This window comes from Anoxybacillus sp. ST4 (assembly GCF_019448545.1).
Taxonomy (GTDB): Bacteria; Bacillota; Bacilli; order Bacillales; family Anoxybacillaceae; genus Anoxybacillus; species Anoxybacillus pushchinoensis.
The window spans coordinates 1-49,742 of the sequence record NZ_JAHZOE010000017.1 but is presented as its reverse complement, the minus strand read 5'-3'; the positions used below and the strand labels follow the sequence as shown (position 1 = coordinate 49,742).

The 49,742-nt window shown below is 40.9% G+C and carries 50 protein-coding genes, 2 tRNA genes, 1 rRNA gene and 1 pseudogene; 1 reads left to right on the top strand and 53 read right to left on the bottom strand.

Features of this window, described 5'->3' with window-relative positions; genetic code table 11:
- Window positions 1–307: 307 nt before the first annotated feature.
- From lysS to metG, 44 genes and pseudogenes are all read right to left on the bottom strand, one after another.
- Window positions 308–1,792 carry a lysine--tRNA ligase gene (lysS, locus tag K1I44_RS10975; RefSeq protein ID WP_219986155.1) on the bottom strand — a complete coding sequence of 495 codons (1,485 nt, stop codon included), beginning with the start codon at window positions 1,790–1,792 and terminating at the stop codon, window positions 308–310.
- A gap of 70 nt (window positions 1,793–1,862) precedes the next feature.
- Entirely contained in the window at window positions 1,863–2,864 is a 1,002-nt protein-coding gene (gene dusB, locus K1I44_RS10970) for a tRNA dihydrouridine synthase DusB (RefSeq protein ID WP_003398245.1), read from the bottom strand.
- On the bottom strand, window positions 2,857–3,393 hold the full coding sequence (gene folK, locus K1I44_RS10965; RefSeq protein ID WP_003398244.1) for a 2-amino-4-hydroxy-6-hydroxymethyldihydropteridine diphosphokinase: 537 nt from the start codon (window positions 3,391–3,393) through the stop codon (window positions 2,857–2,859). The genes dusB and folK overlap by 8 nt, the downstream gene beginning before the upstream one ends.
- 2 nt (window positions 3,394–3,395) lie before the next feature.
- Window positions 3,396–3,758, bottom strand: a complete 363-nt coding sequence (gene folB, locus K1I44_RS10960) for a dihydroneopterin aldolase (protein ID WP_003398243.1) — start codon at window positions 3,756–3,758, stop codon at window positions 3,396–3,398.
- Entirely contained in the window at window positions 3,748–4,524 is a 777-nt protein-coding gene (gene folP / locus K1I44_RS10955) for a dihydropteroate synthase (RefSeq protein ID WP_080629237.1), read from the bottom strand. The genes folB and folP overlap by 11 nt, the downstream gene beginning before the upstream one ends.
- 56 nt (window positions 4,525–4,580) lie before the next feature.
- Entirely contained in the window at window positions 4,581–5,450 is an 870-nt protein-coding gene (pabC, locus tag K1I44_RS10950) for an aminodeoxychorismate lyase (RefSeq protein WP_003398240.1), read from the bottom strand.
- A gap of 12 nt (window positions 5,451–5,462) precedes the next feature.
- The gene (gene pabA / locus K1I44_RS10945) at window positions 5,463–6,032 is read right to left on the bottom strand and encodes an aminodeoxychorismate/anthranilate synthase component II (protein WP_219986154.1); all 570 of its coding nucleotides are present in this window, start codon (window positions 6,030–6,032) and stop codon (window positions 5,463–5,465) included.
- Window positions 6,033–6,037: 5 nt separating this feature from the next.
- Window positions 6,038–7,438: an anthranilate synthase component I gene (gene trpE, locus K1I44_RS10940; protein ID WP_219986153.1), complete on the bottom strand. Its 1,401-nt coding sequence runs from the start codon at window positions 7,436–7,438 to the stop codon at window positions 6,038–6,040.
- Window positions 7,439–7,559: 121 nt separating this feature from the next.
- Window positions 7,560–8,486 carry a cysteine synthase A gene (gene cysK, locus K1I44_RS10935; RefSeq protein ID WP_003398237.1) on the bottom strand — a complete coding sequence of 309 codons (927 nt, stop codon included), beginning with the start codon at window positions 8,484–8,486 and terminating at the stop codon, window positions 7,560–7,562.
- Between the two features lie 77 nt (window positions 8,487–8,563).
- The gene (gene hslO, locus K1I44_RS10930) at window positions 8,564–9,451 is read right to left on the bottom strand and encodes an Hsp33 family molecular chaperone HslO (RefSeq protein ID WP_003398235.1); all 888 of its coding nucleotides are present in this window, start codon (window positions 9,449–9,451) and stop codon (window positions 8,564–8,566) included.
- A 5-nt stretch (window positions 9,452–9,456) separates the two neighbouring features.
- Window positions 9,457–10,230, bottom strand: a complete 774-nt coding sequence (locus K1I44_RS10925; protein WP_003398234.1) for a type III pantothenate kinase — start codon at window positions 10,228–10,230, stop codon at window positions 9,457–9,459.
- 100 nt (window positions 10,231–10,330) lie between these two features.
- Window positions 10,331–12,214 (bottom strand): ATP-dependent zinc metalloprotease FtsH, encoded by a 1,884-nt coding sequence (gene ftsH / locus K1I44_RS10920; protein WP_003398233.1) that lies wholly within the window; start codon window positions 12,212–12,214, stop codon window positions 10,331–10,333.
- An 85-nt stretch (window positions 12,215–12,299) separates the two neighbouring features.
- A complete protein-coding gene (gene hpt, locus K1I44_RS10915; RefSeq protein WP_091703119.1) occupies window positions 12,300–12,845 on the bottom strand; it encodes a hypoxanthine phosphoribosyltransferase in 546 nt (181 codons plus the stop codon).
- 21 nt (window positions 12,846–12,866) lie between these two features.
- Window positions 12,867–14,249, bottom strand: a complete 1,383-nt coding sequence (gene tilS, locus K1I44_RS10910) for a tRNA lysidine(34) synthetase TilS (RefSeq protein ID WP_219986152.1) — start codon at window positions 14,247–14,249, stop codon at window positions 12,867–12,869.
- A gap of 65 nt (window positions 14,250–14,314) precedes the next feature.
- Window positions 14,315–15,253 (bottom strand): serine/threonine protein kinase, encoded by a 939-nt coding sequence (locus tag K1I44_RS10905; protein ID WP_035045287.1) that lies wholly within the window; start codon window positions 15,251–15,253, stop codon window positions 14,315–14,317.
- Window positions 15,216–15,974, bottom strand: a pseudogene (locus tag K1I44_RS10900) (VWA domain-containing protein); the annotation flags it as partial. The pseudogene K1I44_RS10900 and the gene K1I44_RS10905, both read right to left, overlap by 38 nt.
- Before the next feature lie 51 nt (window positions 15,975–16,025).
- Entirely contained in the window at window positions 16,026–18,491 is a 2,466-nt protein-coding gene (gene spoIIE / locus K1I44_RS10895; protein WP_219986156.1) for a stage II sporulation protein E, read from the bottom strand.
- A 178-nt stretch (window positions 18,492–18,669) separates the two neighbouring features.
- Window positions 18,670–18,741, bottom strand: a tRNA-Glu gene (locus K1I44_RS10890).
- A gap of 11 nt (window positions 18,742–18,752) precedes the next feature.
- Window positions 18,753–18,829 (bottom strand) — tRNA-Met (locus tag K1I44_RS10885).
- A 134-nt stretch (window positions 18,830–18,963) separates the two neighbouring features.
- Window positions 18,964–19,356, bottom strand: a complete 393-nt coding sequence (locus tag K1I44_RS10880; protein WP_219986151.1) for a S1 domain-containing RNA-binding protein — start codon at window positions 19,354–19,356, stop codon at window positions 18,964–18,966.
- Window positions 19,357–19,448: 92 nt separating this feature from the next.
- On the bottom strand, window positions 19,449–19,820 hold the full coding sequence (locus K1I44_RS10875; RefSeq protein ID WP_003398225.1) for an FtsB family cell division protein: 372 nt from the start codon (window positions 19,818–19,820) through the stop codon (window positions 19,449–19,451).
- Between the two features lie 22 nt (window positions 19,821–19,842).
- Window positions 19,843–20,451 (bottom strand): spore cortex biosynthesis protein YabQ, encoded by a 609-nt coding sequence (gene yabQ / locus K1I44_RS10870; protein WP_219986150.1) that lies wholly within the window; start codon window positions 20,449–20,451, stop codon window positions 19,843–19,845.
- On the bottom strand, window positions 20,448–20,741 hold the full coding sequence (gene yabP, locus K1I44_RS10865; protein WP_003398222.1) for a sporulation protein YabP: 294 nt from the start codon (window positions 20,739–20,741) through the stop codon (window positions 20,448–20,450). Before yabP ends, yabQ begins: the two co-directional genes overlap by 4 nt.
- Before the next feature lie 66 nt (window positions 20,742–20,807).
- Entirely contained in the window at window positions 20,808–21,065 is a 258-nt protein-coding gene (locus K1I44_RS10860) for an RNA-binding S4 domain-containing protein (protein ID WP_003398221.1), read from the bottom strand.
- Window positions 21,066–21,068: 3 nt separating this feature from the next.
- A complete protein-coding gene (gene yabN, locus K1I44_RS10855) occupies window positions 21,069–22,520 on the bottom strand; it encodes a bifunctional methyltransferase/pyrophosphohydrolase YabN (protein WP_219986149.1) in 1,452 nt (483 codons plus the stop codon).
- Between the two features lie 2 nt (window positions 22,521–22,522).
- Window positions 22,523–24,079 carry a putative polysaccharide biosynthesis protein gene (locus K1I44_RS10850; protein WP_003398219.1) on the bottom strand — a complete coding sequence of 519 codons (1,557 nt, stop codon included), beginning with the start codon at window positions 24,077–24,079 and terminating at the stop codon, window positions 22,523–22,525.
- A 58-nt stretch (window positions 24,080–24,137) separates the two neighbouring features.
- Entirely contained in the window at window positions 24,138–24,674 is a 537-nt protein-coding gene (spoVT, locus tag K1I44_RS10845; protein ID WP_003398218.1) for a stage V sporulation protein T, read from the bottom strand.
- A gap of 195 nt (window positions 24,675–24,869) precedes the next feature.
- Window positions 24,870–28,382: a transcription-repair coupling factor gene (mfd, locus tag K1I44_RS10840; RefSeq protein ID WP_003398217.1), complete on the bottom strand. Its 3,513-nt coding sequence runs from the start codon at window positions 28,380–28,382 to the stop codon at window positions 24,870–24,872.
- Between the two features lie 57 nt (window positions 28,383–28,439).
- Window positions 28,440–28,670 (bottom strand): anti-sigma-F factor Fin, encoded by a 231-nt coding sequence (fin, locus tag K1I44_RS10835; RefSeq protein ID WP_003398215.1) that lies wholly within the window; start codon window positions 28,668–28,670, stop codon window positions 28,440–28,442.
- Between the two features lie 66 nt (window positions 28,671–28,736).
- Window positions 28,737–29,300, bottom strand: coding sequence for an aminoacyl-tRNA hydrolase (gene pth / locus K1I44_RS10830; protein ID WP_003398214.1), 564 nt, complete (start codon window positions 29,298–29,300; stop codon window positions 28,737–28,739).
- Window positions 29,301–29,357: 57 nt separating this feature from the next.
- Entirely contained in the window at window positions 29,358–29,984 is a 627-nt protein-coding gene (locus K1I44_RS10825; protein WP_003398213.1) for a 50S ribosomal protein L25/general stress protein Ctc, read from the bottom strand.
- 56 nt (window positions 29,985–30,040) lie between these two features.
- Entirely contained in the window at window positions 30,041–30,991 is a 951-nt protein-coding gene (locus tag K1I44_RS10820) for a ribose-phosphate diphosphokinase (protein ID WP_003398212.1), read from the bottom strand.
- 17 nt (window positions 30,992–31,008) lie between these two features.
- On the bottom strand, window positions 31,009–32,385 hold the full coding sequence (gene glmU / locus K1I44_RS10815) for a bifunctional UDP-N-acetylglucosamine diphosphorylase/glucosamine-1-phosphate N-acetyltransferase GlmU (RefSeq protein WP_003398211.1): 1,377 nt from the start codon (window positions 32,383–32,385) through the stop codon (window positions 31,009–31,011).
- 175 nt (window positions 32,386–32,560) lie between these two features.
- Window positions 32,561–32,851 (bottom strand): septation regulator SpoVG, encoded by a 291-nt coding sequence (spoVG, locus tag K1I44_RS10810; protein WP_003398210.1) that lies wholly within the window; start codon window positions 32,849–32,851, stop codon window positions 32,561–32,563.
- An 88-nt stretch (window positions 32,852–32,939) separates the two neighbouring features.
- A complete protein-coding gene (locus K1I44_RS10805) occupies window positions 32,940–33,320 on the bottom strand; it encodes a RidA family protein (RefSeq protein ID WP_219986148.1) in 381 nt (126 codons plus the stop codon).
- A 33-nt stretch (window positions 33,321–33,353) separates the two neighbouring features.
- Window positions 33,354–34,178 (bottom strand): pur operon repressor, encoded by an 825-nt coding sequence (purR, locus tag K1I44_RS10800; protein WP_003398208.1) that lies wholly within the window; start codon window positions 34,176–34,178, stop codon window positions 33,354–33,356.
- A gap of 12 nt (window positions 34,179–34,190) precedes the next feature.
- Window positions 34,191–35,057 carry a 4-(cytidine 5'-diphospho)-2-C-methyl-D-erythritol kinase gene (gene ispE / locus K1I44_RS10795; protein ID WP_003398207.1) on the bottom strand — a complete coding sequence of 289 codons (867 nt, stop codon included), beginning with the start codon at window positions 35,055–35,057 and terminating at the stop codon, window positions 34,191–34,193.
- Between the two features lie 128 nt (window positions 35,058–35,185).
- Window positions 35,186–35,455: a biofilm formation stimulator Veg gene (gene veg, locus K1I44_RS10790; RefSeq protein ID WP_003398205.1), complete on the bottom strand. Its 270-nt coding sequence runs from the start codon at window positions 35,453–35,455 to the stop codon at window positions 35,186–35,188.
- A 198-nt stretch (window positions 35,456–35,653) separates the two neighbouring features.
- Window positions 35,654–36,532, bottom strand: coding sequence for a sporulation peptidase YabG (gene yabG / locus K1I44_RS10785; protein WP_035045278.1), 879 nt, complete (start codon window positions 36,530–36,532; stop codon window positions 35,654–35,656).
- Window positions 36,533–36,607: 75 nt separating this feature from the next.
- Window positions 36,608–37,495 carry a 16S rRNA (adenine(1518)-N(6)/adenine(1519)-N(6))-dimethyltransferase RsmA gene (gene rsmA, locus K1I44_RS10780; protein ID WP_003398203.1) on the bottom strand — a complete coding sequence of 296 codons (888 nt, stop codon included), beginning with the start codon at window positions 37,493–37,495 and terminating at the stop codon, window positions 36,608–36,610.
- Entirely contained in the window at window positions 37,488–38,060 is a 573-nt protein-coding gene (gene rnmV, locus K1I44_RS10775; protein ID WP_035045275.1) for a ribonuclease M5, read from the bottom strand. Before rnmV ends, rsmA begins: the two co-directional genes overlap by 8 nt.
- 61 nt (window positions 38,061–38,121) lie before the next feature.
- Window positions 38,122–39,315, bottom strand: coding sequence for a resuscitation-promoting factor (locus K1I44_RS10770; RefSeq protein ID WP_219986147.1), 1,194 nt, complete (start codon window positions 39,313–39,315; stop codon window positions 38,122–38,124).
- Between the two features lie 205 nt (window positions 39,316–39,520).
- Window positions 39,521–40,288: a TatD family hydrolase gene (locus K1I44_RS10765; RefSeq protein ID WP_219986146.1), complete on the bottom strand. Its 768-nt coding sequence runs from the start codon at window positions 40,286–40,288 to the stop codon at window positions 39,521–39,523.
- 117 nt (window positions 40,289–40,405) lie between these two features.
- Window positions 40,406–42,343 (bottom strand): methionine--tRNA ligase, encoded by a 1,938-nt coding sequence (metG, locus tag K1I44_RS10760; RefSeq protein ID WP_219986145.1) that lies wholly within the window; start codon window positions 42,341–42,343, stop codon window positions 40,406–40,408.
- A 473-nt stretch (window positions 42,344–42,816) separates the two neighbouring features.
- Between metG and K1I44_RS10755 the strand changes: the two genes are divergently transcribed.
- Window positions 42,817–43,107 (top strand): transition state genes transcriptional regulator AbrB, encoded by a 291-nt coding sequence (locus K1I44_RS10755; RefSeq protein ID WP_180316362.1) that lies wholly within the window; start codon window positions 42,817–42,819, stop codon window positions 43,105–43,107.
- 34 nt (window positions 43,108–43,141) lie between these two features.
- On the opposite strand, the gene rsmI is transcribed toward K1I44_RS10755, so the two are convergent.
- From rsmI to rrf, 9 genes are all read right to left on the bottom strand, one after another.
- Complete coding sequence (rsmI, locus tag K1I44_RS10750; RefSeq protein ID WP_003398196.1) at window positions 43,142–44,011, bottom strand: 16S rRNA (cytidine(1402)-2'-O)-methyltransferase; 870 nt, start codon at window positions 44,009–44,011, stop codon at window positions 43,142–43,144.
- Between the two features lie 6 nt (window positions 44,012–44,017).
- A complete protein-coding gene (locus tag K1I44_RS10745; RefSeq protein ID WP_003398195.1) occupies window positions 44,018–44,752 on the bottom strand; it encodes a tRNA1(Val) (adenine(37)-N6)-methyltransferase in 735 nt (244 codons plus the stop codon).
- Between the two features lie 54 nt (window positions 44,753–44,806).
- Window positions 44,807–45,154, bottom strand: a complete 348-nt coding sequence (gene yabA, locus K1I44_RS10740; protein WP_003398194.1) for a DNA replication initiation control protein YabA — start codon at window positions 45,152–45,154, stop codon at window positions 44,807–44,809.
- 15 nt (window positions 45,155–45,169) lie between these two features.
- Window positions 45,170–45,997, bottom strand: coding sequence for a PSP1 domain-containing protein (locus K1I44_RS10735; RefSeq protein ID WP_003398193.1), 828 nt, complete (start codon window positions 45,995–45,997; stop codon window positions 45,170–45,172).
- A complete protein-coding gene (gene holB / locus K1I44_RS10730) occupies window positions 45,990–46,988 on the bottom strand; it encodes a DNA polymerase III subunit delta' (protein WP_219986144.1) in 999 nt (332 codons plus the stop codon). Before holB ends, K1I44_RS10735 begins: the two co-directional genes overlap by 8 nt.
- 10 nt (window positions 46,989–46,998) lie before the next feature.
- Window positions 46,999–47,628, bottom strand: coding sequence for a dTMP kinase (tmk, locus tag K1I44_RS10725; protein ID WP_219986143.1), 630 nt, complete (start codon window positions 47,626–47,628; stop codon window positions 46,999–47,001).
- 1 nt (window position 47,629) lies between these two features.
- Window positions 47,630–49,054 carry an aminotransferase class I/II-fold pyridoxal phosphate-dependent enzyme gene (locus K1I44_RS10720; RefSeq protein WP_003398190.1) on the bottom strand — a complete coding sequence of 475 codons (1,425 nt, stop codon included), beginning with the start codon at window positions 49,052–49,054 and terminating at the stop codon, window positions 47,630–47,632.
- Window positions 49,055–49,136: 82 nt separating this feature from the next.
- Window positions 49,137–49,319 carry a sigma factor G inhibitor Gin gene (locus K1I44_RS10715; protein WP_004888500.1) on the bottom strand — a complete coding sequence of 61 codons (183 nt, stop codon included), beginning with the start codon at window positions 49,317–49,319 and terminating at the stop codon, window positions 49,137–49,139.
- Between the two features lie 117 nt (window positions 49,320–49,436).
- Window positions 49,437–49,553: ribosomal RNA gene (gene rrf / locus K1I44_RS10710) — 5S ribosomal RNA — on the bottom strand.
- Window positions 49,554–49,742 lie beyond the last annotated feature (189 nt).

Genomic DNA, 49,742 nt, shown 5'->3' with positions numbered 1-49,742 from the left:
CACGCCGCCAGCGTTCGTCCTGAGCCAGGATCAAACTCTCCATAGAAAGTTTATCTCTCTAGCTTCGTACGCTTTTCGCTTCGTTCAGTTTTCAAGGAACATCTTTGTCGTTTTTAAGCGACTTTTTTAATATAACATTTAGTGTTTTCTTTGTCAACACTTTTTTCTTTTGCTTTTTTACATGTTATTTTTAACACGGACGTTTAGTAATATATCATATTTGTTCATATTTAAGCAAGATGTTTTTTACTTTCTTTTGAAAAAATGAGTGAGGAAAAAACACCTCACTCATTAAATTTCCAAACGATTATTTATGACGCATTTGAGGGAACAACAATACATCACGAATAGATGGTGAGTTCGTTAACAACATAACAAGACGATCGATACCGATCCCTAATCCACCCGTTGGTGGCATACCGTATTCTAACGCTTCGATGAAATCTTCATCCATTTCATGCGCTTCGTCATTTCCTTGTTCCTTTTCTTTCAATTGCGCCTCAAATCTTTCACGCTGATCGATCGGATCGTTTAATTCTGTAAATGCATTAGCGTGCTCACGCGCAACGATAAACAATTCAAATCGATCCGTAAAGCGTGGGTCTTCAGGATTTTTCTTCGCCAGCGGTGAAATTTCAACTGGATGACCGTAAATAAATGTCGGCTGAATGAGATGTTGCTCTACTTTTTGTTCGAAAAACTCGTTAACAATATGACCAAATGTCATATGCGGAGCTACTTCTACTCCATGCTCTTTCGCTAGTTGCCGAGCTTCCTCATCGCTCATATGCTTCCAAAAATCAACACCAACATATTCTTTGATCGCATCGACCATATGAAGTCGTTTCCATGAAGGTGTTAAATCTACCTCATATTCTCCGTATTGCACTTTTGTAGTTCCGAGAACTTCCTGAGCAATATGAGCAATCATATCCTCTGTTAGCTTCATAATGTCTGTGTAATCAGCATACGCCTCGTAAAGTTCAAGCATCGTAAATTCCGGGTTGTGGCGCGTCGAAATCCCTTCATTACGGAACACGCGACCAATTTCATATACTTTTTCTAGTCCACCAACAATTAAACGTTTTAAATGCAACTCAATTGCAATACGCATATAAAGTGTCATATCTAAAGCGTTATGATGCGTAATAAATGGACGTGCCGCAGCTCCCCCAGCAATCGAGTGCATCATTGGCGTCTCTACTTCTAAATACCCTTTTTGATCTAGATAACGGCGCATCGATTGAATGATTAAACTACGTGTAATAAATGTTTTTTTACTCTCTGGATTCATAATTAAATCAAGATAACGTTGACGATAGCGTTGTTCAATATCTTTCAAACCATGATACTTTTCAGGAAGCGGGCGCAACGATTTTGTCAACATCTCATATGAATGGACTTTAATAGACAATTCGCCTACTTTTGTTTTAAAAACTACACCACGAACTCCAACGATATCTCCTAAATCTGATGTATCAAAAATTTCATACTGTTCTTCGCCAACATCGTCTTTACGAACATAAATTTGGATTTGTCCTGTCAAATCTTGAATGTGTGCAAAACCCGCTTTCCCTTTGCCGCGCTTCGTCATAATTCGACCGGCAATAGAAACATGAATCTGCTTCTCTTCGAGCTCTTCTTTCGATAAATGGCTATATAACGCAAACAACTCTTCCGCTTTATGTGTACGCTCAAATCGTTTTCCGAATGGATCGATTCCTTGTTCGCGTAACTTATGTAACTTTTCACGACGAACTAATAGCTGATCATTTAATTCTTCATGTGACATACTAAAGTTCACTCCAATGACCTTTTATTTTTTTTAGACATACTGTCAGCTTAAGCTGACAGTATGCTTTTTACACTTCCATCACAACATCGCTTTCTTTTGCCTCAACTTCTTCTACAAAATTCATAAGCAACGCCACAAGCTCATCGCGCGTTTGACATTCGTTAATGGCGTTGCGCACTTTAGCGTTTCCACGAATACCTTTCAAATACCACGCAGCATGTTTGCGCATTTCTTTCACAGCGATATACTCATTTTTCAGAGCAATTAAGCGATCTAAATGTAAAATGCAAACTTCAATTTTTTCGCGAACAGATGGCTCCGGAATGAGCTCGCCTGTTTCTAAATAGCGAACCGTGCGATAAATCATCCACGGATTACCGAGAGCAGCCCGGCCAATCATCACGCCATCGACACCGGTTTGTTCTAACATTCGCTTCGCATCTTGAGGGGTTTGTACATCGCCGTTACCAATGACAGGGATGTTAACCGCTTCCTTCACTTGTTTAATGACATTCCAGTCTGCTTTTCCTTCATACATTTGTACACGCGTTCGACCGTGAACAGCAACAGCTTTTCCACCTGCTCGTTCTACCGCTTGGGCATTCTCAACAGCATAAATATGATTTTCATCCCAACCAATCCGCATTTTTACTGTCACAGGTTTTTCAACTGCATCGACAACAGCTGCGACCATATCATAAATTTTATTTGGATCTAATAGCCATTTCGCTCCTGCATCACATTTTGTAATTTTCGGAACAGGGCAACCCATATTAATATCGATAATATCCGCATTCGTATGCTGATCTACATATTTAGCTGCTTGTACGAGCGTTTCTTTCTCCCCTCCGAAAATTTGCAAACTTAACGGCTTCTCGCGCTCATCAATGTAGAGCATCCCCATCGTTTTCGGATTGTTAAATAAAATCGCTTTGTCGCTAACCATCTCCGCACAAACAAGTCCTGCCCCAAATTCTTTTACAGTTAGACGAAAAGCCGAATTACATACTCCGGCCATCGGAGCGAGCACAACAGGATTGTTGATTTGCACATTTCCGATTTTAAACATTAAACTCCCTCCTTTCGTAAAGTTGTTCCTCGACCGCTTCACGACTCTTCCATATGCGAACCCCTTGATGTGACAACTGGTCGATGTAAGAACGTAAAGGACGTTGAACAGACGGAATGATCAGTGATTCATCTATTTCAAATAACGGGATTAACACAAACGCCCGTTCAAACATGCGCGGATGTGGAATAATAAGTTGTTCTGTTTCAATATTTTCGTGATTATATAACAAAATGTCAAGGTCTAACGTCCGCGGTCCCCAACGAACTTCCCGCTTACGGCCAAACATTTTCTCGATGTTCATTGTCGCTGTTAATAAAGCTAGCGGGGATAGTGATGTACTGACTTTCACAACCATATTTAAAAAGCACGCCTGATCAACGTATCCAATAGGATCTGTTTCATAAACGGAAGATGTCGCTAAAACAGAAATACATTCATGGTCATGTAACGCTCTCACTGCTTGAAGCAAATATGCAAAGCGATCCCCTATGTTCGATCCTAACGCAATATAAGAAATATGTTCCATTTCTAACGTCCTCTCGTAATTTCAACCGCCACATAAGCATAATGACCTTTAATTGGTGGATTAGGCTTTGTCACCTTCACTGTACACGATGACGCTGCTTCATACGCGGATAAAATTTGCTCAGCAATCTGCTCTGCTACCGCTTCAATAAGTTTAAAAGGCTTGCCTTCAACGATGCTTTGACATATGTCGTATATATGCGCGTAATTAATCGTTTCGCTCAAATCATCAGTAATGCCTGCTCTTTGTAAGTTCGTTTCGATTGTGACGTCAACATAAAAACGTTGGCCGAGTTTATTCTCCTCCGGAAACACCCCGTGATAACCATAAAATTCCATTTGACTAATGTAAATTTTATCCCGCATTTTCTTCACCTTTTCCAAGCATTGCATCCATCATTTTAGCCATTCGAGCAATCGGTAAAACATCGTGCACACGAACAATATGCACCCCTTTTGCAATGCCTAGGCAAACAGTTGCTCCTGTTCCTTCTAGTCGGTCATGAACTGGCAGATCAAGCACATGACCGATAAATGATTTTCGCGATGTTCCTAACAAAATAGGATAACGAAGCACAGCAAGCTCGTCCAATCGGCGCATCACTTGTAAATTATGTTCAACTGTTTTCGCAAATCCGATACCCGGGTCAATAATGATTTGCCCATCTTTTACACCAGCCTGCTTCACTATATGAACGCTCTCTCTTAAATCATGAATCATATCTGAAATGAGATCTTTATAATTGCGATCGTGACGATTATGCATTAATACGATAGGCACACCGTAAGTAGCGGCTACTTCAGCCATACTCGAATCTGCTTTCGCCCCCCAAACATCGTTAATCATCGTCGCTCCTGCCTCAATGGCTTGCTTCGCTACTTCCGCTTTATACGTATCGATCGAAATGGGCACATCAACCGCATGGGCAACCGCTTTTACGACCGGAATGACACGACGCAACTCTTCTTCAAGCGATACTTTCTCAGCCCCCGGACGAGTCGATTCCCCACCAATATCAATGATATGTGCCCCTTCAGCTACAAGTTGCTTAGCCCGTTCAACCGCCTGCTCTACATGACAAAACTTTCCGCCATCAGAAAAAGAGTCAGGTGTGGCATTTAAAATCCCCATAATAATCGTTTGTTTTTTTAAATCGAGCTTATGTTTTCCGCAGTAAATAACATCAATCAATGAGTGTTCCCATCCTTTCTGTCATACCTCGTCCATAATTGTTTTGTAAACGATGCGTACGCATGCTTCAGCCGGCTTGTAATTTCCCCACATTTCCCGGGATATACATCGCCATCCAATCGACAAACTGGCACAATTTCTTGGATGGAATTCGTTAAAAATATTTCATCTGCTTCTTTAAGATGTTGTAATACATAAAATCCTTCTTGTACATGAATGCCCCACGAACACAACAAATCTATCACAAACATTCGTGTAACACCATTTAAAATACCCGTTTGCACCGAAGGAGTATATACGACACCATCTTTTGCCCAAAAAATGTTTGAAACGATTCCCTCTGCTACAAATCCGTCTTGTGTAAGGAAAATACCTTCCACGTGTGCATCTTTACCGATTTCCCACTTACCTAAAATATTGTTCAAATAATGGTGTGACTTCAAACGGATATACCCTTCTGGTGTATTTCTTCTCATTCGTAACGTTTGGCAAACTTTTTCCTCTGCAAACGTCGGAACAGGTTTCATGTACATAATAACGGTTGGGGCTGTGTATTTATCCACTTGTAACCCCACATCACCAACACCAGCCGATATATTTAAACGCACATATGCATCGCGATAACCGTTTGCCTCCAACAGCCGGGAGAGAATATGCATTACTTCGTCCCGCGTTATAAAAAACGAGATGTTTAACATATTTAACCCATCGTGAAGGCGCGTTAAATGATCGTCAAGTAAAAAAGGATGTCCATCATATACGCGAAACGTTTCAAACAGACCGAGTCCATACATAAAGCCGTGATCAAATGGGGAAATGCAAGCATCTTCCTTCGTCACGATTTGCCCGTTAACATAAATAAACATGTGCCATCACTTTCACCTATATAATGTAATAAAATTTTTAAGCATTTCTAAGCCAAACTCAGTCATAATTGATTCAGGATGAAATTGAACCCCTTCAACAGGCAACGTTTTATGACGAATCGCCATAATTTCTCCTTCCTCCGTCCATGCGGAGATCTCAAAACAATCTGGCAATGTGTCCCTTTTTACAATTAAAGAATGATACCGAGTAGCAACAAATGGATTAGGAATGTGTTCGAAAATTGTTTTTCCATCGTGGAAAATCGTTGATGTTTTTCCGTGCATTAAACGCTCTGCTCTTACCACTTCACCACCGAATACTTGAGCGATAGATTGATGACCGAGACATACACCGAAAATAGGAATTTTTCCAGCAAAATATTGAATGGCCTCCATACTAATTCCAGCTTCGTTTGGACTACATGGACCAGGAGAAATCATTAAAAAATGCGGTTCAAGTTGTTCAATTTGCGCAATCGTCACTTCATCATTTCGTCTGACAACGAGCTCTTCGCCTAATTGACCTAAATATTGGACTAGATTATACGTAAACGAATCGTAATTATCAATCATTAAAATCATTTCGCTCACCTCATACTTAATTGTACATGCTCTTCTTCGCTCAGCTCTTTTGCTTTCCATAAGGCAAATGCTTTCTTTAAACATTCTTTGTACTCATATTCCGGTTGGGAATCAATAACGATTCCCGCCCCTGCTTGTACATATGCAAGGCCATCTTTAGCAACCATCGTGCGAATCGCAATGTTTAACTCCATGTCGCCATTAAATGCAATCCAGCCGATTGAGCCAGTATAAATACCGCGCCGAACAGGTTCAAGCTCTTCGATAATTTCCATCGTCCGTACTTTCGGCGCCCCTGTGATCGTTCCCCCAGGGAAAACAGCCGCTATCACATCAAATGCATCTTTTCCTTCCGCTAGCTGCCCAGAGACGTGTGAAACGAGATGCATAACATGGGAATATTTCTCAATGACCATAAACTCATCTACCTTTACTGTCCCGTATGCACATACACGTCCAAGGTCATTACGCTCAAGATCCACGAGCATTACATGCTCCGCTCGTTCTTTTTCGTTTGCTAATAAAGACTGGGCAATTTGTTCATCTTCTTGAATAGTTTTACCGCGCGAACGTGTTCCTGCAATTGGGCGAGTGCTTATACATTTTCCTTTCTTTTTGACGAGCAACTCTGGGGAGCCGCTTACGATTTGAAATTCAGGAAAATGCATGTATGCCATATACGGCGATGGATTTAATGTACGCAACTTTTCATAAATCGAAATAGGATGCGTCAATAGCTGTCTTGACTGTCGAACGGACAAGTTTACTTGAAATACGTCCCCTTGTGCAATATAATCCCGTACCTTTTCGACCGCTTCCATAAACTGTTCCTCGCTCATCGATACCGATTCTTCTTTCTCGTAGCTTGGAATAAACGGACGGGAAACATCAGAAATGTCCATTGTCCACAGCTTTTCATATTGCTCAAGACGTTGACGCGCTTTCTGTTCTTCTCCATCTACGTAATGAGTAATCAAATAAAGAGCCGACTCTTCGTGATCATATACAAACACATCATCAAACACTAAGAAATACAAATCAGGCACTTGTAAATCGTCACGTGCGATTGAAGGGAGCTTTTCGATGTAACGGGCACAATCATAACTAATATATCCGATGGCTCCACCTTGGAAATCAGGACCTTCTTCTCGCGAATCGACTTCCCATTGACTAAACCACGTTTTTAAAGATTTCAATATATTTCCTTCAAACGTTTCTGTACGATGTTTTTGCCACACTGTTAATTTGTTATTTTTCCCAATGATCACAGCAAAAGGATGTAAGCCGATAATGCTATATCGACCGTCCCGACCGCTCTCAAGTAAAACATGGTGCAATTGTTGTCGTGCCAACGCCTTATATTGTGAAAACCAATCGCGATGCGCGTACGAGACCTTTTTCATCATTGTCCGTCGCTTCTGCTTGCTCACAGATGTCACTCCTCTCCATCAGTCCATACGCTTATTGTACAACGAACGGACGGAAACAATCACGAAAAAAAATTCGGCAAGAAGCTTCTTGCCGAATTTATTCTTCAAATTGGTATAACGCCGTGCTTAAATAACGCTCGCCATTGCTCGGAATGATGGCTAATACTTTCTTTCCTTTTCCTAGTTTTTTCGCTACTTGCAACGCCACGTGGATCGCTGCACCGGATGAAATACCTCCCAAAATTCCTTCTTGACGAGCAGCTAAACGAGCAGCTGCAAACGCTTCTTCTGTCTTTACCGTAACTACTTCATCGTAAATCGATGTATTTAAAATGTCCGGAACAAACCCTGCGCCAATTCCTTGTATTTTATGTGGCCCCGGCTTTCCGCCAGAAAGTACAGGAGAATCCGCTGGTTCAACCGCATAAATTTTAATATTTGGATATGCTTGGCGCAACACTTCTCCTGCTCCTGTGATCGTTCCGCCCGTTCCAATGCCAGCTACAAAGGCATCTAGTTGATCGCCCATTTGCTCAACAATTTCTTTTCCTGTTGTTAAGCGGTGTACTTCTGGATTCGCTTCGTTTTTAAATTGTTGAGGCATAAAATAACCATGCTCTTGCGCTAGCTGCTCCGCCTTTTGAATAGCCCCACGCATTCCTTCGCTACCCGGCGTCAGCACAAGCTCCGCCCCGTAGGCACGAAGTAAATTACGGCGCTCTAGGCTCATCGTATCCGGCATGACGAAAATAGCTTTATATCCTTTCGCAGCAGCGACCATCGCTAATCCAATGCCTGTATTTCCGCTTGTTGGTTCAATGATTGTATCGCCCGGTTGAATTTTTCCAGCTTTCTCAGCTGCTTCAATCATTGCTAGTGCAATCCGATCTTTTACACTGCTTCCCGGATTCATAAACTCTAGTTTTACATATACGTCTGCGCTGTCTTCATCAACGATGCGATTCAACTTTACTACCGGTGTTTGCCCAATCAACTCTGTAATCGACTGTACTACACGTGCCATTCCATCCACCTCTAATCCCGAGTATTTTTATCGAATTTGTAACCAATTTATCAGTTATTTTCGAAATTGTCAATCATTTATTGTTGTTTTGCTAATTTTTTTAACTCCTCAAGATCTTCGGCTGAAAATGTGTACGTTTCATTACAAAAATGACAAGACGCCTCAGCCTTTCCTTCTTCATCAATCATTTGCTGAATTTCTTCTACCCCTAAGCTAACGATTGCATCTGCTACACGCTCACGCGAACAGCGACAAACAAATGATACAGGCATCTTCTCGAGAATGTTCACATGTTGTTCTCCACCAAGCAGTTCGTATAAAATTTGTTCTGGCGTCAAACCACTTTCGATCATTTTGGAGATTGGCGGAATCGTCGCTAAACTTTTTTCAATATTTGCAATCGTTTTTTCTTCTGCCCCCGGCATGAGTTGCAAAATAAAACCACCAGCCGCTAATATTGTATAATCACGGTTAACTAACACTCCCACACCAACGGATGATGGTGTTTGTTCAGAAGAGACAAAGTAATATGTAAAGTCTTCACCAAGCTCCCCGGAAACGAGCGGGACTTGTCCTGTAAAATAATCGCGCAATCCTAAGTCTTTCACTACAGTCAATGTTCCATTTGTTCCAACCGCCCGAGCAACATCAAGCTTTCCGTTTGCGTTTAGCTCAAAATGCACGTGTGGATTTGATACATAGCCGCGCACTTGACCTTTTGCGTTGCTATCGACAAGAATATGTCCGATCGGACCCCCGCCCTCAATTTTAATGGTAATTTGACTATCACCTTTTAACATCGCTCCCATCATTACCCCTGCCGTCATGGCGCGACCCAATGCTGCCGAAGCTGTTGGCCATGTTTGATGGCGACGTTGAGCTTCGCGAACCGTTTCAGTTGTTCGCACGGCATATGCCCGCACTTGACCATCATACGCGAGCGCTTTCACTAAATAGTCTGTCATAGCTGTCACTCACCTTTCTTATTTCGCTCATATAACAATTGTAATCCTTTTAACGTTAAAAATGGATCGACGATATCAATCGCGTTCGATTCATGGGCAATTAATGATGCTAGTCCCCCTGTAGCAATGACTTTCGGTGGAACCGCGCTTTTTTCTTTCATCCGCGCAACAATTCCCTCCACCTGCCCAACATATCCGTATAAAATGCCTGCCTGCATCGCACTCACTGTATTTTTCCCAATAATATCGTCTGGACGGGCGATTTCAATGCGCGGAAGCTTCGCCGCACGAGAATAGAGCGCTTCTGTGGAGATTGTAATCCCCGGCGCAATAGCTCCTCCCATATATTGCTTATGCTCATTAATATAACAGTATGTTGTTGCCGTACCAAAATCGACAATAATGAGTGGGGCACCATACAGATGGATACCTGCTACAGCATTAACGATTCGATCGGCACCTACTTCTTTCGGGTTATCATACTTAATATTAAGCCCTGTCTTAATTCCCGGGCCAACAATAAGCGGTTTAATGTGAAAGTATTTTGTACACATTCGCTCAAGCGCAAACATAATCGGTGGCACAACAGAAGAAATAATAATGCCATCAATGTCAGAAAAATGTAAACCGACATCTTGCAGCAACATTTTGATCATCATTCCATATTCATCTTCTGTTTTGTTTCGGCTCGTTTCGATGCGCCAATGAAACTTCAACTCATCTCCATCATATACACCTAGTACTGTATTTGTATTTCCAACATCCAATACAAAAATCATCGCTCATCCCCACTTTTTCACAAATTGTTCCTTTTTTCATCATATCACATTCGCTTAGGCCGACGGTAAAAAAAGATGCCTCTTATAAAAAGAGACACCTTTATTCTTCCTTTTTCGTTTGAATATTTACTTTTACTTCTTCTTGTTTTTCACCGTTTCGGTTTGGCAGCGTGCCGTGTTCGAATAGATGCTTAATTTGCTCAGCATCAAGCGTTTCAACTTCAAGCAACGTGTTAGCGATTAAATCTAGCTTGTCGCGATTTTCCGTTAATAGACGCTTTGCTTTCTCATAACATTCTTTAATCATTCGCTGCATCTCAAGATCAATTTCGTATGCAATTTGATCGCTGTAGTTTTGTTCGTTATGCAAGTCGCGTCCTAAAAACACTTGGCCGTGAGATTGACCAAACTGCATCGGTCCTAGCTTTTCGCTCATGCCAAACTCCGTAACCATGCGGCGAGCAATGCTTGTTGCACGTTGGAAGTCGTTATGCGCTCCCGTACTTACTTCACCAAATACAATTTCCTCAGCAACACGTCCACCGAGAAGCCCTGTAATTTTATCGAGCAGCTCTGGTTTTGTCATAAAATAACGGTCTTCTTTTGGCAACATGACTGCATATCCACCCGCTTGCCCCCGCGGTACAATCGTTACTTTATGCACCATTTCCGCATCAGCAAGCACCATACCAATGACGGTATGACCTGCTTCGTGATACGCAACAATTTTTCTTTCTTTTTCCGAAATGACACGACTTTTCTTTGCTGGACCAGCAATAACACGGTCTGTCGCTTCGTCAATATCGCTCATATCGATTTTTTTCTTGTTGCGGCGAGCTGCGACGAGGGCTGCTTCATTTAGTAAGTTCTCTAAATCAGCCCCAGAAAAACCAGGTGTCCGCATCGCAATGGCTTTTAAATCAACAGATTCATCAAGCGGCTTGTTGCGCGCATGCACACGAAGAACCGCCTCGCGTCCTTTTACATCTGGACGGTCAACTGTAATTTGACGGTCAAAGCGCCCTGGACGTAAAAGAGCAGGGTCTAAAATGTCAGGACGGTTTGTCGCAGCGATAATAATAATTCCCTCATTACCGCTGAATCCATCCATTTCAACAAGCAGCTGGTTTAATGTTTGCTCCCGTTCATCATGGCCTCCGCCTAAGCCGGCACCACGCTGACGTCCAACCGCATCAATCTCATCAATAAAAATGATACAAGGGGCGTTTTTCTTCGCTGTTTCAAACAAATCACGCACACGCGAAGCACCGACACCAACGAACATCTCGACGAAATCTGAACCGCTAATAGAGAAAAACGGAACACCCGCTTCTCCTGCGACTGCTCTGGCTAACAACGTTTTTCCTGTCCCGGGCGGTCCAACAAGGAGAACACCTTTCGGGATGCGAGCGCCGAGCTCTACAAATTTGCGAGGATCTTTTAAAAACTCAACGATTTCAACGAGTTCTTGCTTTTCTTCGTCCGCACCAGCTACATCTTTAAAGCGAACGCGCTTTTTCTCTTCGTTATACAACTTCGCACGGCTTTTGCCGAAATTCATCACCCGGCTGCCGCCACCTTGAGCTTGATTTAATAAAAAGAAGAACAAAATAAAAATGATGATAAACGGAATAATGGACGTAAAAAACGTCACCCATCCGCTCGTTTCATCCGCAGGCAACACTTCTACTTTTGCCTGTTTTGCCGCCTCATCAATTCGTTGAAGAATTTGCGGACTATTTGCGACGTAGGTCGTGAAAAACTGTCCTTCAGCGTATGTTTTTAATTGTCCACGAATTTCATAAACGCCTCGCTCTGGCTTCAACGAGACGTACTTCACATCACCATTTTCTAGATGGGTAATGAACGCATCGTACGTCATCCGTTCCGCACGTTGGTTGCCGCCGTTTAAAAAACTTACAACGCCGATGACGACAAGAAAAATTAGTAAGTAAAAGATTGTATTACGGAAAATGCGGTTCATCTCCTACCTCCTCCCACACTTAAAACACGCTATAGTCAATAGTATCATAGAAAAACGTTCCAAAACAAACGATGTGCATGAAAAATTATTTACTGTATACTTCCGGTTTTAACACACCGATGTACGGAAGATTTCGGTATTTCTCACAATAGTCTAACCCATAACCGACAACGAATTCATCCGGAACGATAAAACCGACATAATCTGCTTCGATATTTGCCTTTCGACCAGACGGTTTATCAAGCAACGTCACAATTTTAATCGATTTCGCTTTACGATAACGGAATAAGTCCGCTAAATAACTTAACGTTAACCCGCTATCAATAATATCTTCAATGATGAGAACATCACGACCTTCAATCGATGTGTTTAAGTCTTTTAAAATTTTCACCTCACCCGATGATACCGTGGCATGACCGTAACTTGATACGTCCATAAAATCGATTTCTAAATATGTATCGATATGCTTAATCAAATCTGCCATAAACGGCATCGCACCTTTGAGCACACCGACCGCGAGCGGAAAGCGACCGTCATATTCTTTTGTCAATAATGCACCTAGTTCTTTTACTTTTTGCTGAATTTGCTCCTCTGTAATTAAAATTTTTTCCATATCTTGATGCATACCCATATTCTTTCCTCCTACCATCATTCATTGCTTTTTATAGTGTAATACAATATAGCGATTTTTTGTAATATTTGTTGCTGTATAAGCTGATTTTTTTATCCCTGGAATCCATATAATGTTTCCGTTTGCATCTTCGACGATTGGCCATTGGTCCCTCTCGTTCATCGGGACTTTTTCATCAATAAAGATACGCCCAACTTTTTTGGCATGTTCCATCCCTTTAACTTTCATGCGATCTCCGTGCTTTCTCGTTCGCACACGAAGAGGTAACACGACTTGATCCATATCAATAACGACGCGTTCATCGCCTGCAATACAAGGATAGTGATCAACAAACTCGCTCATGAGTTGATAGCCATTTGGCAACATAATCGTATCAGGAATATGCATGACAAATTCATATTCGCACGGCTGTTCATATTGAAATGTAAATATGCACGCTTCATATTGACGAATCATTTTTAATCCGTTTGGAAAATGAAGCATACCTGAAGGATGTTTTCGTTCAAAAAAACGTAACACTTGTTCGATATGTATAGAAGACAATGTCGACGGGACATTTCCGTAAAGATAGTTTAATATTAGTTGAATCCCTCGCCTTTGTAAAGGTTTTGGCATGCGCATGAACGAAGGAACATCAACACGAATACGCCCTTCTTGTTCGTTCATGACATGCTTTAGCTTTTCTTTTGTCAACTGCTCTAAAAATGCCTCATCTTCACTAACGATCTCACTAAACTGTTGAACATGTTCATGAACGCAAACGTTTTCCCGTTTCAAAAAAGGGAGAACGTGATGGCGAAAACGATTGCGTGTATAATCATCTTTATCGTTGCTCGGGTCATGCCGGGCGTACAGTTCGTTTTCTTGACAATATTGTTCGATTTGTTGCCGATCAATACATAAGAAAGGGCGAATGATATACCCATCGCCAAACGGTCTCTTCACAGGTATACCAGCATATCCTTTCGGCGTACTCCCACGTACAAGCCGCATGAGCACCGTTTCAACTTGATCATCACCGTGGTGGGCTAAAGCAATATATCGCGCTTTATATTTTTTCATCACTTGTTCAAAGAAATCGTATCTGCAATCGCGGGCTGCCTCTTGCACCCCTTTTTTCGTTCGTTTCATATACGCCCGAACGTCATATTTTGTGACCTCACATATAATACTACGTTGCTCGCAAAAATGTTTCACAAAATGCATATCTTCTTCCGATTGTTTTCCTCGCAACATATGGTCGACGTGTGCAACGACAATTTGAATATGATATCGTTCTCGTTCGCTCCATAAAAAATGGAGCAATGCTAATGAATCCGGGCCGCCTGACACGCCAACAACAACGGTTGTACCACACTCAAGCAATTGATGCTTTTCAATAAACTGATGTACAACTTGTAACATACGCACCCTCTTCGCAAACGTCGTTTTTTACAATCGTACCACAACTCAAAACGAACGTACAAAAATTAAAGAATTTGGACGTACAAATAAACAACATACATAAATAAAAGACAAACAAACAAAAACATCGTTTCTAGCAAGCGAAACTTTCGAGCAGCCTTGCCCCGTCGCTTTTCTACCCGAGCAGAAGGCTGCTGCATACATTGCAACAAATCCTTCCTCATTTCATCAGCAGAAGCGTACTTCCCGTCTAGTGCACGCCATAATATTTTTTCATATTTTTTTAAATAGCTGTGGGAAGAAATCATTCGTCGGAGTTGCTCCCTCCCATTTTCCTTTCTTTCAAATCGCTTTGGATAACACATGTTAATCATAATCATTGCTACTGCAAACAAATCGTAAGAAGGTTCTGCCTTTCGTGTTCCCATCCCCCAATATCCGCGATCAAAAAACTCCGTAAACTCTTTAATTGCTCTACCGCGAATCGTTGTACCCCCCACGTCAATTAACCGTACTTTCGGAACCGCCCCTGCTACAATTAAATTTTCTGGTTTTAAATCTCCAAACACCCATCCTTTTTCATGCAATTTATGCAAATCACCTAGTAGCTGTAATGTCATAACGACGATCCAATCTTTTCCTCGTTTCTGAATAAAAGTTAATAAATCATCCCCCTCAATATATTCCATGACGTAAAATGAATACATCTTTTTTTCTTGCGGATGAACCCAGTCATCAACATCTAATAAACAAGGTCCGAGGGCAACTCCCTGGACCTCTGAAAATCGTTTAAGTACATTAACTTCTGACATCATCGCCGCCGCTTGGTTGCTTATTTTCATCGCAACAAATGTGCGCCCTTCTTTCGCTAAATAAACAACACCGTTCGCCCCTTTGCCGAGCTGTTTTATAATTTCATAGCGACGTTTATGCCACTTCCCTTGTATCATCGTTCCTATTCGAATGCTACATGGATTGTTCGATGTATACATCGTCATCACCATCATGAGTAAACAAGCTTTTCAGTGAACGTTTTTTTTGGAATTGTTGTAGCGCTTCACGAATCGCTGGACCGGTCGGTGTAATGCCTCCCGACGTAAGTTTTGGGAAAACGCTTGAAATGGATTCCATTTTCGGCGTCCAGTCTAAAATGCGATCTACCTCTCCTTTTTTCCCGGGAAATACAAAAACAGAAAACTCATTATTTCCCAAACGAGCATTCAAACTAATAGATAAATCTAGCAATGCTTCTTTGACCGTTTGCAACTTCGTTTTCATACTTCCGCTCGTGTCTACTAATATTAAAACTTGTAAGTTAACGGTCTCTCCCAATTCTTCAACAACTTCCATCACTTCACCTCTTTTTTCTGGTGGAAGCTCCTCGATCGAAGCGCGAGAACCTAAAATTTGTTTCAGCTCGCGATTAATGACGCCTTGCAACGTCTGGGTCATCGCTTTTCTCGTCACCATTTGCACCGTTTGCGCCAACTGTTTAGCATAAACAACTTGGCTAATGCCACCACCAGACTGAGCAATTCCTTCAATTTCACGCAATCCTTGTTCATCAATCACATCTTGATCGAGAACACCAATCACGTTGACTGTAATTCCTTGCTCTTTCGCTAATGCTGCCATAGCAATTGGATCTTCACCATGATTAGAACAACCGTCCGTAATTAATAAAATTTGACGTAACGTTCCTTTTCGCATACGCTCATCCCCTCCGAAAAAGTTAGTATATTCCCATCATCGACGGTTAGAGGGGATTTTATACCTTTATTTCATATATTGATATGCCGGAATGACAGCCCATTTCGGTGTATTATGCTTAATGCGCGCAACGACAATTGTCATATCATCTTCGATTTCTCCACCGTTCAAGCGAATGACTTCTTCTAAAAGTAACTCGGACACTTCTTGCGGATCATTCGTTTTTAATTCTTTAATTTTCCGCTTTATCCATACATCATGATTTTCAATGTGAGACACACCGTCAAAAATGCCGTCGCTCATCATAATGAGCAAATCCCCAGCTTTCAGCTGTTCCTCGAACACTTCGAACTCTACTCCGGTAATAATACCAATCGGCAAATTGCTTGATTCAATTTTCATGACGTTGTTCCCTCGTTTAATGAAGCTAGGTGAAGAGCCAACTTTTAAAAACTTTGTTGTTGCATTTTGCAAATCAACGATAGCTAAATCGAGCGTAGAAAAAATTTCTTCCGTCGTCCGCAACGCTAAAATCGAATTAATGGATTTAATGGCAATTCGCTCTTCAATGCCCGATTGTAAAATTTTTTGTAACAATTTTAACGTTTCTTTGCTTTCGTAATGCGCCCGTTCACCATTCCCCATACCATCGCTAATAGCCAGCGCATATTTCCCTCCACCGATTTCCATCATTGCGTAACTGTCACCGGAAATGAATCCACCACCTTTTGCAACGTACGCAACACCTGTATCGATGACAAACGCTTTTGAAGAGCTAAATGCAACCCGGCAATCTCCATTTGGATACGTCGAGCAATCTTCTCTCTTCACAACGATCGTCTCACCTAAAATATCAGATAACATCGGTGCAATAAGTTTTTCACACTCTCCCCTTCCATCGCAATATGGAATAACCATTTCAATATCAACATTTCCTTTGTCTAAACTATAAATTTCAACATCATTCACATCTACACCGAACTGTTGAAGGGCATGCAAAATTTGTTCTTCTTGTACGTAATAATTTTCACGCTCTTTTTGAATTTCTTTCGCGAAATCTTCCATCACTTGTGACACACCTAATAACTGTTCTGCGACAAGCCTACGGCTTTCTTTCATTTGCTGTTTTAATTTTTTGTTTGCTTTATAAAACGATACGTCCTTTTCAATCATTTGCACGACTTTATTCGCTTTTACACAATGTTTATTCCACTCACGCAGCAACTTTGCATTTACAATTTGATCATTTTCACTCGCCTCTTGCATAATTTTTTTCATGTAATCATATGTTTTATCAAAGTGATTCACCCAACATTGATCTTTTTTAAAGCATGTTTGACACGTTTTAGCAGCAACATCACTTAAAAAATAATCAATTTCGCGTTCCTCTTCTTCCTCGTGAGTAAGCACACTATATGAAGAAAAGCTTTTCGATAGCGCTTGAAACACATGCGAAAATTGCTCAACGCGCTGCGCTGTCACATCACGAATTTTCCGTACATACTGTTGTTGTTCGTTCGTATGCTCAACAGTTCCTGGCACATATTTCGCCATTTTACTCGTTAACGATTGTGGCGTCATAAGGAAAAGCAAAACGGCACATAGCGACTCTACAACATTTGGGACAATATTTGTCGTTCCTTGGCTATAAAGGGCAATTAACAATGTTGCGACGACCAAACCAAATGAAACACCTAACTTTTTTCCTTCCTTTAGCAGTCCGCCAAGCAACCCGGCGAAAGCGAGTAAACTCATTTGATATAAATTAGAAACGTTCGCCAAGCTTAAAATGAGCCCCGTCACGACGCCGACGGTTGAACCGACCGTTGCACCAGCTACAAAAGCAAACAGCAACAGTAAATAACGCGAAGCAATATGCTCTAACGACAAACTATACATGGACCAACCGACCATTCCAGTCAACATAGAAGAAATGAGAATAACAAAAGAAATAACTTCTTCTGGTTTCAACGTTTGTTTATATTTTTGATGATCAAATAACGGCACGCTCTGTAAAAAAATGAGCGTTAAAATGGACGCAAGACCTGCTTCGATAAACATCGTCATTCCTTCATATACCGTCCATTCATGACCCCATGTGTATATCATCCCCGTTTTCGCGAAAGCCGAGGCAAAAAATACGACAACCGGCAACCTTTTCAGCGGAGCATCAATCCAATAAAACAACCGATAAAAAACGAGAAACATCACGATCGAAGCAACAATAAATAAAGAAGTGTAAAAAGAAACCGTCAGCGATCCTGCAAATAAAGCAATAAACACAAAGCCTAACTTATCGCGGCGAAGTAAATAAATGGCCGAAAAGAAGGGCAAAGCAAACGGTGTCATTTTCGTTAAAATGAGAGCTCGTCCAAGCAAAAAACCAATAATTAAAAACAAAAACCCTTGCTGAAATAACAAATGGCTTAATCGAACTGTAAATCGTTGCAACCATTGAGAAACAGTCGTTCTTGTCCTACTTAAAGGCACTTCAGCCATTTGATTGACCACTTTCCGTTCTAATCTCTCCATCATTCATCCTCTCCTTCTTTCACATATACGTCTATTACTTTGTATTATACAGACTGAATTATCAAAATTTTGTCAAAAAAAGAAGATGGATCATATAAATCTTTCGACGGAATATCACAAAAAACGGCTCATAAAAACAAAAAACACCAATTTCATGACGAAATTGGTGTTTTTACGATGACCCGTACGGGATTCGAACCCGTGTTACCGCCGTGAAAGGGCGGTGTCTTAACCACTTGACCAACGGGCCATTATACAATTTGGTAGCGGCGGAGGGAATCGAACCCCCGACCTTACGGGTATGAACCGTACGCTCTAGCCAGCTGAGCTACGCCGCCATGCAACGACATTTGTTATTTTACTACGTTTCTTCAGCAAAGTCAATACTTTTTTACTGAAATTCAAACGAAAAAGCATCCACTCATGAAATGGATGCTTATATGAACTGCCTCATATCCGATTCGGCAGCAAGTTAACCGCGTCGAGCACCACGACCTCCTCGTTTGGATTCAGTATGGCGTTTAAGGGATGCTAAACGATCTTCACTTTCTTTTAAGAAACGGCTAATTTTCTGCTCAAAGCTTTCTTTTGAAGCGCGATCGTTTCCTTTATTGCGCGGACGTGAAGCTTGTTCTTTTGCCTTCTTAATCGACAAGCCAATTTTGCCATCCTTCTCAACATGAATGACACGAACCTCGACTATATCGCCTACTTTCAAATGTTCGTTAATGTCTTTCACATAGCTGTCAGCTACTTCGCTAATGTGTACTAAGCCTGTCGCGCCTTCCGGTAACTCAACAAACGCTCCGAATTTTGTAATGCCCGTTACTTTTCCCTGTAACTTGCTGCCTACTTCAATTGACATAAAAAAAGTGCTCCTCCTTAAAATCTGAAAAATCGTTTCTTTCATTATACATAATGAAAAAAACAAGTGTCAATAAGCCGTGTGCCCATCTGTCAATCATCAGGAGTGATAAAAATAATTTCCCCTTCTTTCGACAAAAAATATTGTTTTCGAGCCAATTCGGCAATATATTGATCGTCATTTAATTTTTTGATCTCTTCTTGTAATCTTTTTTCATCTTTTTGCAACGTGCTTAACTTTTCTTCCAACTGCTCTTTCGTTTTTATTTGTTTATCAATCGTTGAAGATTGTGCCATCATGAGATACAAAAACAGCGAAGAAGCGGCTAACGCCACTGTTGCCAGCATGCTAAAACGAATAAAAATTTTTTTGCGACGACGCGCCTTTTTATGCTCTTGCTTCTCTTGTTGAATGACGTAAGACGTTTGTATTTTTTGTACTCTGTTTCTTTGTGGGGCGCCCATGTTCTTCACCGCTCCTTCTTCGTTACACTTTCTTTCTAAACATATTCGCTACCTTCATATAAAACCCTTTTCCAACATGAAAGAAATGACCAATAGCCGCTTGAAATCGCAAGGGAGTTTTTTTCAAAACGAAATGTCCAAGCGACATAAACGGTTGCAATATGAAGAGTACACATACATATATTGCTTTATATAAAATTTTACCAATAGATAAAATGAAATGACAAGTAGTGAACAATAAAAAAACGAAAAAACGGTAAAGAAGTCGAAGCGGAAATATGATGACATAATAAAATAAACGCACGAATAAGCGATATAACGACACAATGATGCGAATGATCCACTGCAACAAACGAACGTACACATGTTGAAACAACGCTCGGTAAGTAGCATACCCACATAAAATAGCTAAAAAAATGTAGAAACGAATTTCTCCGTTATTAACGAGCAACAACGTATAAAAAGCATATAACGCCTGCACAACCCAAAAAAGAATGTCCGCAATCCAAACAATTAACCGATGACGTTTAGAACGGTCAAATATATGAGCGTACGTATCAAAACATGCCCCGATGACGACCCCTGTTCCGATCATCGCAAGCAAAGTTGTAAATTGTATGTGCAAGCTCATTTAAACAACTTGCTAAAGAATCCTTTAGCTTTCTCCGTATGATGTTCATCTAAATAAACGATTTCAAAAATTTTCCCTTTAATTGAAACAATCCCTTTGTCTACATCTAAGTTTTTCATTTGTAAGTTTTGACCTTTAACAGATAAAAAACCCATCACTGTTTCTAACAAAAACTCTTCATTATCAAAACTCTCTACTTGCTTTACACCTGTAATTTCTAACGTACGCCGACCGCGCATAACAATGTCATGCTCTTGAATCGGCCCTTTATTTCCTACATGTTGCGTCATCATCGTCTCCCCCTCACAACCATTATTTGTACAAGTGTATGAGGGGGGAAAACGGTTTAGAACAAGCTATTCAACGCGTTCTTCTTTTACAATCTCATATAATGCGCTCGCTTCTTCTTTTTTTGCATGATCTTGTAACCCAATAACCTTAGCTGTTACGTGTTTTTGCCCAAACTGAATTGTAATTTCATCACCGATTTTGACCGTTGAGCTCGCTTTCGCTTGTTGACCATTAATCAATACACGCCCTTGATCAGCCACTTCTTTCGCTAACGTTCTTCTTTTAATAAGCCGAGAAACTTTTAAAAACTTATCGAGCCGCATATTTTATAGCCCCTCCCTTTTTGCTTCTTCCCATATGTCATCTAGTTGTTTTAATGAGTATGCTTGCCATTCTCCCCCTTGCTGCTTTACTTTCTGTTCGATGTATTGGAAACGACGATAAAACTTTTCGTTCGCCATTGCTAACGCCTCTTCAGGATTAATTTTATAATATCGACATACATTAATGAGCGCAAATAGTAAATCACCAAATTCGGATTTTAACTTTTCTTCATCCATGCGATCTGCTTCTTCCTTTACTTCATTCATTTCTTCTTCAACTTTATGCCACATGGACTGTACTTCCGACCAGTCAAATCCGACTTCCGCTGCTTTTTTTTGATACTCGTATGCACGCAACGTACTTGGCAACGCTTTAGCAACATCATCAAGCAAAGAATCGAATACCTTTTCTTTTTCCTCTTGTTTTATCGCTTGCCAATTGCGCACAACCTCTTCAGCATGATCAACATGAACGTCCCCAAATACGTGAGGATGACGGCGTACCATTTTTTCTGTAATGGCTCGAATCACATCATCAATGGAAAACATTCCTTCATCTTCGCCAATTTGAGCGTGGAGCATCACTTGCAATAGGACGTCCCCAAGCTCCTCAATCATATTTTCATCATCTTGCCGATCAATCGCATCAAGAAGCTCGTATGTCTCTTCTAGCAAGTATTTTTTTAGCGATTCATGCGTTTGTTTCCGATCCCAAGGACAACCATTTGGTCCGCGCAACGTCGCGATTACACGTCGCAAAGTAGTAAAATCGTGATACAGCAGTTCATCGTGTTCTACCTTTGGTACATAAACGCTCGTTAAATTGCTAACCGTCGTCGCTCGATCAAGCTCATATAGCGCAACCTTTTCGACGCGCTCTCGCTTACTTCCTGCCGCATCGACGATAAAAACCGGATAATCGTGCGGTAACTTTTCTAACAAAGCTAATTTGACATCAGACGCAATAAATGAGTCATATACTTGGCAAAAAACGATGTGGTTGCGCAATTGAATCTCATCCGGCTGAAATGAGGTCGCATCAATGAATTGAAAGCCCTCGATCGGATCAACACCAATGGCAGTAAATAGCGCATCGAGGAAGCTTTGTCCCCCTTCAATGCGGACAGAAATATCGCTCTGTTTCTCCATCAACAACTTGACTGTGCGCTCCGCAACGAGTGGGTGCCCAGGTACAGCATATACAACATCCCCTTTTTTCGCCTCCTCGCACAAATCTTTCACAATGTGTTCGTACACTTGTTCAAATTGGTCGTATGTTTCATATACATCATCAAATGACTGAGCATGTATTCCTTCCGTCTCTAACTGTGCGACAACAGGATGATCTTTCGTTCGTAAAAAAAGGCATTTCGCTTGCTTTAATGTACGATACACACCAACTGGAAGCTGATCTATATCTCCTGCTCCGAGACCGACAATTGTGATTGTTCCCATGACTATCCAGCCTTTCTTTGTTTAATATGAGTGAAATAACGTCCAAACGGAAGAGCGAACAATTCTTTTTCGGTAAAAATCCCTTTTTTAACAATCATTATAATATAAACAAACGCTCCAATAAAAACGCCACCTATCGCTTGAAGCGACGAAAATAGACGTCCGTGATGAACAGACAACTCGTTCGTTAACATAACGTAACCAATGACAATCATAGCCATCACAACAGCAGCTTGCATCGTTTTCATGACTGTAATGATTGAAAGCAAAGGGCGTTCCATTCGTTTCTGTACATAAAAAAGAGCAATAATAAACATGATGGCATATGCGGCACATGTGGCTATTGCTGCCCCTACCGTATGCCATGACGGAACGAACCATATGTTGAACACCCATTTTAACATCATACCGATACATACAATAAAGAGCGGACGAAACACATCCCCAAGCCCTTGCAAAATAGCGATAAATGTTAGTGTGAGGGAAGTAAACAGAATAGAAATGGCTAAAATTGTCAGCTCCATTGCACCCGCATGATCTTTAAATAACATCGTATTTGCTTGTTTTAATATGCAAACTAAACCGACAACCGCCCCTAATCCAATAACAAACGCTAAGCGAGCAGCGGTATATACTCCTTCGCGATGCGCTTGCCTTTGCGATAACATAGGCACAAGTGCTAATGAAAAAGAAGTAGCTGCTACCGTTCCGAGTTGAATAAACGGTTGTCCCCGATCATAAATGCCTTTTGCTGTTTTCGCGAACTCACCTAATCCTGCTTGTTGCAATAAAGGTAAAAGGGTCAATGAATCAACGAGCTGCATCAAAACGAGCACCATATTAGCTAAACAAATCGTCACCCCATGGATCGCTAAAAATAAAAATACTTTTCTTTTTTCTTGTTTCGGCAAACGTATCGATGCACGAATGTTCATCTGTTTTCGCAACATATACGCGGCAAGCACGACAAGCGCAGCAAAACTTCCGATCAGTGAACCAAACATCGCACCTGCTCCTGCATCATAAACGGTAAATCCATAATGAAGCAAAAGGAAAGATAAGAACAAAATAGCCCCCACCCGTATTAGTTGCTCAACAACTTGTGAAACAGCGGTTGGAACCATCTCCCCCCTTCCTTGAAAATAGCCACGACAAACAGAAGTGAATGGGAGGAGCAAAAAAGCAAATGAAATGGCCCGAATAAGCGCAACTAACTGAGCATCTCCCATGATCGTCGCAAGAAACGAAGCGCCGAAATAAAGAATAGAAAACATAACCATGCCGATGAATGATAAAAAGTAAAAAGAAAAACGAACGATAGCCACCTCATATACTGATTGTTTATTTTCAGCAATCAGCTTTGAAATCGCAACAGGATAGCCGTATGTAGATAAAGCGAGAAAAATGCCATAAAACGGGTAAACCTGTTGATAAATATAAAATCCCATATCGCCCGCGATGTTTTGATACGGAATACGATAAAAGGCGCTCAATACTTTTGTGAATAAAGCGGCGAGCGTCAATATGAACGCCCCTTGCAACCAATCTTTTCTCTCCATAACGTTTCACCTTTTCAATTACATATGACATCAAAAAAAGGTAGCGAAATGCTACCTTTTATTGTTCCATTTGACGAGCAAGGAAGCTCGCCGCTGTTTCCGCTGCTTTATGCTCCACTTCGCTGATCGTTTTATCTTTTGAGAAAATGACGACCGCCCCGATTGGATCTCCTCCCGCAATAATTGGCGCGATTACGTATGACTGCATATGCTCTTCATGCCCTTGCGCAAATGATACGCTCGTTTCTTCTGTGTGCAAAACGGATTGACGATCTTCCATCACTTTTTCAACAAGTTCGCTTACGCTTTTATTTAAATATTCTTTTTTCGATCCGCCTGCCACCGCAATAAAAACGTCGCGATCGCAAATAAGCACGGGTTGTCCTAGACTATCAAAAAGCGCTTCAGCATATTCTTTTGCAAAGTCACCTAATTCGCTAATTGGAGAATATTTTTTCAAAATGACTTCGCCATCACGGTCAACAAATATTTCAAGTGGGTCTCCTTCGCGAATGCGAAGTGTTCTGCGAATTTCTTTCGGAATAACTACTCGTCCTAAATCATCGATTCGTCGAACAATACCTGTTGCTTTCATCTATCGATGCCTCGCTTTCATTTAGTTATTAAAAATGGCACTGGTGAAACAGTTGAATAATTCACCATTGTTGTGATTAGTATCCGTCACACATGTAGTTATATACACAATGAAGGGGGATTTTTTTTAAAAAGTGAAAATCCCCCATCTTCATCATTGCCACTTATTCATAAACAATAAACATGATACAATCAATTATTTTTTAGCATATTTTAACCCTTTTAGCAACTCATAAATAATCATTAACCATTGTTGTGGTTTCATTCCCTTCGCATGAACGACAATTTTAAATCGATCTCCGTCCATACCGAAGCCGACATCCCTGCCGTATGGCTCACCAAGCTTAAACAATTGACTCACATCAATTTGCTTCGTCGTTTCTTGAGAGAACAAAATAGTAATATCTTGCTTCGTCTGCTTAATGGATTGAATGAGATGTTGCTTTGCATATATTTTGATTTCTGCAATTTGGAATAAATAAGCAACTTCATCCGGATACTCACCGAAACGATCTACCATTTCCTCTCGCAACTGTTCAACGTCCTCAAACGTCTCGAGTGCACGGAACCGTTTATACATCTCAATTTTTTGTTGTTCATTTGAAATATAACGTTCCGGGATGTACGCATCAACTTCTAGATCGATTTCTACTTCAAACGGCTTTTCCTCTTTCGTTCCTTTTCGTTCTTCAATGGCTTCTTTCAACATTTGCGAGTAAAGCTCAAAACCGACAGAATCAATAAATCCATGTTGCTGTGCTCCTAATAAGTTTCCGGCACCTCGAATAGACAAATCGCGCATCGCAATTTTAAAACCAGATCCAAGCTCTGTAAACTCTTTAATCGCTTGCAACCGTTTTTCAGCAATTTCATTCAACACTTTATCTTTTCGATACGTGAAGTACGCATACGCAATACGATTGGAGCGCCCCACGCGCCCACGCAATTGATATAGTTGCGAAAGGCCCATTTTATCGGCATCATAAACAATTAACGTATTCACATTTGGGATATCGACCCCAGTTTCAATAATAGTTGTGCTTACTAACACATCGTATTGCCCTTCTAAAAATGCCAACATCACTGCTTCAAGCTCATTTTCTGACATTCTCCCGTGCGCGTACGTTACGCGAGCATCGGGCACGAGCGTTGAAATTTCCTCTGCTTTCCGATCAATGTCTTCAATGCGGTTATAAAGAAAAAACACTTGCCCTCCTCGCGCCATCTCGCGCTCAATCGCTTCTCGGACGATCATTGGACTATATTCCATCACATACGTTTGCACAGGGAAACGATTTTCCGGAGGCGTTTCGATCACGGACAGATCACGGACACCGATGAGCGACATGTGCAACGTGCGCGGAATCGGTGTAGCGGTTAATGTCAATACATCGATATTTGTTTTTAGCTGTTTTATTTTTTCTTTATGGGCCACACCAAAGCGCTGTTCCTCATCAATGATTAATAAACCTAAATCTTTAAACGATACGTCTTTAGATAGCAGTCGATGTGTTCCGATCACCATATCGATCGTGCCGTTCTTCAAACCTTGGAGCGTCTCTGCTTGCTGCTTTTTCGTACGGAATCGACTCAATAAACCGACGTTGATCGGGTATCCTTGGAAACGTTCGCGAACCGTCTCGTAGTGTTGTTGGGCTAAAATTGTTGTTGGAACGAGAAATGCCACTTGTTTTCCATCCATTATTGCCTTGAACGCTGCACGCAAGGCAACTTCTGTTTTCCCATAGCCAACATCCCCACATAATAATCGGTCCATTGGCCGTTCGCTCTCCATATCGCGTTTGATTTCACGAATCGAACGAAGTTGATCTTCTGTTTCTTGATATGGAAATGCCGCTTCAAATTCTCGTTGCATTTCATTATCTGGCGAAAACGCATACCCCTTACTCGCTTCCCGCTCGGCATATAACTTCATTAAATCTTCAGCAATGTCTTGAACAGAGGACTCTACTTTCTTTTTTACTTTCTTCCACTCTGTTCCGCCCAATTTATAAATTTTCGGCTCTTTTCCTTCTGAGCCTACATACTTTTGGACAAGATCCATTTGATCGACAGGAACGTATAACGTATCATTCCCTTGATATTGAATATGGATGTAATCTTTATGAATTCCGTTAATTTCTAACGTTTCAATCCCTAAATATTTCCCAATTCCATGATTGACATGAACAACATAGTCGCCTACTTTTAAATCTGTATAACTTTTAATACGTTCGGCGTTTGACAGTTTTTGACGTCGAACGGGACGCTTCAGTCGCTTTTTGAATAGCTCCTCTTCTGTAATCACAGCAATTTTTTGCATCGGTAATTCAAATCCTGCTGTTAATCCAGATGGGACTATTTGACACTTTCCATGCAATAGCGCATCGTCTTTTCCAATTTGAACGGCATCAATCTCATAATCTTCTAACGTCTGTTTCAGTTTTTTCGCTCGTTCTTCATCACCCGCTAGCAAAACGACCGCATAATTTCCCTTTCGCCAACGTTCTACTTCCACTTTTAACAATTGCATTTGACTATAAAACACTTGCATTTGTTTACAAGATACATTAACAATGTTTTGCGGATGCGTATATGGAATATGACGTAAAAATAAAGATAAATAAATTGTCGATCTCCATCGGTTTTGTAACACTTCAGGAAATGAATGTGAAATTTTTATATGTTGTACAATTTTCCCTTCTTCTAATACATTCGTATACCATTCCGCCTCTTCTTGCTCGAGCTTTTCTGCTACTTCTTGAATGCGGCTCATTTCGTCAATGATGACAACGCCATGATCCGGGATGTAATCTAGTAAACTCGCAGACGAAGGGTAAAAGAGCGAGAAATACTTGTACATGTCTTCAATTAATTTTCCGTTTCTCAATTGCTCTAACTCGGACGAAACATGCTCGTATAACAAGTTTTTTGTTCTCTCATCCTGAATTTGCTGCAACGTATCGTCAAAATGCGATTGTAACTTTTGAACAGCTTCATCTATATGTTGTTGCTCGATGATTAACTCTGTTGCTGGTCCGATGGATACTTCGTCCATCTCAGCTACTGAACGTTGGTCGTCAACCGAGAACGTCCGAATCGATTCAATTTCAATATCAAATAACTCGATGCGATAAGGAAGCTCTGCAGTAAGTGGATAAATATCAATAATACCACCTCGGACGCTAAATTCACCCGGCGTCGAAACGACCGATACACGCTCATATCCCATAGCAACAAATTGTTTTAAACAACGCTCCACATCTATTTGTCCTCCGACGTGAAAATGGAGTTGATAACGTTGCCATACGTCTTTCGGCGGAAGTAGCCTGCGCAACGCTGCAACAGGAGCGATAACAATTCCTTTTTTACGTGCGCAAAAATAGTTTAATACTTCGAGACGTTGCGCACGCAATTCTGGGCTAGCTACAGCTAATTCAGCTGCAATGAGTTCATTAACAGGATAAAGAAACACTTCCTCCTCATCAACTAATTGAATAAGGTCATCATATATTTTTTGCGCTTGAAATAAATTGTGCGTCACAATGCATAAAGGTCGTTCTGTATCCTCGTATAAAGAAGAAATAAAAACAGAACGTGCAGAGCCCGACAAGCCTGTTACAAGCTGTTCTTTCAAGCCGTTACGGATTCCCTCTGCAACCGATTGCATGTCCGCATGATTCATAAAATACTGTCGTAAGCCTCGCAAAAAACTCCCTCCTCCCCAAACATAAATACAAAAACGCTTTGGGAGCCCCAAAGCCAACTATTGAATAAACTTTTCATATTGATGAAGATCAGGATTTCGATCTAACGCTTCTTGGCAATCTTCGCAAATTGTCTTTACATGAACTTCTCCATTCGGAAGATATTGAATCATATCCAATCTTTCTTCTTCAGTTAAATGATGAAAGCCTAGTTGCTTACTTTCTAACCCGAGTGCATCAATCGCTCCGATTTTTATGCCACAATGTCGGCAGTAATAATGCAACGCCATATGTGTCCCTCCCAAATGGTTAGTCTAATCGAATACATTTTGAACCATTTAGTCGGGAATTATTCATTACTTATTGCATTCATTCATCACTTGAGCAAACGGAATTTGTAATGACCGTTCGCACGCATGAGCTGCTTTTTTAATTGCTTCGTCAATCCGTATCTTTTCTTCATCTGTAAATCGACCTAACACGTAGTCGCTCACTTTCATCCCGTTTTTCGGTCGATCAATACCGATACGAATACGCTTAAATTGTTCTGTTTTCAAATGTTGAATGAGCGATTTCATTCCATTATGTCCGCCAGCGCTTCCTTTCGGACGCAAGCGAACTGTACCTGTCGGCAAATCTAAGTCGTCATAAATGACGATAATCTCATCGACATCGATGTTATAATAGTCCATCAAAGGCCGAACGCATTCGCCTGATAAGTTCATATATGTAAGCGGTTTGCACAATATGACTTTTTCACCTGAAACGATACCGCTCGCAAATATACCACGAAACTTCGTTTGATTGAACGTCAATCCCCAACGATGCGCAAGCTCATCAATGACCATAAAGCCTACATTATGCCTCGTTTGTTCATATTCTTTCCCTGGATTACCTAAACCAACAAACAATTTTGCCATTTCCCCTGCTCCTTATCTCCATACTGCAAAAGACGTAACCAATGATGGCTACGTCCGTCACGGCGTCGTTTCACGTCCTTCTTCCGATTCCGGCTTTCCTGGCTCTTGCTCCTCGCCGCTATGAATTTCTTCCTCTTGCTTCGGTGGCAAGATTGATGCGATCACTTCTGTCGGATCGTGATTCACTTCATAAGCACCGTTCGTTTGTATGTGTGAAATAGTAAGAACATCGCCTACTTGTAAGTTCGTTATATCTATATCAATCGATGAAGGGATATTTGTCGGCAACGCCCGAATAGATAGTTGGTGCATCGCTTGTTGCAACACCCCTCCATCTTTCACGCCAGCTGCCTCACCAACTAAATGAATAGGAACGGAAACATCAATTTTCGTCTTTGCATCAACAGCTAAAAAGTCGATATGAATGATATCGTGACGAATCGGATGCTTTTGCATATCGCGAACGATGACGCGAATATGATCATCATTCACTTGAACATCTAACAGTCCCGTCCCACCGGTAGCGCGCCATTGCTTCGAAAACTCGGCCGCATCAACAAAAACAGGTTGGCTATTCGTCTTTTTTCCATACACGATGGCTGGAATACGACCTTGTTTTCGCATTTGCTTTACATAAGAGCGTCGATGGTCTGTACGCAATTGGAGCTGTAACAATGAAATCACCTTCCTATTTTAGAATCGCTCATAGCTTCCCCTAAAATAGGAAGGTCTAAACGTCATTAATCGAACAACGCGCTAATCGATTGTTCTTCGTGTACGCGAATAATAGCCTCACCGATTAATGGGGCAACGGATAGCTCCACAATTTTATTCGTTTTCTTTTCTTCAGGAATAGCAATTGTATTCGTTACGACGAGCTCTTTAATTTTTGAGTTTTGAATGCGTTCAATGGCTGGGCCTGATAAAACTGGGTGCGTACAACATGCATATACTTCTTTTGCCCCATGCTCAGCTAGCGCATTAGCTGCTAAAGTAATCGTTCCAGCTGTATCAATAATATCGTCGATTAAAATGGTCGTCTTTCCTTGTACATTACCGATAATGTTCATCACTTCTGCTACATTTGGCTTTGGACGACGCTTATCGATAATCGCAATCGGCGCTTTCAGACGATCTGCCATTTTTCGGGCACGAGTTACACCACCATGGTCTGGGGAAACAATGACAATATCATCAAGCTGCTTGTCTTTAAAGTAATCTGCTAAAATTGGCACACCCATTAAATGGTCAATCGGAATGTCAAAAAACCCTTGAATTTGTGGCGCGTGTAAGTCGAGCGTAATGACGCGGGAGGCGCCAGCTGTCTCTAACAAATTAGCGACTAATTTTGCGGTAATCGGCTCACGGGAGCGCGCTTTACGATCTTGACGAGCATATCCGTAATACGGCATAACAATATTAATTGTTTTAGCAGATGCTCGCTTTAATGCATCAATCATAATGAGTAATTCCATTAAATGTTCATTAACAGGTGCGCTAGTTGATTGAATGACGTACACATCGCAACCACGAATGCTCTCTTCAATATTGATTTGAATTTCCCCATCACTAAAACGAGAAACGGAGCACTTTCCTAATTCAACACCAATCACTTTTGCAATTTCTTGAGCTAAGAACGGGTTAGAATTTAATGAAAATAATTTTAAATTGGAATTCAAATACTGAGACATGGGTAAGTAAACCTCCATTAGGATTTTTTCTTCGCTTGCAGGCGTTCAACATAATTTTCTTTATTGATTTGCCGAGCGCGAGCGATAGCTAAAGCTTCATTAGGCACATCATCAGTGATGGTTGAGCCAGCCGCCACATATGCTCCGCTTCCCACAGTAACAGGGGCAATTAAGTTCGAGTTGCAACCGATAAATGCGCCATCTTCAATTTTTGTCACGTATTTATTTACACCGTCATAATTGACTGTAATCGTGCCGCAACCGATATTGACATCGTCCCCTACCTCGGCATCCCCGATATAGCTTAAGTGCGATGCTTTACTTCCGTTTCCAAACGTCGTCTTTTTAATTTCTACGAAGTTTCCAATTCTCACATCGTCTCCAATTTTACATAGTGGGCGAATATGCGCAAATGGACCGATCGTTACATCTTTTCCTACTTCGCTATCGTGTACAACAGAATGACGAACCGACGTACGATCGCCAATATAGCTGTTTTTAATTTCGCTGTTTGGTCCAATGATGCAATCTTCACCGATTACCGTACGACCTTCAATCGATGTGCCAGGATAAATAATCGTATCCTGTCCAATTTGTACATCAGGTGCTATATACGTATGCTCGGGATCAATGATTGTCACACCATTTGCCATATGTTTACGTTGAATACGCATACGCATGATTTTTTCTGCTTGCGCAAGCGCGATTCGGTCGTTAACGCCTAACGTCTCTTCAAACATCGGTGTTTCGTAAGCTGAAATGATCTCACCTTGTTTTTTCAAAATTTCGATGACGTCTGGCAAATAATACTCCCCTTGCGCATTATCGTTTGACACTTGCGTAAGCGCTTCGAATAATGCACGATTATCAAAACAATACGTTCCTGTATTAATTTCTCTGATCATTCGCTCTTCATCTGTCGCATCTTTATGTTCGACAATTTTTTCAACATGTCCATGCTCATTGCGGACGATACGTCCATATCCCGTTGGATCTTCTGTAAGGGCGGTTAAAATTGTTGCTTTTGCTTTCGTTTGTAAATGATGTTGTAAAAGCGCTTCCATCGTTTCTGAGGTGATCAGTGGCGTATCTCCGCAAACGACGAGAGTGACACCATCTTTATCAGCTAAATGAGGTGCTGCTTGCATGACGGCGTGCGCCGTGCCAAGCTGTTGTTCTTGAATAACGTATTCGCTTTGGTTCCCAAGTTGCTCTTTCACCCGTTCTGCCCCAAAACCGACAACCGTAATTAATCGATCGACATGCAATGTAGAAATTGCATCAACCACATGTTGTACCATCGGCTTTCCACAGACAGGGTGCAACACTTTATACAGCTTTGAACGCATACGCGTTCCTTGTCCAGCTGCCAAAATGATCGCATATCGTTTCATCTCAAGGCCTCCATACCTCTCTTTATCCATATTGAATATATATCAATTATGTATGTATTTCAAGGAAACATTGTCATCTGCCAAAAAAATTCATCATATATTCTTTCTTAATGGGGTAAACAGATTTTCCCATATGAAAAGGACCCTCTTTTACGAAAGGGTCCTCTTCTTATTTTTACGAAGCACCTGCTTCTTCAAGCTCTTTTTCCAACTCACCGGCACGGTGATATTCAGCTAAAACAGCTTCTTGAATTTTCCCGCGGGTTGTTGAGTTAATTGGATGAGCGATGTCACGGAATTCCCCGTCAGGAGTACGCTTGCTTGGCATAGCGACAAACAAGCCGTTATTGCCTTCAATAACTCGGATATCATGAACAACAAATTCATGATCCAACGTAATTGAGGCAATCGCTCTCATACGTCCTTCGGTATTCACGCGGCGTAATCTCACGTCAGTTACTTCCATTCTGTTCACCACCTTTTCCCTATATAAGAACTTAAGTGAATTTATTCCACGTTATTTTTCATTTTCCTGCTAACATTAAAAAATTTTTTTACGATTGTTTGACAAGTGCAACGACTTCAATTTCAATTAACGCATCTTTTGGCAAGCGAGCGACTTCAATGGCTGAACGCGCTGGCTTATGATCGGCAAAATATTGACCATATACTTCATTCATTGCCGCGAAATCGTTCATGTCTTTTAAAAATACTGTCGTTTTTACGACTGTCTCTAAAGACGCTCCCGCCGCTTCAAGTACCGCTTTCAAGTTTTTGAATACTTGATGCGTTTGCGCTTGAATGTCCCCTTGCACCATTTCTCCTTCTGGCGTTAAAGCAATTTGGCCAGAACTGTAAAACATGTTGTTCACAATAATACCTTGAGAGTACGGTCCAATCGCTTGTGGGGCTTCGTTTGTGTGTACAACTTTCATAGCTCTTCCTCCTGTATGCAAAAATCACTTATTTTATTTGACAAAATGAAAGTAGTTTCCTTCTTCTACGGTAATTTGTTTTTCTTTCACATTGACAGATGTTAGTTTCACAAGGGAAACATATTCATCAACGAGTCTCTCTTCCGCTTCCTCGGATTCGACAAGCACACCAATACCGACAACATTTGCCCGGAACTCTGCTAACAAACTAATCATGCCATTGATCGTTCCACCCGCTTTCATAAAATCGTCAACGATTAAGACGTTAGCTCCCTCTGTTAAACTACGCTTAGATAAAACCATTGTTTGAATGCGTTTGGATGAACCGGACACGTAGTTGATGCTCACCATCGATCCTTCCGTCACTTTGCTGTCGCGGCGAATAATTACAACAGGTACGTTTAAAAAGCTCGCCACAGCGTAAGCTAACGGAATTCCTTTTGTAGCAACTGTCACAACAAAATCAATGTTTTCGTGTGCAAACGCCGAGGCGTATAAACGGCCGATTTGGTTAACGATGCGCGTATCACCAAGTAAATCTGTCATATATAAATAGCCACCAGGAAGAAGCCGATCTGGATCAGCTAAACTTGCGCATAATTGTTGGATAAATTGTTTTGCTTCTCCCTCTGAAATTTTCGGTACATATTGTACTCCGCCTGCTGCGCCAGGAAGCGTGCGCAACAAACCGATTCCTTGTTGTTCAAACGTTTGCTTAATAATAGCTAAATCTTCACTAATAGACGATTTGGCTGAACCGTATCGCTCCGCAAAAAAGGTGAGTGGTACGAGTTGATGTGGATGATAAAGCAAATAATGCGTCATATCCACGAGTCGGCTGCTTCGCCTTAATTTCATATAATAACCTCCTCATTGTTCATGTCTTTCCCCAATTAATCGAACGGCATAAACGTGCTCGCAAAAACCGCGCAAACCATTATATACTCGTTGTAAGCGTGAATCGTGTTGAACGAGGCCAAATACAGTCGGTCCGCTTCCGCTCATCAGTGAGACATCCGCCCCGAAGCGTTTCATCTGCTCTTTAATTTGGGCTACTTCAGGATGCATGTTTAACGTTACACTTTCTAGCACATTGCCAGCGAGTGCACAAATTTTTTCATAATTTTTCTCTTTAATCGCAGCAACCATTCCATCTACGTTTGGATGATCGACGGATTGCAAGTTTAAATTCCGATACACATCCGCAGTTGACACACCGATCGTTGGCTTCGCTAAAATGACCCAACTTGGTGGGGGAGCAGGGATATGTTCGATTTTCTCCCCTCTTCCTGTGGCAACCGCTGTTCCTCCATATACACAAAACGGTACATCAGAGCCGATCTCTGCTCCTATTTCCGCAAGCTCGTCCAAACTTAAGCCTAATCCCCAAAGCTTATTTAACCCGCGCAACGTTGCAGCTGCATCACTGCTTCCACCCGCAAGCCCTGCTGCAACAGGAATATGTTTCGTAATTGCGATAGAAACCCCACGTCGTATTCCAAACTTTTCCTTTAGTAATTTAGCTGCTTGATACGCCAAGTTTCTCTCATCATCTGGCACGAAGCGATTGTGAGAAATAATTTGAATCGTATCACAATATAAATCGGTCAACTCCACACGATCAGCTAAATCAATCGTTGTCATCACCATTTTGACTTCATGGTAGCCATCTGGACGTTTATGTAATACGTCGAGAGATAAATTAATTTTCGCTGGCGCTTTGACTAACAACCTCAATCTGTTCACCTACTTTTCCGACTTCAAACTCCTATCGACATTTTACCACAAAAAATAGTGAACAAATACGTGCCTTTTCAATAGCCATAAAAAAAGAGACCACCGATATTGGTCGCCTCCTCGCGCAATTATGAATGTGTGCCGCTCATCGCTACTTGTTCATCATCTAAAAATGTAAGCTGTACAGTCTCTGTTAATACGTCTGCATAACTATATGATACACGTTCAAAAGCGTTTTCTTCTTGATCAAGTTCAACGACAAATACGGACGGATATGTTTGGGCCAACACGCCGCAACGCTCGATTGTCTTTCGACGCCCACCGTTCGCCTTTAACGTCAATCTTTTACCGAGATTCGAATCCAACACTTTTTTAATTTCCGACAATGTTTTTCCCATCGTATCCACCTCACTATTACGTAGTATAACAAATGAAAAACGATAAGTCAAAAAATAAGAATTATATCAACAAAAAATATTGAATGTCAATACTTTTGTTTTTATTATGAACAAATAAAGAAAAAACTATGTACAAAAAGTGTTAAAAAACAAAACTTGTCTTTTTACCACTACGGTAAAAAGACAAGAGGCTTTTATTTATGCTTGTTCAGTAATCGTCCGAAACGGCATTCCGGTTCGTAAAACGCCTCGCGTCTCAACGCCGCCAAGCCCTTTTTCACCTGTTAATGTATTTCTTAATACATCCCACACATTGACGCGATCCATAAACGGTGTAAAGCTAATTCGCGATACAATATATACTGGATCAAGCGCATGAATATTGACTCGTGCAGGCGAGCTCGCAAAGTTGGCACCTGCACGAATAAGCGATTCGAAGTGTGATTGACACGCCCCAGCAAAAATAACAAGTTGATCAAGGTTCGGGATTTTTTTTCGCGCTTGTCTCACCGTTTGTACAAAATACTTGGAATGGCGATACGCTTTCAAATCATCAACCGCTCCTTTTGATTTTGAATAAGCGTCGTGCCCAGTTACAACTAAAATATCTGGACGCACTTGCTCCAGCAGCGGAATAATGCGATCGGGCATATCTGTTTCATTACAATGCACACCATATACCGGTACCCCAATTCTTTCGTACAGCTGCATACATTTTCTTAAATAAAGCGGATCTCCATCAATATGAAGCACTCGTCCCGGCAGTTGAAAAAAGTCCATTTTCACGTCGTACCCACCTGTCGCCTCATATTCACTTTTTTCCCGCAACAGTCGATAATCTTGTCGTAACAACTTATAGCATTGCTCAATATGTTGTTTTTCTTTTTCTTTTCGTTTCTTTTTTTCTCGTTCATCAATGATGACTAAATCAGAAAAAGGAGCATCTGCCATTAGTCGAACATCTTCTCCATACAAGATCGCTTCTTTCTCCCCATCATTTTCTTTTATGTCGATAACCCGAAACAAAATATCACATTCATATGATTTCCGTGCAACAATATCGCCAATTTGAATCATACACGCCCGCCCCTTCGCCTGTTTTGTTTGTAACATATGCATGAACAGCGCAGAGCGTGTAAAAAAAAAGAGGCATTAAGCCTCTTGACGAAACATGTCATATAGTTGCTCGCTCAATGTAGCGAACTCAGCGATCGTAAGCGTTTCCCCCCTGCGCTTCGGATCGATATGGGCGTTGTGAAGCGCTTGTTCGATTTGTTCTTTTTTCTCTTTACCATTTGGCAACTGGCTCATCAAATTATTTAAAATCGTCTTGCGCCGTTGTCCAAAGCTTGCACGAACAACAGTAAAGAAAAACTGTTCATCCGAAACATGAACAGCCGGTTGTTCTCGTCTCAATAAACGAATGACCGCAGAGTCTACATTCGGTTTTGGCATGAATACTGTTCTTGGCACATGCATAACTGTTTCAGCATGCGTATAATATTGAACAGCAATCGTTAGCGACCCGTAGTCTTTCGTACCCGGCTTTGCAGCCATTCGCTCCGCTACCTCTTTTTGTAACATCACAACCATCCCGCGAATAGGGAGACGATCCGTCAATAACTTCATAATAATTGGTGTTGTCACGTAATACGGTAAATTAGCAACGACCATAATATCATCAACATCTGCCAACTGTTCCGCTATCACTTTCTCCACATTTGCTTTTAAAATATCTTGATGAATAATCGATACGTTTCCGTATGGGGAAAGCGTTTCATCGAGAATCGGTAAAAGCCGTTGGTCGATTTCGAACGCTACCACTTTTTTTGCACGTCGCGCTAATTGCTCCGTAAGCGCTCCGATTCCCGGTCCAATTTCAATGACACCCGTTTGCTCAGACAGTTCAGCAAAATCAACAATACGATGTAAAACGTTTGGTTCAATTAAAAAGTTTTGTCCAAGACTTTTTTTAAAAGAAAAGCCGTATTTCGTCAAAATTTCTTTTGTGCGTGTCGGTGTAGCAATATCTTTATACATGTCGTTCCTCCCGCATGACTTCCTTCATCGCTTCTGTAAATTGCTCCTTCGAAATTTGGAACATTTGCAACCGTTTATGCAGTTGTTTTCCGTTTGTATATCCGATTTTTAATAATTTCCCTAACTTCTCACGGCGAGCGCTTGCTAGCGGTCCACCAATTAATCCGGCATCAACAAGATGTTGGAATGAAATTTCCTCTTTTGGATCAATCATTTCTTCGTATACGCTTAAAAGCGCGGTGCGAATCGCTTCAACCGACGCATGTTCAACACCGAGACCTTTTCCGTGTTTTCCTCGCGCTTCCTCGCGCGTTAAAAATGCGTGCTTACATCCCGGTACACGCTCGGCAATGGTTTTACGAATTTTTTCCCCTGGATAATCAGGATCAGTGAAAATGATAACCCCCCGCTGTTGTTGGGCTAAGCGAATGCGCTCAATCGTTTCATCGTTAATGGCTGCTCCATTCGTTTCAATTGTATCTGCATCAACTGCGCGACGAATGGCTACCGTATCATCGCGCCCTTCGACAACGATAATTTCTTTAATTTTCATAATAACCTCCATCTCTCAACTATTCTTCACCCATTATAACGAAAAAAACAGAGGATCGCGAAATCCTCTGTAGCTATTTTATAATTTTAATTTTGACGCGCTTCGTCCCCCATCGATACGCTGTCGATTTATCCGGGAAAAATACGTCAATTTTATATCCTTTTACATTGGCTCCTGTATCAGCCGCAACAGCATAACCATATCCTTCAATGTATACTCTCGTCCCAAGCGGAATAACACGCGGATCAACCGCAATGACTTTCGCATTCGGATTGGCACGCAAATTGACGCCCGTTGCAGTTGTTCCTGAACATCCTCCACAATACGCCGTATACGCTGTCGCTATAACATAAAGCTCTTCAGCTACTTCACCGCTACCACGAGAAGCTAATGTTCGAGGGGCAACTTTTGTACCAACAGCAACGATACGGTTTTTGCTCGGTTTAATCGTTTCTGTTTTTATCAGTTTACGTGACACTTCTTTTCCGTTTTCTAAAATGACTTCATATTGCTTAGCGACAATCCCTTTTTCCCCTTCGCTAATTACCTTTTGTTTCCCTTTTTCTAATTGTGCATCTTTCTTCTTCACAACGACAAAATTTACTGGTTCTTCCACTACATCGGTGACTTTTTCAACTCGAACAATGTTTATTTTTGTGTTTGGTTGAATCTTTTCATTCAATGTTGGTTGAACGCGATCCAGTTCCCGTAATGTAATATGTTGTTTAGCTAAAAAGTCAGCGACCGTAGTCGAAGTAGACCAAACTTGTTGCTGTTTGCCGCCGTCATTTAATGTAATCGGGAATGCTTTATTGATAACAATTTTCATGTTTTCTTTCACTTTTTCATCGACGTTCGGTAACACTTCATCTTGCTCGCCAAGTTCAATTTGTTGAACGTACAATACATCTTTGACCGTTTTAGCTGTCGTCCTCAATTTTTTCTCTACTCCATCAACGACAAGCACAATCGGTTTACTCGCTTCCCATTTCACTGTTAAGTGATCAACAACTTTTTCTTCAGGTGAAGGCGATATAAAATCTCCTTGTTTCAACTCGATGTTTTGTTCTTTTAATAACTCAGCAACTGTATTGGCATGTGTACGTACTTTTTCTTCCTTGCCATTGACATGTAATGTCACCGTTTCTTTCGTCCATTCATAACTAGCATATCCCGTCATGCTACATAAAGCTAAAAATCCCCCAGTAGCAAATGCAATCTTCTTTTTTGATGCAGATTGCACTAAATGCTTTACATACGTAATCAAAATAAAAACGCCTCCTTTTCCGATAGATAACCGTGACGACGCCTCCCTTTCTATGAAGCTTATTATCTATTATTCAAAATATTCGCTCAAAAGGGAAGGAAGACTTGTCGACAAACACATTGTATGCTTGCAAAAAAAGTTGTAGAACGCACGCGTCCCATCTTTTTTTTAGACAAGCCTTCCTAACAATCGACACGTTTCTCTATCAAATGATGCCGAATAATCGCTTTGCATTGTCGGACGTTTTTTGAGCCACTTCGTCAAAAGACACCCCTTTTAACTCAGCAATCGCTTCAGCAACATATTTTACATAGCTCGGCTCGTTTCTTTTTCCACGAAACGGATGTGGCGTTAAGTACGGACAGTCCGTTTCAATAAGCATCCGATCGAGCGGAATTTCTTTTGCCACTTCTTTCGGTTTTTTTGCATTTTTAAACGTCACGGGACCGCCAAATGAAATATAAAAATTCATATCGATGCATTGATGCGCCACTTCTACACTCCCAGTAAAACAATGCATCACGCCACCGACTTCTGCCGCTTGCTCTTCCCGTAAAATATGAACAATGTCAGCTGTCGCATCGCGATTATGTATAATAATCGGCAACTTCACTTTTTTAGCTAAACGAATTTGCTTTCGAAATACTTCTTTTTGTACTTCTTTCGGCGACTGATCCCAATAATAATCAAGCCCCATCTCACCGAGCGCCACCACTTTCGGATGCGCTGCTAGCTGTTCAATCATCATAAGATCGTCATCAGTCATATGAATCGCATCAACAGGATGCCATCCGACAGCTGCGTAAATAAAGGAATATTGCTCAGCTAACTCCATTGCTCGCTCGATAGTTGGACGATCAAATCCGACAACAACAATATGTGACACACCTTCTGCACGTGCTCGTTCGATAACTTGTTCAACATCTTCGTTAAATTGTGTAGCATTTAAATGTGCATGTGTATCAAATAACATATAACCCCTCTTTTCTTCCGATGTTCAGTTTACCACACAATCCCGTTACATAAATCACAACGATATAACAATTACATTACAAAATAGAAACAAAGAGGTGTTTTTCACAACACCTCTTTACTTCACTTTTGCCCCGTTTGGAAGCGATTCGTCAACTGTCGCCAACGACAATACCCCGTCTTTTTCTCCGGCTAAAATCATGCCTTGCGATAATTCCCCACGAAGCTTGACGGGCTTTAAGTTAGTCACACAAATAACTTTTTTCCCGATTAAATCTTCCGGTTTGTAATATTTCGCAATACCTGATACAACTTGTCGCTTCTCATAACCTAAATCAAGTTGCAGCTTAAGCAGGCGATCCGCTTTCGGAATCGGTTCAGCGTGAATCACTTGTGCAACGCGCAAGTCTACTTTCATAAAATCATCGATCGTAATTTCTTCGCTTTGTTCTTGTTTTTCCTCTTTATTGACTGTTGTTCCCTTCATTTGCGTTTGAATATATTGCACTTCTTCTTGTACGTCTAGCCGTGGGAAAAGCGGGGTTCCCTTCTCAACTGTTCGTTCTTGTTGCGAAGCACCGAACGTTTGCAAACTATCCCAACTCATTAACTGTTCATCTTGAATGCCAAGCTGCGCGAACATTCGTTTAGGCGTTTCTGTTAAAAATGGCTGCAATAAAACGGCTACATAACGAAGACACTCTGCTAAATGCGACATAACAGAGGCCAGCTGATCACGCAACGTTTCATCTTTTGCCAACACCCACGGTTGCGTTTCGTCAATATATTTGTTCGTGCGACTAATGAGTTGCCAAATCGCTGTTAAAGCGTGGGAAAATTGCATATGTTCCATCGCTTCCTCGTATTGTTTTACCGTATCATACGCTGTTTGCACAAGCTGTTCATCAAACGGTGTGTGCGTACCGCCGTATACTGGGATACGTCCACCAAAATATTTCTCAATCATCGCTACAGTTCGATTAAGCAAGTTACCTAAATCGTTTGCTAAGTCGTAGTTTATACGCTCAACAAAACCTTCCGGCGTAAATACACCATCTGAGCCAAACGGCACTTCACGAAGCAAATAATAACGCAATGCGTCGAGACCGTAACGATCGATTAACGTCACCGGATCAACGACGTTTCCTTTTGATTTCGACATTTTTCCATCTTTCATAAGCAACCAGCCGTGCGCAAACACTTTTTTCGGAAGTGGAAGATCTAGAGCCATCAACATAATTGGCCAATAAATCGTATGGAAACGAACAATTTCTTTTCCAACAAGGTGGACGTCCGCTGGCCAATACGTTTTATATTTTTCGTCATTTTCTGTTCCGTATCCTAACGCCGTAATATAGTTCGACAGCGCATCGATCCATACATAAATAATGTGCTTCGGGTCTCCCGGAACACGAATGCCCCAATCAAATGTCGTTCGCGATACCGCTAAATCTTCTAAACCTGGCTTGATAAAGTTGTTAATCATTTCATTTTTACGCGATTCTGGCTGAATGAATTGCGGGTTTTCTTCATAAAACGCTAATAACCGATCAACATATTTGCTCATGCGGAAAAAATATGATTGCTCTTTTACTTTTTCGACAGGACGCCCGCAATCTGGACAATTTCCATCAACTAATTGTCTTTCCGTATAAAACGACTCACATGGAGTACAGTACCATCCTTCGTACTCGTCTAAATAAATGTCCCCTTGTTCTAAAAGGCGGGCAAAAATTTTCTCAACGACTTGTTTATGACGCTGTTCCGTTGTACGAATAAAATCGTCGTAAGATATATCAAGCTTTTTCCACAATTCTTTAATTCCGGCCACAATTTCATCGACATATGCTTGTGGAGTAACTCCTTTTTCTTCTGCCTTCCGCTGAATTTTTTGGCCGTGCTCATCCGTTCCAGTTAAGTACATCACATCATAGCCGCGCATTCGTTTATATCTCGCCATTGCATCGCCAGCCACTGTTGTATACGCATGACCGATATGTAATTTATCGCTCGGATAATAAATAGGTGTTGTGATATAAAACGTTTTCTTCGCCACTTGTACCCCTCCTTATCGCACGTTTAGTAGAAACGCTCTCGCCCAAAGGACGAGAGCGATTACATATTTGCATCTATTCCTCTTATCTCACCAAAATATACATAAAAATAGAGAGCGCTGTCAACTATCCGGCATAAGATTGTCGATAAACAATATACTTTTGTCGAATTTTGTCGAAAATATACAAGAAAATTTGTCGAATTTATGTTGAATTTTGTCGAATAATATTTATAATAAGGTTTGTATCGTCTTGAAAAGCAGTTAAAAACTGTTATGCATCTCTTGTCAAATCGTTTGGATTTTGTCATTTCAACTATAATTTTGTCGAATTTTATGTGCAACGACATGTAAATCATACATTTTTTTTTATTGTTGCATATAAAAGGATTGACGCTTAATGGAAAAGTTGTTATGATAAATCCATAGAGATTTTGTCGAATATTGACGAAAAAAGATGAACAAAGGAGAGGAGAATAAACATGAAATCAACAGGTATTGTTCGTAAAGTCGATGAGTTAGGTCGCGTTGTTATTCCGATTGAGTTGCGCCGCACGTTAGGCATTGCAGAAAAAGATGCGCTGGAAATTTACGTAGATGATGAGCGCATCATTTTGAAAAAGTATAAGCCAAACATGACTTGTGTAGTAACTGGGGAAGTATCTGACGACAACTTCAAGCTTGCAGACGGAAAAATCATTTTAAGTAAAGAAGGCGCAGAAGCGTTATTGCAAGAAATCCAAAACTTGCTTCAACAATCAAAATAAAAGTTTCTCTAGACTTTTCTAGAGAAACTTTTTTTTACTTATGATATGCTTCATACACATCCCGCTTCGGCAATTGCCGATCTTTCGCCACTTGTTTAATGGCTTCCTTCGAAGTATATTGCTTTACTTCCATGTAATAGTTTACGTGCTCAACAATCGTTAAATGATCCCACCATACCGATTCATCATTTAATGTGACATGATTCCCTTCTATAAGAAGACAAAACTCCCCGCGAATTTCATGATGTTCTGCCCAATGCATCACCTCTTCGATCGTTCCGCGAATAAATTGTTCAAATCTTTTTGTCAGTTCGCGCGCCACGACCATTTTCCGATTCCCGAATACACGATGCATAATAGCTAGCGTTTCTTGAAGACGATGCGGCGCCTCGTAAAAAATGAGCGTATCTTTTATATGTTTTAGTTGCTCGAGCTCTTTTTTCTTTTCTTTTTTATGCCGTGGTAAAAATCCATAAAAATAAAAATGGCTCGTCGGAAGCCCGGATGCTGTCAGTGCCGTCACAGCTGCGTTAGCACCAGGGAGCGGAATGACTTTACAATTAACGTTTAATGCGCTCATAACAAGTTCATAACCCGGATCAGAAATCGTTGGCGTACCTGCGTCGCTTACTAATGCAACATGTTTTCCTTCTAACAAGGCGGCAATAATTTTTTCACCGCTCGCCTCTTTATTATGTTCGTGATAACTTACAAGCGGTGTGTGAATATCGAAATGGTTAAGCAACTTTTTCGTTTGACGTGTATCTTCAGCAGCAATAAAGTGAACTGTCCGTAACGTGTCGACCGCACGAAATGTCATATCTTGCAAATTTCCGATTGGCGTTGGGACAATGTACAAAACGCCCTTTTCTCCTTCTTCAACAAAGCTTTTTTGTTCGTTCATATGATCTCATTCCCCATATAAAATATATTTTAGTTCACTCGTATATTCCCCATTTTGTTCATACACGATCAGAGGCGGCAATATTTTTAATCCTTTATTTCCATCTTTTATCCCTTCAATTAAAATGGTATTCGCCTCTTTTCCTTCTTTTGGATAAACGAATCGTAAACGTTTCGGCTCCAAACGGTATTGCCTCATCAATGTAACGATGTCTAACAAACGTTCTGGACGGTGAACAAAAGCCGCTTTACCACCTTGCTTTAACAATTGACTGCTAACGCGAATGACATCTTCTAACGTACAGTAAATTTCATGACGCGCAATGGCAAAATGTTCATTTTTGTTGATTTCTTCTTGGTTTGGTGTTGGAAAATAAGGCGGATTGCACGTTACGACATCAAATTTACTATGTCCGAGACAAGCAGGCATATGTTTAATATCGCCGTGAATCATTTCAATTTGCCCTTCCAGTCCGTTATATTGCACACTTCGTTTCGCCATATCATAAATCTTTTCTTGAATTTCGACACCAATAATTTTTCCTTTCGTCCGTTTACTTAACAACAGCGGGATCACTCCGTTGCCTGTACATAAATCAACTAAATTTCCTTTTTGAATCGGAACGTATACAAAATTCGCTAACAATACAGCATCTAATGAAAAAGCAAACACGGATGGACTTTGGATAATTTTCATATCTTCTGCTAGTAAGTAGTCCAGTCGTTCATCTTCACGCAACATGTAAACTCCCTCTTTCTACAACAAAATAGCCTTCCAGACCATTTGTCAGAAAGGCTATTTTTTATTTAAAAATGACAAGCAAAACAAACAATCTCCATCGGTCCGTAAACTTCCGTAATGTACGTTGCAAATATGAAATCCCTCTTGATACAAGCGAGCTAAATTGTCATACCCTTCGCCTATATCGACTAACTTCGCTTTCGTTTGTTTTTTTCCTTGCTCTACTTTGTTTTCAGACAGCTGTTCGAGCCGTCTACGCAAATGGTCATTTTCCACTTGAAGCCGATGATTTTCTTCAATTAACTCCCCGAGATAATTTTTCAATTCCCCGAGCTGTTTATATAAATGGGCAATTTGTTCCTCGATGCTTGTTACAGATTGAAAAATCTCTTTTTTATTCACGCGCCATCCACCCCATTACTCCGTGGCTTGAGTAGGAAGAACTTTTTCTTTTATCAATTCATCAATTGTATACTCAATTACTCGGTCTTTGTCGACTAATTCCACTTGCAACACTCTTTCTAAAATATTTAGCCCCACGACTTTTCCAAGCCCAAGAGGCGTCTCAATGATCTCACCTAAGTCCGGCAATTGTTCTTTTGCTGTTTCGTATTCATCGTTTTCATATTTTAAGCAGCACATTAATCGACCGCATAGTCCCGATATTTTTGTCGGATTTAACGATAAGTTTTGATCTTTCGCCATTTTAATCGATACCGGATCGAAGTCGCCTAAAAACGTCGAACAACAAAGCATGCGTCCGCACGGCCCGATACCACCTAACATTTTTGCTTCATCACGTACACCAATTTGTCTCAACTCAATTCTTGTGCGAAAAATAGCTGCTAAATCTTTAACAAGCTCGCGAAAATCGACGCGTCCATCAGCAGTAAAATAAAAAATGATCTTATTGCGATCAAACGTGTATTCAACATCGACGAGCTTCATTTCCAAACCGTGCTCTTCCACTTTTTTTAAACAAATATCGTACGCTTCTTCCGCTGCCTGTTTATTTTCCTCTACGACGAGTTTATCTTTTTGATCGGCCATACGAATAACTTTTTTCAACGGTAACACAATATCTTTTTCGTCCACTTGTTTTTTCGCAACAACAACTTTTCCAAATTCAATCCCGCGTACCGTTTCAACAATAACATAGTCACCATTTGAAATCGGCAAATCGCCAGGATCAAAGTAATAAATTTTTCCCGCCTTTTTAAAACGAACGCCTACAACTTCATACAAATGCAGATCCCTCCCGCAACTGCAATACTAGCTGTTCCATTAAAAGCTGCGGATTCATATTCGTATGCAACCGCGCTTTTGCTTGTAAAATTACCTTCATGTGCTGAGCAATTTGCTTTTCAGAATAAAGAAAACGGGACCGTTGAAATTGCTTCATGCAATCACCATATGCAATATGCTGTTCTTCCCCTAGCAACACATATAATAAATCCTTATATAAATATAATAATAAATCTAAACCAATATGCATTTGCTCTTTGTTCGCAAAATGGCTAAGCCAATGTTGTTGAATAACGAGCAAAGCTTGTACATACTCACTATTTAACGCTTCATATAATTGTATCACTATTTTTCGTGCTTGTGCAAACCAATCATCTTGACTTAGTCGAAGAGCTTCTTCCACATTGTTCGTTACCCTTGCAGCTAATATAGCCAACTGTCGTGGCACACCATGTTCTTGTAAGTATGCACATATCCGTTCAGTCGGAAGTGGATGGAAGGACAAAATTTGACAACGTGAAACGATCGTTGGGAGTATGCGATGAAATTGTTCAGTTAATAAAATGGCCACCGTCTTTTCCGATGGTTCCTCTAAAAATTTTAATAAGCTATTGGCAGCTTGAACGGTCATTTGATCAGCATGCTCAATAATATATAGTTTTCGATTCGATTCAACCGCTGTTTTTGTGAACTCCTCTTGCAACTGCTCAATTTGTTGTTTTTTTATGGAGTTTCCATCAGGGGTAACGAGGTGAACGTCTGGATGATTGCCAGATTGAATCCGTCGGCAGTTGACGCACGTTTCACAAGGTTCCTTATACAAATTTGTTAAGCAAAACAAACGTTTAGCAAATAAAAGAGCTGCTTCTTTCTTTCCTGTCCCTTTTTGCCCCTCGAACAAGTATGCATGAGCAATTCTTCCTTTTCTCATGCTGTTGGAAATCATTTTTGCCACATGTGGTTGATTTATTTCAAGTATTTCCCATGACATAACGATCCACTCACTTTCTTAAAAAAGGCTCAATAAGCGCCCGTACATCTTCAAACACTTTCGCAATCGGTTGAGCAGCATCCACTTTTTTTATACGGTTTGGAAAGCGATCAAGTAACATCATGTACCCATTACGTACCCGTTCATGAAATGCGATTTCTTCTAAATCAAGTCGATTGACTTCTCGCAAGCCATTTTCACGAATGCGCGCTAATCCAAGCGTTGGATCAATATCAAAATAAATCGTTAATGTTGGCATCCAGCCTTCAATGGCAAACGTATTAATCGCTAATATTTCATCTATTCCTAGCCCGCGCGCTACACCTTGATAAGCAAGAGAGCTGTCAATAAAGCGATCACAAAGCACAACTTTGCCATTTTTTAATGCAGGAATCACTTTTTCGACTAAATGTTGCCGTCTCGCCGCAGCGTAAAGCAAAGCTTCTGTTCTTGCATCCATTCGTTCATTACTTGGATGCAAAATGACGGACCGAATTTGTTCGGCAATATCGATTCCACCCGGTTCACGGGTCGCAATCACATCTACATGTTGTTCCGTTAAATAGTTAGCAAGCATGTGAACAATCGTCGTTTTCCCTGCCCCTTCAGGACCTTCAAATGAAAAAAATAAGTAGCTCATCTTAATCCTCCTTGAACACTTCGATGTAATCTCCATCTATATCTGTTTGAAAATAGGCCCCCATTTGCTTCAAATGTCGAATAAGCGTAATATGTTGCTTTGTCACAATTTCCCCAGTCAGTAAAATAGGAATGCCTGGTGGATAAGGAACGACCATTTGAGCACAAACGTATCCTACCGCATCATGAAGCAATACTTTTCTTGTCTGACGCCCTTTCGTCCATTCATAACTTACCGCTTGACAGTGCTTCGGTAAATGAAATTGTACTCGTTCATTTTGCCGTTCACTCGGAATACATTGCAACGCACGTTTTATGCGCCATGTAATCGTTTGAAGTTGGCTGATTGTCGCAAGTGGATAAACGAGCAACACGTTATATGGATCAGCCATTTCTGTAAATATTCCGTTTTTTTCTAATAATCGTTGCAGCTCATAACCTGAGTATGCACTACGTGTTTGTAACGTAATCTTCAACAAGTCCGTTTGAATGAACGGGTGTTGTGATTCAACGACTTCAATCGCCTCAATAGTTTGCAGTTCACGTTTGAATAACTGAATTTGTTCGCTCATTTCATGAATGCTTTCACGCGTTTGTTGCGCTAAATAAGCACGAGCCAAATCAAGCGAAGCCATAATTGGATAAGATGGACTACTCGTTTGAAACACTTGTAAAAAGTATTTCAACATACGTTCGTCTATGAACTCACTATTAAAGTGTAGAAACGATCCCATTGTCATCGCTGGTAGCGTTTTATGGGCCGACTGCACGACAATATCTGCCCCACATGCGACAGCTGACTTTGGAAAAGGTTCTCCTAAAACAAAATGAGCCCCGTGTGCTTCATCAACTAAAACTGGAATGCGATAAGAGTGAGCCAATTGAATAACTGTCGTTAAATCAACAGTCATACCATAATAGTTTGGATTTGTCAAAACGATTGCTGCTGCATCTGGATGTTCACTTAATGCGTTTGAAATCGTTTCAAAAGGTACAAAAGACATCACTTGAACATCTTCATCAAATTCTGGGGAAATAAAAATAGGTGTTGCTCCGACGAGATGTAACGCATGTAAAATTGATTTATGACAATTGCGTTGCACAATCACTTTTTTATTTTGTACACATGCTGCCGCAATCATTGCCAAGTTACCAGCGGTAGAACCGTTCACTAAAAAATATGTACGCTTTGCACCATACAACTTTGCAGCTAATTGTTGTGCTTGTTCAATCGCCCCAGTTGGATGATGTAAGTCGTCTAGATGTGAAAGCTCCGTTACATCTAAATGTAACAACGATGAAAAGGAAGAGAGAGCCTCCTCGTAAAAAACAGCTCCGTATTTATGTCCTGGTACATGAAAAGAGATTGGTTGTTTAGAGGCATGTTCACATAAAAGCGTATATAGAGGTGTCTTCGTCTGATCCATCTTTCTTCGCATCCTCACAAGTTTAATTTATATATCTATATATTAAAATAAAACAGGCCCTAATCATAGTAGGGGCCTTTCGTTATGAATATATTTTATTCTCTCTAATTTTTCTTAGACGATCGACATAAAATTTGTATTTCTCCTCATTTGTTTCTGTTTGAACGAGATCGTTGTGACAATCCATACATATGAAATGATGAAAAACATGCATTCCTTTTTTATTTTGCTCATCACATATAATACAAGCTTTTTGATAAGACATTTATTCTCCACCTCCCGCTAACAGTTTTCCCAGTTTCATATAACAATATACTCAAAAAAAAGCATTTGGTGCGGGAGTAAAAAAAGACCAAGACTAAATTTGTCTTGGTCTCTTCTTGCCCGGCAACGTCCTACTCTCGCAGGCGGTGTCCCGCCAACTACCATCGGCGCTGGAGAGCTTAACTTCCGTGTTCGGGATGGGAACGGGTGTGACCTCTCCGCCATCGTCACCGAGCAATCATATAGAAGGATGATTCCTTCAAAACTAGATAACAGGTTAGCCTACGCTTTTCTTACTGTCTAGCTTCGAACTAACATCCTCCTACGCCTTCGCTTTTTCCGTTCGACGTGCAAGCACGTCTTCGTCAAAAGCTCTCGGCTCCGTCGGACGTTTCCTTGGCTTCGCCAAGGACCGTTCTCAGCT

What these genes read in the sequence shown, in the direction of transcription:
- yabQ (WP_219986150.1), bottom strand. Translation starts at nt 20,451, where the DNA reads ATGAGCTTGCACATACAATTTACAACTTTGCTTGCGATGATCGGAACA.
- pabA (WP_219986154.1), bottom strand. Translation starts at nt 6,032, where the DNA reads ATGATTTTAATGATTGATAATTACGATTCGTTTACGTATAATCTAGTC.
- ftsH (WP_003398233.1), bottom strand. Translation starts at nt 12,214, where the DNA reads ATGAACCGCATTTTCCGTAATACAATCTTTTACTTACTAATTTTTCTT.
- fin (WP_003398215.1), bottom strand. Translation starts at nt 28,670, where the DNA reads ATGGCGTTGCATTATTACTGCCGACATTGTGGCATAAAAATCGGAGCG.
- holB (WP_219986144.1), bottom strand. Translation starts at nt 46,988, where the DNA reads ATGTCATGGGAAATACTTGAAATAAATCAACCACATGTGGCAAAAATG.
- spoVG (WP_003398210.1), bottom strand. Translation starts at nt 32,851, where the DNA reads ATGGAAGTAACTGACGTGAGATTACGCCGCGTGAATACCGAAGGACGT.
- rsmA (WP_003398203.1), bottom strand. Translation starts at nt 37,495, where the DNA reads ATGTATAAAGATATTGCTACACCGACACGCACAAAAGAAATTTTGACG.
- spoIIE (WP_219986156.1), bottom strand. Translation starts at nt 18,491, where the DNA reads ATGGAGAGATTAGAACGGAAAGTGGTCAATCAAATGGCTGAAGTGCCT.
- yabN (WP_219986149.1), bottom strand. Translation starts at nt 22,520, where the DNA reads ATGGGAACAATCACAATTGTCGGTCTCGGAGCAGGAGATATAGATCAG.
- lysS (WP_219986155.1), bottom strand. Translation starts at nt 1,792, where the DNA reads ATGTCACATGAAGAATTAAATGATCAGCTATTAGTTCGTCGTGAAAAG.
- folB (WP_003398243.1), bottom strand. Translation starts at nt 3,758, where the DNA reads ATGCGGGATAAAATTTACATTAGTCAAATGGAATTTTATGGTTATCAC.
- tilS (WP_219986152.1), bottom strand. Translation starts at nt 14,249, where the DNA reads ATGTTACAAGTTGTACATCAGTTTATTGAAAAGCATCAATTGCTTGAG.
- yabP (WP_003398222.1), bottom strand. Translation starts at nt 20,741, where the DNA reads ATGACGCAACATGTAGGAAATAAAGGGCCGATTCAAGAGCATGACATT.
- rsmI (WP_003398196.1), bottom strand. Translation starts at nt 44,011, where the DNA reads ATGAACGAACAAAAAAGCTTTGTTGAAGAAGGAGAAAAGGGCGTTTTG.
- folK (WP_003398244.1), bottom strand. Translation starts at nt 3,393, where the DNA reads ATGGAACATATTTCTTATATTGCGTTAGGATCGAACATAGGGGATCGC.
- spoVT (WP_003398218.1), bottom strand. Translation starts at nt 24,674, where the DNA reads ATGAAAGCAACAGGTATTGTTCGACGAATCGATGATTTAGGACGAGTA.
- K1I44_RS10860 (WP_003398221.1), bottom strand. Translation starts at nt 21,065, where the DNA reads ATGCGGCTCGATAAGTTTTTAAAAGTTTCTCGGCTTATTAAAAGAAGA.
- tmk (WP_219986143.1), bottom strand. Translation starts at nt 47,628, where the DNA reads ATGAGCTACTTATTTTTTTCATTTGAAGGTCCTGAAGGGGCAGGGAAA.
- K1I44_RS10850 (WP_003398219.1), bottom strand. Translation starts at nt 24,079, where the DNA reads ATGGAGAGAAAAGATTGGTTGCAAGGGGCGTTCATATTGACGCTCGCC.
- K1I44_RS10805 (WP_219986148.1), bottom strand. Translation starts at nt 33,320, where the DNA reads ATGAAAGTTGTACACACAAACGAAGCCCCACAAGCGATTGGACCGTAC.
- yabG (WP_035045278.1), bottom strand. Translation starts at nt 36,532, where the DNA reads ATGATTCAAATTGGCGATATTGTTGCACGGAAATCATATGAATGTGAT.
- K1I44_RS10820 (WP_003398212.1), bottom strand. Translation starts at nt 30,991, where the DNA reads ATGTCTCAGTATTTGAATTCCAATTTAAAATTATTTTCATTAAATTCT.
- hpt (WP_091703119.1), bottom strand. Translation starts at nt 12,845, where the DNA reads ATGGGTATGCATCAAGATATGGAAAAAATTTTAATTACAGAGGAGCAA.
- pth (WP_003398214.1), bottom strand. Translation starts at nt 29,300, where the DNA reads ATGGCAAAATTGTTTGTTGGTTTAGGTAATCCAGGGAAAGAATATGAA.
- K1I44_RS10715 (WP_004888500.1), bottom strand. Translation starts at nt 49,319, where the DNA reads ATGTCTTATCAAAAAGCTTGTATTATATGTGATGAGCAAAATAAAAAA.
- trpE (WP_219986153.1), bottom strand. Translation starts at nt 7,438, where the DNA reads ATGATGAAAAAGGTCTCGTACGCGCATCGCGATTGGTTTTCACAATAT.
- glmU (WP_003398211.1), bottom strand. Translation starts at nt 32,385, where the DNA reads ATGAAACGATATGCGATCATTTTGGCAGCTGGACAAGGAACGCGTATG.
- K1I44_RS10720 (WP_003398190.1), bottom strand. Translation starts at nt 49,054, where the DNA reads ATGGATCAGACGAAGACACCTCTATATACGCTTTTATGTGAACATGCC.
- K1I44_RS10905 (WP_035045287.1), bottom strand. Translation starts at nt 15,253, where the DNA reads ATGGTGATGACGATGTATACATCGAACAATCCATGTAGCATTCGAATA.
- pabC (WP_003398240.1), bottom strand. Translation starts at nt 5,450, where the DNA reads ATGTTTATTTATGTTAACGGGCAAATCGTGACGAAGGAAGATGCTTGC.
- K1I44_RS10745 (WP_003398195.1), bottom strand. Translation starts at nt 44,752, where the DNA reads ATGTTGCGTGAAGATGAACGACTGGACTACTTACTAGCAGAAGATATG.
- hslO (WP_003398235.1), bottom strand. Translation starts at nt 9,451, where the DNA reads ATGACAGACTATTTAGTGAAAGCGCTCGCGTATGATGGTCAAGTGCGG.
- veg (WP_003398205.1), bottom strand. Translation starts at nt 35,455, where the DNA reads ATGGGAAAAACATTGTCGGAAATTAAAAAAGTGTTGGATTCGAATCTC.
- K1I44_RS10880 (WP_219986151.1), bottom strand. Translation starts at nt 19,356, where the DNA reads ATGTCAATTGAAGTAGGCAGCAAGTTACAGGGAAAAGTAACGGGCATT.
- cysK (WP_003398237.1), bottom strand. Translation starts at nt 8,486, where the DNA reads ATGGCACGTGTAGTACAGTCGATTACAGAGTTGATTGGGCAAACACCG.
- folP (WP_080629237.1), bottom strand. Translation starts at nt 4,524, where the DNA reads ATGGGGATTTTAAATGCCACACCTGACTCTTTTTCTGATGGCGGAAAG.
- dusB (WP_003398245.1), bottom strand. Translation starts at nt 2,864, where the DNA reads ATGTTTAAAATCGGAAATGTGCAAATCAACAATCCTGTTGTGCTCGCT.
- K1I44_RS10875 (WP_003398225.1), bottom strand. Translation starts at nt 19,820, where the DNA reads ATGGGCGCCCCACAAAGAAACAGAGTACAAAAAATACAAACGTCTTAC.
- K1I44_RS10925 (WP_003398234.1), bottom strand. Translation starts at nt 10,230, where the DNA reads ATGATTTTTGTATTGGATGTTGGAAATACAAATACAGTACTAGGTGTA.
- purR (WP_003398208.1), bottom strand. Translation starts at nt 34,178, where the DNA reads ATGAAATTAAGGCGAAGCAGCCGACTCGTGGATATGACGCATTATTTG.
- K1I44_RS10765 (WP_219986146.1), bottom strand. Translation starts at nt 40,288, where the DNA reads ATGTTATTTGATACACATGCACATTTAAATGCTACACAATTTAACGAA.
- rnmV (WP_035045275.1), bottom strand. Translation starts at nt 38,060, where the DNA reads ATGGAGGTTATTATGAAAATTAAAGAAATTATCGTTGTCGAAGGGCGC.